The 57,671-nt window shown below is 60.7% G+C and carries 56 protein-coding genes (2 of these 56 only partly in view); 24 read left to right on the top strand and 32 right to left on the bottom strand.

Annotation, left to right across the window (positions count from 1 at the left end; all coding sequences use genetic code 11):
• Positions 1-339, bottom strand: partial view of a bifunctional DNA-formamidopyrimidine glycosylase/DNA-(apurinic or apyrimidinic site) lyase gene (gene mutM, locus K8B33_RS08280; protein ID WP_223425492.1) — the 5' end (the start) only. The gene continues 471 nt to the left of window position 1, outside the view; only the first 339 of its 810 coding nucleotides appear in the window; its start codon is at positions 337-339; its stop codon lies beyond the left edge, outside the window.
• Between the two features lie 93 nt (positions 340-432).
• On the opposite strand from mutM, the gene K8B33_RS08275 reads away from it, so the two are divergent.
• Together K8B33_RS08275 and K8B33_RS08270 are read left to right on the top strand one after the other, a co-directional pair.
• Positions 433-2,421 carry a hydantoinase/oxoprolinase family protein gene (locus K8B33_RS08275; RefSeq protein ID WP_223425491.1) on the top strand — a complete coding sequence of 663 codons (1,989 nt, stop codon included), beginning with the start codon at positions 433-435 and terminating at the stop codon, positions 2,419-2,421.
• Between the two features lie 132 nt (positions 2,422-2,553).
• A complete protein-coding gene (locus tag K8B33_RS08270) occupies positions 2,554-3,744 on the top strand; it encodes a DesA family fatty acid desaturase (protein WP_223425490.1) in 1,191 nt (396 codons plus the stop codon).
• 76 nt (positions 3,745-3,820) lie between these two features.
• Here the strand turns inward: K8B33_RS08270 and K8B33_RS08265 are convergent, their stop codons facing one another.
• From K8B33_RS08265 to radC, 14 genes are all read right to left on the bottom strand, one after another.
• Positions 3,821-5,587 (bottom strand): hypothetical protein, encoded by a 1,767-nt coding sequence (locus K8B33_RS08265; protein WP_223425489.1) that lies wholly within the window; start codon positions 5,585-5,587, stop codon positions 3,821-3,823.
• Positions 5,584-5,880 (bottom strand): hypothetical protein, encoded by a 297-nt coding sequence (locus tag K8B33_RS08260; protein ID WP_223425488.1) that lies wholly within the window; start codon positions 5,878-5,880, stop codon positions 5,584-5,586. The genes K8B33_RS08265 and K8B33_RS08260 overlap by 4 nt, the downstream gene beginning before the upstream one ends.
• An 11-nt stretch (positions 5,881-5,891) precedes the next feature.
• A complete protein-coding gene (locus tag K8B33_RS08255) occupies positions 5,892-6,569 on the bottom strand; it encodes a tetratricopeptide repeat protein (protein WP_223425487.1) in 678 nt (225 codons plus the stop codon).
• A 16-nt stretch (positions 6,570-6,585) separates the two neighbouring features.
• Positions 6,586-7,467 (bottom strand): type II secretion system F family protein, encoded by an 882-nt coding sequence (locus K8B33_RS16215; protein ID WP_223425485.1) that lies wholly within the window; start codon positions 7,465-7,467, stop codon positions 6,586-6,588.
• A complete protein-coding gene (locus tag K8B33_RS08245) occupies positions 7,460-8,392 on the bottom strand; it encodes a type II secretion system F family protein (RefSeq protein WP_223425483.1) in 933 nt (310 codons plus the stop codon). The genes K8B33_RS16215 and K8B33_RS08245 overlap by 8 nt, the downstream gene beginning before the upstream one ends.
• Positions 8,370-9,548: a CpaF family protein gene (locus K8B33_RS08240; RefSeq protein WP_223425481.1), complete on the bottom strand. Its 1,179-nt coding sequence runs from the start codon at positions 9,546-9,548 to the stop codon at positions 8,370-8,372. Before K8B33_RS08240 ends, K8B33_RS08245 begins: the two co-directional genes overlap by 23 nt.
• 34 nt (positions 9,549-9,582) lie before the next feature.
• On the bottom strand, positions 9,583-10,785 hold the full coding sequence (locus tag K8B33_RS08235; RefSeq protein WP_223425479.1) for an AAA family ATPase: 1,203 nt from the start codon (positions 10,783-10,785) through the stop codon (positions 9,583-9,585).
• A 21-nt stretch (positions 10,786-10,806) separates the two neighbouring features.
• Positions 10,807-11,994, bottom strand: a complete 1,188-nt coding sequence (locus K8B33_RS08230) for a type II and III secretion system protein family protein (protein WP_223425478.1) — start codon at positions 11,992-11,994, stop codon at positions 10,807-10,809.
• Positions 11,981-12,871 (bottom strand): Flp pilus assembly protein CpaB, encoded by an 891-nt coding sequence (gene cpaB / locus K8B33_RS08225; protein ID WP_223425475.1) that lies wholly within the window; start codon positions 12,869-12,871, stop codon positions 11,981-11,983. The genes K8B33_RS08230 and cpaB overlap by 14 nt, the downstream gene beginning before the upstream one ends.
• Positions 12,872-13,013: 142 nt before the next feature.
• Positions 13,014-13,493, bottom strand: a complete 480-nt coding sequence (locus K8B33_RS08220; RefSeq protein ID WP_223425473.1) for a TadE/TadG family type IV pilus assembly protein — start codon at positions 13,491-13,493, stop codon at positions 13,014-13,016.
• A gap of 33 nt (positions 13,494-13,526) precedes the next feature.
• Complete coding sequence (locus tag K8B33_RS08215; protein WP_223425472.1) at positions 13,527-13,751, bottom strand: hypothetical protein; 225 nt, start codon at positions 13,749-13,751, stop codon at positions 13,527-13,529.
• A 332-nt stretch (positions 13,752-14,083) separates the two neighbouring features.
• The gene (rpmG, locus tag K8B33_RS08210; RefSeq protein WP_223425471.1) at positions 14,084-14,254 is read right to left on the bottom strand and encodes a 50S ribosomal protein L33; all 171 of its coding nucleotides are present in this window, start codon (positions 14,252-14,254) and stop codon (positions 14,084-14,086) included.
• 14 nt (positions 14,255-14,268) lie between these two features.
• Positions 14,269-14,505: a 50S ribosomal protein L28 gene (gene rpmB, locus K8B33_RS08205; RefSeq protein ID WP_223425470.1), complete on the bottom strand. Its 237-nt coding sequence runs from the start codon at positions 14,503-14,505 to the stop codon at positions 14,269-14,271.
• Between the two features lie 149 nt (positions 14,506-14,654).
• Positions 14,655-15,335 carry a RadC family protein gene (radC, locus tag K8B33_RS08200; protein WP_223425469.1) on the bottom strand — a complete coding sequence of 227 codons (681 nt, stop codon included), beginning with the start codon at positions 15,333-15,335 and terminating at the stop codon, positions 14,655-14,657.
• Between the two features lie 111 nt (positions 15,336-15,446).
• Between radC and coaBC the strand changes: the two genes are divergently transcribed.
• The 5 genes from coaBC to slmA all read left to right on the top strand — a co-directional run bounded on the left by coaBC (position 15,447) and on the right by slmA (position 21,229).
• Positions 15,447-16,646 (top strand): bifunctional phosphopantothenoylcysteine decarboxylase/phosphopantothenate--cysteine ligase CoaBC, encoded by a 1,200-nt coding sequence (coaBC, locus tag K8B33_RS08195; protein ID WP_223425468.1) that lies wholly within the window; start codon positions 15,447-15,449, stop codon positions 16,644-16,646.
• Positions 16,647-16,651: 5 nt separating this feature from the next.
• The gene (dut, locus tag K8B33_RS08190; RefSeq protein WP_223425467.1) at positions 16,652-17,101 is read left to right on the top strand and encodes a dUTP diphosphatase; all 450 of its coding nucleotides are present in this window, start codon (positions 16,652-16,654) and stop codon (positions 17,099-17,101) included.
• A gap of 79 nt (positions 17,102-17,180) precedes the next feature.
• Positions 17,181-19,676, top strand: coding sequence for a phosphomannomutase/phosphoglucomutase (locus tag K8B33_RS08185; protein WP_223425465.1), 2,496 nt, complete (start codon positions 17,181-17,183; stop codon positions 19,674-19,676).
• Positions 19,677-19,688: 12 nt separating this feature from the next.
• Positions 19,689-20,585, top strand: coding sequence for an acetylglutamate kinase (argB, locus tag K8B33_RS08180; RefSeq protein ID WP_223425464.1), 897 nt, complete (start codon positions 19,689-19,691; stop codon positions 20,583-20,585).
• A 53-nt stretch (positions 20,586-20,638) separates the two neighbouring features.
• On the top strand, positions 20,639-21,229 hold the full coding sequence (slmA, locus tag K8B33_RS08175) for a nucleoid occlusion factor SlmA (RefSeq protein WP_223426076.1): 591 nt from the start codon (positions 20,639-20,641) through the stop codon (positions 21,227-21,229).
• 33 nt (positions 21,230-21,262) lie between these two features.
• On the opposite strand, the gene K8B33_RS08170 is transcribed toward slmA, so the two are convergent.
• The 3 genes from K8B33_RS08170 to rph are packed head-to-tail and all read right to left on the bottom strand — an operon-like array spanning position 21,263 to position 23,292.
• Positions 21,263-21,901 (bottom strand): hypothetical protein, encoded by a 639-nt coding sequence (locus K8B33_RS08170; protein ID WP_223425463.1) that lies wholly within the window; start codon positions 21,899-21,901, stop codon positions 21,263-21,265.
• Between the two features lie 22 nt (positions 21,902-21,923).
• Entirely contained in the window at positions 21,924-22,565 is a 642-nt protein-coding gene (gene pyrE / locus K8B33_RS08165) for an orotate phosphoribosyltransferase (protein WP_223425462.1), read from the bottom strand.
• 10 nt (positions 22,566-22,575) lie between these two features.
• A complete protein-coding gene (rph, locus tag K8B33_RS08160; protein WP_223425461.1) occupies positions 22,576-23,292 on the bottom strand; it encodes a ribonuclease PH in 717 nt (238 codons plus the stop codon).
• Between the two features lie 153 nt (positions 23,293-23,445).
• Between rph and K8B33_RS08155 the strand changes: the two genes are divergently transcribed.
• The 8 genes from K8B33_RS08155 to K8B33_RS08120 all read left to right on the top strand — a co-directional run bounded on the left by K8B33_RS08155 (position 23,446) and on the right by K8B33_RS08120 (position 29,900).
• Complete coding sequence (locus tag K8B33_RS08155) at positions 23,446-24,315, top strand: YicC/YloC family endoribonuclease (RefSeq protein ID WP_223425460.1); 870 nt, start codon at positions 23,446-23,448, stop codon at positions 24,313-24,315.
• Between the two features lie 61 nt (positions 24,316-24,376).
• Positions 24,377-24,688: a type II toxin-antitoxin system HigB family toxin gene (locus K8B33_RS08150; protein WP_223425459.1), complete on the top strand. Its 312-nt coding sequence runs from the start codon at positions 24,377-24,379 to the stop codon at positions 24,686-24,688.
• Between the two features lie 2 nt (positions 24,689-24,690).
• Positions 24,691-25,107: a helix-turn-helix domain-containing protein gene (locus tag K8B33_RS08145; protein ID WP_223425458.1), complete on the top strand. Its 417-nt coding sequence runs from the start codon at positions 24,691-24,693 to the stop codon at positions 25,105-25,107.
• A 163-nt stretch (positions 25,108-25,270) separates the two neighbouring features.
• Positions 25,271-26,035: an SDR family NAD(P)-dependent oxidoreductase gene (locus K8B33_RS08140; protein ID WP_223425457.1), complete on the top strand. Its 765-nt coding sequence runs from the start codon at positions 25,271-25,273 to the stop codon at positions 26,033-26,035.
• 128 nt (positions 26,036-26,163) lie between these two features.
• Positions 26,164-26,814, top strand: coding sequence for a guanylate kinase (gene gmk / locus K8B33_RS08135; RefSeq protein ID WP_223425456.1), 651 nt, complete (start codon positions 26,164-26,166; stop codon positions 26,812-26,814).
• Between the two features lie 57 nt (positions 26,815-26,871).
• A complete protein-coding gene (gene rpoZ, locus K8B33_RS08130) occupies positions 26,872-27,135 on the top strand; it encodes a DNA-directed RNA polymerase subunit omega (RefSeq protein WP_223425455.1) in 264 nt (87 codons plus the stop codon).
• Between the two features lie 197 nt (positions 27,136-27,332).
• Complete coding sequence (gene spoT / locus K8B33_RS08125; protein ID WP_223425454.1) at positions 27,333-29,453, top strand: bifunctional GTP diphosphokinase/guanosine-3',5'-bis pyrophosphate 3'-pyrophosphohydrolase; 2,121 nt, start codon at positions 27,333-27,335, stop codon at positions 29,451-29,453.
• Positions 29,454-29,513: 60 nt separating this feature from the next.
• A complete protein-coding gene (locus K8B33_RS08120; protein ID WP_223425453.1) occupies positions 29,514-29,900 on the top strand; it encodes a RidA family protein in 387 nt (128 codons plus the stop codon).
• A gap of 7 nt (positions 29,901-29,907) precedes the next feature.
• On the opposite strand, the gene K8B33_RS08115 is transcribed toward K8B33_RS08120, so the two are convergent.
• Positions 29,908-30,747, bottom strand: coding sequence for an NAD-dependent epimerase/dehydratase family protein (locus K8B33_RS08115; RefSeq protein ID WP_223425451.1), 840 nt, complete (start codon positions 30,745-30,747; stop codon positions 29,908-29,910).
• A 110-nt stretch (positions 30,748-30,857) separates the two neighbouring features.
• Here K8B33_RS08115 and K8B33_RS08110 point away from each other — a divergent pair, with 110 nt between their 5' ends.
• From K8B33_RS08110 to K8B33_RS08100, 3 genes are all read left to right on the top strand, one after another.
• Entirely contained in the window at positions 30,858-31,775 is a 918-nt protein-coding gene (locus tag K8B33_RS08110) for a LysR substrate-binding domain-containing protein (RefSeq protein ID WP_223425449.1), read from the top strand.
• Between the two features lie 12 nt (positions 31,776-31,787).
• On the top strand, positions 31,788-33,863 hold the full coding sequence (gene recG, locus K8B33_RS08105) for an ATP-dependent DNA helicase RecG (RefSeq protein ID WP_223425446.1): 2,076 nt from the start codon (positions 31,788-31,790) through the stop codon (positions 33,861-33,863).
• Between the two features lie 82 nt (positions 33,864-33,945).
• Complete coding sequence (locus tag K8B33_RS08100) at positions 33,946-35,073, top strand: aminotransferase class V-fold PLP-dependent enzyme (protein ID WP_223425444.1); 1,128 nt, start codon at positions 33,946-33,948, stop codon at positions 35,071-35,073.
• Positions 35,074-35,092: 19 nt separating this feature from the next.
• Here the strand turns inward: K8B33_RS08100 and K8B33_RS08095 are convergent, their stop codons facing one another.
• Positions 35,093-36,073, bottom strand: a complete 981-nt coding sequence (locus tag K8B33_RS08095; protein WP_223425441.1) for a sodium-dependent bicarbonate transport family permease — start codon at positions 36,071-36,073, stop codon at positions 35,093-35,095.
• 174 nt (positions 36,074-36,247) lie between these two features.
• On the opposite strand from K8B33_RS08095, the gene K8B33_RS08090 reads away from it, so the two are divergent.
• The gene (locus K8B33_RS08090; protein ID WP_223425438.1) at positions 36,248-37,276 is read left to right on the top strand and encodes a DUF5924 family protein; all 1,029 of its coding nucleotides are present in this window, start codon (positions 36,248-36,250) and stop codon (positions 37,274-37,276) included.
• Between the two features lie 149 nt (positions 37,277-37,425).
• On the opposite strand, the gene K8B33_RS08085 is transcribed toward K8B33_RS08090, so the two are convergent.
• On the bottom strand, positions 37,426-38,574 hold the full coding sequence (locus K8B33_RS08085; RefSeq protein WP_223425436.1) for an alkane 1-monooxygenase: 1,149 nt from the start codon (positions 38,572-38,574) through the stop codon (positions 37,426-37,428).
• 180 nt (positions 38,575-38,754) lie between these two features.
• Between K8B33_RS08085 and K8B33_RS08080 the strand changes: the two genes are divergently transcribed.
• A complete protein-coding gene (locus K8B33_RS08080; protein WP_223425434.1) occupies positions 38,755-39,087 on the top strand; it encodes a hypothetical protein in 333 nt (110 codons plus the stop codon).
• A 125-nt stretch (positions 39,088-39,212) separates the two neighbouring features.
• On the opposite strand, the gene K8B33_RS16210 is transcribed toward K8B33_RS08080, so the two are convergent.
• Complete coding sequence (locus tag K8B33_RS16210) at positions 39,213-39,962, bottom strand: DUF3142 domain-containing protein (protein WP_223425432.1); 750 nt, start codon at positions 39,960-39,962, stop codon at positions 39,213-39,215.
• Entirely contained in the window at positions 39,959-42,070 is a 2,112-nt protein-coding gene (locus tag K8B33_RS08070) for a hypothetical protein (RefSeq protein ID WP_223425430.1), read from the bottom strand. Before K8B33_RS08070 ends, K8B33_RS16210 begins: the two co-directional genes overlap by 4 nt.
• Before the next feature lie 411 nt (positions 42,071-42,481).
• Between K8B33_RS08070 and katG the strand changes: the two genes are divergently transcribed.
• Positions 42,482-44,656 (top strand): catalase/peroxidase HPI, encoded by a 2,175-nt coding sequence (katG, locus tag K8B33_RS08065; RefSeq protein ID WP_223425428.1) that lies wholly within the window; start codon positions 42,482-42,484, stop codon positions 44,654-44,656.
• An 81-nt stretch (positions 44,657-44,737) separates the two neighbouring features.
• On the opposite strand, the gene K8B33_RS08060 is transcribed toward katG, so the two are convergent.
• The 3 genes from K8B33_RS08060 to K8B33_RS08050 all read right to left on the bottom strand — a co-directional run bounded on the left by K8B33_RS08060 (position 44,738) and on the right by K8B33_RS08050 (position 48,123).
• A complete protein-coding gene (locus K8B33_RS08060) occupies positions 44,738-46,339 on the bottom strand; it encodes an alpha/beta hydrolase (protein ID WP_223425426.1) in 1,602 nt (533 codons plus the stop codon).
• 71 nt (positions 46,340-46,410) lie between these two features.
• On the bottom strand, positions 46,411-47,190 hold the full coding sequence (ygiD, locus tag K8B33_RS08055; RefSeq protein WP_223425423.1) for a 4,5-DOPA-extradiol-dioxygenase: 780 nt from the start codon (positions 47,188-47,190) through the stop codon (positions 46,411-46,413).
• Positions 47,191-47,265: 75 nt separating this feature from the next.
• Positions 47,266-48,123 carry a helix-turn-helix transcriptional regulator gene (locus K8B33_RS08050; protein ID WP_223425421.1) on the bottom strand — a complete coding sequence of 286 codons (858 nt, stop codon included), beginning with the start codon at positions 48,121-48,123 and terminating at the stop codon, positions 47,266-47,268.
• Positions 48,124-48,246: 123 nt separating this feature from the next.
• Here K8B33_RS08050 and K8B33_RS08045 point away from each other — a divergent pair, with 123 nt between their 5' ends.
• Positions 48,247-49,812 (top strand): MFS transporter, encoded by a 1,566-nt coding sequence (locus K8B33_RS08045; protein WP_223425419.1) that lies wholly within the window; start codon positions 48,247-48,249, stop codon positions 49,810-49,812.
• Positions 49,813-49,917: 105 nt separating this feature from the next.
• Positions 49,918-50,844, top strand: a complete 927-nt coding sequence (locus K8B33_RS08040) for a DUF72 domain-containing protein (protein ID WP_223425416.1) — start codon at positions 49,918-49,920, stop codon at positions 50,842-50,844.
• Between the two features lie 7 nt (positions 50,845-50,851).
• On the opposite strand, the gene K8B33_RS08035 is transcribed toward K8B33_RS08040, so the two are convergent.
• The gene (locus K8B33_RS08035) at positions 50,852-51,097 is read right to left on the bottom strand and encodes a hypothetical protein (protein WP_223425414.1); all 246 of its coding nucleotides are present in this window, start codon (positions 51,095-51,097) and stop codon (positions 50,852-50,854) included.
• 155 nt (positions 51,098-51,252) lie between these two features.
• On the opposite strand from K8B33_RS08035, the gene K8B33_RS08030 reads away from it, so the two are divergent.
• Entirely contained in the window at positions 51,253-51,534 is a 282-nt protein-coding gene (locus K8B33_RS08030; protein ID WP_223425412.1) for a DUF2218 domain-containing protein, read from the top strand.
• Here the strand turns inward: K8B33_RS08030 and K8B33_RS08025 are convergent, their stop codons facing one another.
• From K8B33_RS08025 to K8B33_RS08005, 5 genes are all read right to left on the bottom strand, one after another.
• The gene (locus tag K8B33_RS08025; protein WP_223425410.1) at positions 51,535-52,314 is read right to left on the bottom strand and encodes a nuclease-related domain-containing protein; all 780 of its coding nucleotides are present in this window, start codon (positions 52,312-52,314) and stop codon (positions 51,535-51,537) included.
• Between the two features lie 35 nt (positions 52,315-52,349).
• Entirely contained in the window at positions 52,350-53,207 is an 858-nt protein-coding gene (locus K8B33_RS08020) for a DUF3883 domain-containing protein (RefSeq protein WP_223425408.1), read from the bottom strand.
• A gap of 657 nt (positions 53,208-53,864) precedes the next feature.
• A complete protein-coding gene (locus K8B33_RS08015; protein ID WP_223425406.1) occupies positions 53,865-54,758 on the bottom strand; it encodes a hypothetical protein in 894 nt (297 codons plus the stop codon).
• Between the two features lie 90 nt (positions 54,759-54,848).
• Positions 54,849-57,182, bottom strand: a complete 2,334-nt coding sequence (locus tag K8B33_RS08010; RefSeq protein ID WP_223425404.1) for a hypothetical protein — start codon at positions 57,180-57,182, stop codon at positions 54,849-54,851.
• A gap of 147 nt (positions 57,183-57,329) precedes the next feature.
• A protein-coding gene (locus tag K8B33_RS08005; protein WP_223425402.1) for a hypothetical protein crosses the window boundary here: on the bottom strand, positions 57,330-57,671 show its 3' portion. 120 nt of this gene lie beyond the right edge of the window; 342 of the gene's 462 nt are visible here — the last part of the coding sequence; its start codon lies beyond the right edge, outside the window — the gene reads right to left on this strand; its stop codon occupies positions 57,330-57,332.

Here is a 57,671-nt window from a genome sequence, read left to right as displayed (position 1 = left end):
GGCGCCAAAGCGACGGGGGTCGTTGAAGCGCAGGATGCGGCCGCTGTCGAGCAGGAAATCCGCATGATCGTGTTTGCCGGGTGGCGTATTCGCTGGCAGCACGCGCAGGGTCCCGGACATGCCCAGGTGCATCAGCATCTGTCCGCCGGGCAAATCCACCAGCAGGAACTTGGCCCGCCGGGTCACGGCGGCGACCGCCGCATCGCGCAACCCGGCGACCTCATCCGGTACCGGCCAGCGCAGTTGGCGCTGGCGCAATACCACGCTGGCGATGTGACGATCGCGCAGGTGTGGCGTGATACCGCGCCGGGTGGTCTCGACTTCCGGAAGTTCGGGCATGGTGAACGTCTCTTTTCAGGTTCTCTCAGGTTCTTTCAAGTTCTCGCCAACATGGTAGCCTGCTCGCACCATAAATTTGCAGGGTTCTGCGTCATGACATGCTGGCTCGGTGTCGATACCGGTGGCACCTTCACCGATTTCGTCGTGCTTGGCGACAATAGCCAACGCATCCATAAAGTGCTGTCAACGCCCGGGGCACCGGAGCAGGCGATCTTCCGCGGTATCGAGGAGCTGGGTCTTTCGGCCGCGCTGGCTGCTGGCGAGTTGGTCATCGTGCATGGCACCACCGTTGCCACCAATGCCGCACTGGAAGGCAAGGGTGCCCGCACCCTGATGATCACCAACGAGGGGCTGGAAGACGTGCTGCTCATTGGCCGCCAGACACGTCAGGCGCTCTATGATCTCACCCCCACGGCCGTGCCGGAGCCCCTGCAGCGCCAGCACATTCTTGGCGTGCCCAGCCGTCTGGACGCCCGGGGCAAGGAAATCCGCCCGCTGGACCCGCAGGCTGTCGCCGAGCTGGTGGCGCGCGTACAGGCCCTGAAACCGGAGGCCGTGGCGATCAGCCTGCTGTTCAGCTATCTCAACCCCGCCCATGAAGAAGCGCTTGAAGACGCCCTGCGCGCCGCACTGGCAGACAGCGACGTGTTTATCTGCCGCTCCGCCGAGGTGCTGCCGCTGACCGGGGAATACGAACGCGGCCTCGCCACCTGGCTCAACGCCTGGCTGGGCCCCGGCGTCGCAGATTACCTCGACCGTCTGGGCAAGGGCGCGGCGCCGAGTCGGGTCAGCATCATGCAGTCCAGCGGCGGCACCCTGTCGCTGGATGCCGCCGCACGGCGCGCCGTAAACCTGCTGCTGTCCGGCCCTGCCGGTGGTCTCAACGCCGCCAGGGCCATTGGTGAGCAACTGAACATGCCCCGCCTGATGACCTTCGACATGGGCGGCACCTCCACGGATGTGGCCCTGCTGGATCACGGCTTCCGTCTGACCCTGGAAGGCCGCATCGGCCACTGGCCGGTCGCCGTGCCGATGGTGGACATGCATACCATCGGCGCCGGCGGTGGCTCCCTGGCCTACGTGGACGCCGCCGGTATGCTGCATGTGGGCCCGGAATCGGCCGGCGCCGACCCCGGCCCGGCCTGCTATGGGCGCGGCGGCACCCGGGTTACCGTGACTGATGCCAACCTGGTGCTTGGCCACCTGCCCGCCAGCCAGACCCTCGGCGGCCATATGGCGCTGGACCGGGCCGCCGCCTGTGCCGCCCTGGACACGCTGGCCCGCGCACTGGACTGCTCGGCAGAAGAGGCCGCTCGCGGCGTGCTGGCGCTCGCCAACGAGCACATGGCCCAGGCGCTGCGCGTCATCTCGATCCAGAAAGGCTATGACCCGGCGGATTTCGTGCTCATGAGCTTTGGCGGTGCTGGCGGGCTGCATGTCTGTGCCCTGGCAGACATGCTCGGCATGCGTCAGGCCCTGGTGCCTCGCAACAGCGGCGTCCTGTCCGCCCAGGGCCTGGTGCGCTCACCCCGTCAACGGGAACTGATCCGGGCCCTGCCCGCAGACGCAAACCCGGAGGTCGTAGACGCCCTGGCCAGAACATTGCAGGAGTACGGGCACGCTGCACTGACCGCCGAGGGCGTGCGTGAAGCAGATCTCGCCACGCACGTGAGCGTGGATCTCTGCTATCGCGGCCAGTCGTTTCCCCTCACCGTGCCCTGGGAAGGCGACCCCGAGGCCGCCGAGGCCACCTTTCATCAGTTGCACGAGGCCCGCTACGGCCATCGCCTGACGCTGCCAGTGGCCTGGATCAACGTGCGCGTCCAGGTAACCTCGCGAGAGCCCCTGCCGTCGCTGCCGCCACCGGACGCGACGCCGCCGGGCGAGCCCGGCACCACGGAAGTCGCCGGTCCGGGCGCAACACCGGTCTGGCCCAGGGACGCCTTGCCACCTCCCGGGCACCCCCTGTATCCCCTCAGCGGGCCCCTGATCATCACCGAGGCTGTCGCCACGACCTGGGTTGCACCCGGGTGGCAGCTGAACTGTCTGGACAGTGGCGATCTGCTGCTCCAACGTCTCTGACGCGGCAATGATACGGCCACGCTACGTCAGTGGCCCTCGCGCCAGCGGTATGGCGCGAACAACCCTGTGCCCGGAGGGCTACGGGGGAGTAGAATGGAAAGATCTACCGCTTTGAAGCCATGAGAACACTGTATGTGGAACGGCCTGTTCGACCCCGCTATCTGGCAGCTGATCCTGATCACGCTGGCACTGACGCACGTCACGATTGTCAGCGTGACCATTTACCTGCACCGCCACAGCGCCCACCGCGCGCTGGACCTGCATCCGGCAGTCGCGCATTTTTTCCGCTTCTGGTTGTGGCTGACCACGGCCACCGTGACCAAGGAATGGACCGCCATTCACCGCAAGCATCATGCACGCTGTGAAACGCCGGAAGATCCCCACAGCCCGGTCTACTTCGGCATTGGCAAAGTACTGCGCGAAGGCGCAGAGCTGTATCGTGCCGAGGCCGCCAATCAGGAAACGCTGGACCGTTACGGCGCCGGCACCCCGGACGACTGGCTCGAGCGCAATGTCTACACCCGCCACACCTATGTCGGCATCTACCTGATGCTGGCGATTAACATTGCCTGCTTCGGCGCCATCGGCATCACCGTGTGGGCCGTGCAGATGCTGTGGATTCCGGTTTTCGCCGCCGGTGTGATCAACGGCCTCGGCCATTTCTGGGGCTACCGCAATTTCGAAAGCAAAGACGCTTCACGCAACATTTCGCCCATTGGCATCCTGATCGGCGGCGAAGAATTGCACAACAACCACCACACTTATCCGAACTCGGCCAAGCTGTCGGTGCGTCGCTTCGAGTTCGATGCTGGCTGGTTCTGGATTCGTGTGCTGGAAACCTTGCGCCTGGCCAAGGTCAACAAGGTACCGCCACGCCCCGTCATTGCTGCTGACAAGACCGCGCTGGACCTGGATACGCTGCGCGCCCTGATGGCAAATCGCTTTCAGGTCATGGCCCGTTACCGCAAGGAAGTGATCACGCCGGTATTTCGGGAAGAGAAGGCGCGCGCCTGCGAAGCCACTGCGGTCATGTTCAGCCGCGCCAAGGCACTGCTGTATCGCGATGACACCCTGATCAACGAGCGCCTGCGCCAGCGGCTGGAACGGCTCACCGCGCACAACGAAGCGCTGGCAGCCATTTATCAGCACCGCCTGCGCTTGCAGGAAATCTGGTCACGCACCAGCCGCAGCTCGGCGGAAATGCTGGAAGCATTGAAGCAGTGGTGCCGGGAAGCCGAAGAAAGCGGCATCCAGGCATTGCAGGAGTTCGCACAGAAGTTGCGGGCTTATACGGTGCCGCAGAAAGACGCGATGCCGGCCTGACGTTTGCACATTGCTGACAGGCGATAAATGACACGGGCGCATCAGCGCCCGTTTGCTATCCGAAACGTGGAGCCCGTCAGTCGACGAACTCCACGTTTCGGATCAAGCGCACGGAATCCTGGCTCGCATCCGTAAGCGTCGCCGAAAATCCGCCCAGCTCCACACCAAGAGATTGCAATAACGGCGTCACCACCAACTGGACAACCTCGCTCAGTATCGGATTAAGGGCCCCGGTAATCGTGTTGCCAATCGGCCCAAGATCAAGCGTCAGACCTAACGGCAAGCCCCCCAACAATGTCAGGCTTGGTGGCGGCTGCAAGGAAATATCCAAACCATCTGCCCCACCGGGAATAAGCTGCTCTGTAAAATACCCGTTGGCAGACGTCTTATCCACCGGATCTGCTACCAAAACTGCAGAGAACTCGAAGTCTTCCGAAGCCCCGGGAATCGATAAATCAAGCCCCGTTGATAAGCCAAGTGCCGGATCAATCGTGATACTTCCAAGTAGCGGCAACGGAAACAGCACAAGCCGACCGATGTCGGCATTAATTGTACTAATTGATACATTTCCTGATACGTCGACGGAACCAGCACCAATCCGCGCAACGGAAACGCTGGATTCCAGCAGAAATCTCACATCGTTACTCAAACCGGCCGAGCAATCAGCAGCGACCAGCTCCCCGACACCTGCGCCCGTATCTACCAGAAGCGGCAGATCAACTGTGCCAAGCTGAAGAGTTCCTATCAGCAAAGGAATAGTGCCCAAGTCAATACTATTATTCACTACCAATCGAATATCCGGCGCTTCCAGACGGGTCAACCACTGCCCATCCTGACCCTGCCGTGCAGGCCCAATAACAATGGCCGGAGCGCCTTGAATAAAAATGTCGATGCTAGAGGTCACAACACCGCCAATAGAAACACGCGTCTGCGGCAGATTGAACAATTGCCCTTCCGCGAGATTCAGCACCAGACCGATCAACACATCATAGACCGGAAACTCGCTGTTCGGCGGTACCGCGGCATCGCCCACCACATTAATCACGTCCGTCAACGCGATGGTATCGACACCCGCATTGGCGATCACGGCATCCAGTATCGCGGTCGCGTTGGCTCCCAGCGTCGCCACTTCACCCAATGCGGCGGCCAGATCGCCGCCTGTGAGCGGCAGGAGTTCCGCCAGAGAATTAACCCCCAGCTCTGTCAGCAGATCTCCCAGGGCCACCGTCGTATTCGCCAGGCTGCTGAGATCCGTGGGATTGAGCGCAAAACTGTTTCCGGGACCCAGAAGAATGACGCCGAGCAAATCGCCCAACAGCGATGCCTCATTGGTGCTTGACCCCAACACCGCTGTGCTGCCGCCACCAGAGAATGTGGCGACCACCTCTTTCTGCGCTACCGCATCTGCGGCCAGGCTGAGATCTCCCACCAGACGACCCGGCAGCAGCAATGAGCGCGGCACTGAGCGCTGCAGGCGCGCCCTCACGGCATTGCTCTGCGCCAGCCCGGCCACCCGGAACCGGGAAATGCCATCCACCCCGGTTTCCAGCACCCCGGTGGTAATGCCGGCACAGTCCAGCTCGCCTTCAAACCCGGCCGCGTCAGCCGACATCTGCGCCCGGGTGCAGATGTCGGCTAACGTTACACCCTCGCCCCCACAAGCTTGCGTGCCTTGTGCAGCGCCTAACGCGGCAGCATCAGCATGCTGCTGCAGAATACGTTGCTGTGCGTACAGACGCGCACCATCTGCCGCAAGCGCAAACACCAGCAGCCCCCCGGCAATCAGAATCACCAGGAACAGGAAGCTGTAAGCGCCTCGCTGGCTGGAGCGCGACGTGTTCACCGTCGTGTCGTCTCTTCCCGCAGCGTCTCCGGCACGGGGCGACGGAAAGTTTCCGTCAGACGTCGCTGCGAATCCACATAGACAGAGGCCGGCACTTCACTTTCTTGCGGCGCTTCCGCGGCGCGCTGCCGGTCAAGCAGACGCGACGTTTCAGTGCGCGGCTCACTGCGAATGATCTGATCAGAAAAACCCGCCGGGGTGGTGGTTTCTGCCAATGCCGGTGCCGCGAACATGACGAGAGCCGCACACAGCGCTTTTTTTACAACGTGCGTCTTCATAACGATGCTTTTCATAACGAGCCTCTTCATAACGAGCCTGTGCGTATGTCAGTGGCCAGAGCTTGTGCTTGCTGCACGTCTTTTTCAGGGATGTTCTGGCTACGGATAAACGAGTTGAGACTGTCGCGCTCCCCCATGAGAAAATAGTTGGTAAGCAGATTCTGTCGGGCGGGGCCATTGCCATCGTTGAGCTCCAGCGCCGTCCAGAGTTCGCGCTCAGCACCCTGGTAATCGCCGTCCAGCATCAGGGCATAACCCAGATCATTGCGAATGTTTGCTGACGCCGGCAGCAATTGGCGAGCCGTCTGCAAATTACCCAGGCCCTCTCCGCGCCGCTCCATTTTCAGCATCACCAGCCCCAGGCCGTGATAGGCCTCGCCGGCCCCGCAGCGCCGGACAAGCTCGCGAAATACATGCTCTGCCTGATCCATTTCACCGACGCCGGCCTTCAGCTGCCCGTAACGCAGCCAGTGGGGCAGGGCAGCCAAAGGGCGACTTTCCAGTTGCGCCAGTGCGGCGTAGCGACGCCCTTCCGCAGACTGGCTGTCCACCAACTCCAGATGCACCCGGTCAGCAGGCTGCACCCGTTCGCTGCAACTGATTCGCCCCGGCAGCCCGTCATCCGTACGACTGACCAGATTGTTCATGCTGGCGCAGCCTGTGAGCGCCAATCCCAACAACGGTATCCATACGCGTTTCATCATTGTCTTATCTGCCTTTTCATCGGAGCAGCTCGGAAAGGGAAACCAGTCCGGGCCCTGCTATGAGAATCATCAGTGCCGGCAACATACACAGCACCATCACTGCTGACATTTTTGCACTCACCTTGCTGGCTGCTTCCTGCAACCGTGAACGCTCCATATCATTGGCCTGACGAATCAGTGCGTTGATGGCATCGCCCGCGCCTGTTCCCAGAATCCCCGTTTGCCGCAATATCACTGTCAGGTCATGCAGTACCGGTACGTTGCGATTACTGCCCAGCTCCACCAGCGCTACGCTGCGATCAACACCGGCATCTACACGCCGGTTGAATGTGTCGATGTGCCGAATCAGTACCGGCATCAACGCACCCGCCTGCTGTGCCACAATGCGCAGGCTGCGCTCCAGCGTCATGCCCGTCTCCAGAAACATGCGCATCAGCTGGCACAGCGCCACCGCTTCACGGTTCATCTGCGCTTCTGCCTGGCGACCATGCGTGCGAATAAAACGTCGCACCAGGACAAACAGCAACGCCAGTACGGCCGCCCCCTGCAAGGCGCCATAAAGCCCCAGCATCAGCGCACCGACGACCAGGGGCAACGCCCAACACGCCAGCGCATAGATACTCACAATGCGTTCCCGCGGCATCGCCGTCAGCGACAGCGCCTCATCAATTTCCCTGAAATCACTGGCAAAGAAACCGGAGCCCAGCGCACGCTCCAGCACCCGTAGCAACCAGCCATCTCCCTCTGCTGACTCTTCTTCTCCGGTGAGCCCGTGGTGGCGCATCATGCGCCGGCTGATGCGATCGCGCCGTGCCCAGGCGGGCGCCAGGAAAAACACGGCCCAGATGGACAGCGTCGCCAGCGCAGCAGAAAGCACGAACCAGGCAAGCTCAGACACGGCCCACCCCCTGCACCATGCGATATAGCCAGACCACACCGACCACCTCGAATACGATGGCGGCAATGAGCATCTTGTTACCCTGCGGCGTATACAACAGCACTTGCAGATATTCTTCATTGGCCAGCATCAGGTAGGCACCAAGCACTATCGGCACCACTGCAAACAATACAGCGCTGACCCGGGTTTCCCCCGTCATGGCCATAAAATCCCGGCGCAGCTGTTGCTGACCGCGCAGCCCGTCGGCGAGTTGTTCCAGCACCGGCCTTACCGATGCACCTTGCCGCTGTCCGGTGGCGAGCGCGATGGATATCTGCAGCAGAGCAGGGGTCTGGTACAGGTCCGCGAAGTCTTCAAACAGATCCACGTAATCCCGGCCGGACTCCACCGCAGAGCGCACCCGGAAAGCCAGCGGTGCATAAATTGGCGGCGCTTCGTCCAGCGCCCGCACCACCGCTGTATCCAGAGTACGGCCGGCATTCATCGCCCGTACCATGGCATCAGCGATGCCCGGCAACGTTTCATTGATTTCGAGGCGTCGGGCGCTGTAGCGACGGAACCAGTAAACCCAGAGCGCCACACCGGCGGTGCTGGCCAACAACACCGCCGCGATCACACCCCAAGCCAGCAGCACCAGCACGAGGGATGACAGGCCGCCAAACAACAACGTCCGGAACAGGGATTCCGTCACCGTAATGTTGCCCCGCAGCATGATACGTTGCAGGCGTGAATCGGTGACCAGCTTGCGAGTGGCCTTGTCGTCGCCCAGGTCATCCATCATGGGTACCGCGCCCACCCGCGTACTGACATGGGTGCGCCGGGCACGGCTGTCTCGCACCAGGGTCCAGACCAGCTGCACCAGTATCAGCCCCCCCGCCAGCACCGCGAGGGTGAACGCCGAATCAAGGAACCATTCGCGTGTCATCCTCACTCCGATAGATGGGCTTGAGTACACAGCGGAACTGATCATCCTGTTCCACCGCCACGACCTCTCTGACCATGCGCCGGCCATCTGCAGTGCGCACCAGCTGCACAATCAGATCCACTGCCGATGCGATAAGCCGCGAAATCGATTGTTCGCTGGCTTCATAGCCACTGATTGCCAGCAGCGTCTCGATGCGCACCAACGCATCTCTGGAACTGTTGGCGTGAAGCGTGCTCATGGAACCGTCATGGCCGGTGTTCATGGCCTGTAGCAGTTCGATGATTTCGCTGGATCGCACTTCGCCGACAATGATGCGGTCCGGACGCATACGCAGGGCATTCACCACCAGATCCCGGGAGGTGACGCGACCTTTGCCTTCCGTATTCGGCGGGCGGGTCTCCAGCCTCACCACATGCGGATGACGCAGGCTCAGCTCGGCGGAATCCTCGATGGTGAGAATGCGCTCATTGCGGGGAATATAATGGCTGATCATGTTCAGCATCGTTGTCTTGCCGGTCCCGGTGCCGCCGCTGATGATGATATTGCGACGTTCCTCGACCGCCTGCTTGAGCACCTGCAGGCACTCCTGGGTCATGGAACCATTGGCCAGCAACTGGTCCGCCGTCAGCATGTCCTGTGAAAACTTCCGAATTGAAATGGACGGGCCATCAAGTGCCAGCGGGGGAATGATGGCGTTGACCCGAGAGCCGTCCGGCAGGCGGGCATCTACCATGGGGCTTGATTCGTCCAGGCGCCGACCCAGCGGCGCGAGAATCCGGCGAATGATGCGCATCACATGCGCATCATCAATAAAGCGGACGGCGGCTTTCTGCAGCACCCCGGAAACTTCCGTGTACACGGAATCCGGGCCATTGACGAGAATGTCGTTGACGCGCACATCTGCCAGCAGCGGTTCCAGGGGGCCATAACCTGTCACTTCATCGACGAGATCACTGCTGAGCTGACTGACGTCGCGGTTGCTCAGGGGAATACGGCTCTGGGCAATGTACTTGCTGGCAGCCGCACGAATGAACTCCACCAGGCGCTCGCGTGAGACCCGACCGACCTCAATGCCTTCTTCATCCAGCCGCTCGACAACCGTCTGATGAGCACGGGCCTTGAGCGCCTGGTATTCGTCGTCGATCCGTCCCGCCATGCTATTACTCGCTTGACTACTTTTACTCGCTTGACTACTTCCCGCTACCGGCCTGACGCTTGCCGACAGACCCCTTGATGCGATCCAGCAGACTGCCACTGAGTCGTGTACCGGTAATCCGGTCTACCAATGTTTCCAGCTGACGGCAGTACGCAGAGCGCGACGCCGTCTCGCACATCGGCATACCCAGGTTCATGGCCTCCAGGCGATGGCGCCAGTCCATCGGCAACCTGGCCGCAATACCAACCCCGGTCAGCTCGGTTATCTCATCATTTGTTGGCGTGATGGTCGGCTCATAGCCGTCCAGCACCAGGCTCATTTCGGTGCTGGCAGAAAGATGCGGCTTCCAGTCATTGGCAATGCCGCGCAACCGTTGAATCTGATGCACTTCCGGCGTTGCCAGCAAAATCAATTGCCGGGTATGAATACCCAGATGATGAATCCAGCCGCACTGCCCGGGGCCGCCGGCATTGATAATCACCACATCAAACACATTCATGAGACGATTGAGCGCAATGAAAAGATCCGCGGCCCTGTCGCCAGAGACCTGGGCCCGTTCCACGCCGCCGTTCAACAAGCGCAACCCCGGCCTGAACTCGTCCAGAGCGGTATCAATCATTTTTTCATCAAGGGATTCCGGATTCGCCAACAGGTTTTCAAGGCCGAAATCCGTGCGCGCATCCACATAGAACAGACCGTTACCGCGCGGAACAGCGTCAATGGCCAATGTGCGCTGTCCGCGCACGCGCGCCGCCAGCGCCACGCCCAGATTCTGGGTAAAGAAAGCGGTGTCCACCAACGGATCCGCACCGGACACCACAATCAGATTGCTGACACTGGCATGGGCGGTCAGTGATGGCGGTCGTACCAGTTGATGCCGGCGCAAGCGCTCACGCACCTCGGCGGCGTCGGTGCCCGCCGCGAGGCAGTCACGAGCCCCGGCACGCATGCATTGCAACAGGAGTTCCTGATGCGGCGAGCGGCAGACAGCAACCACGGTCACCCAGGGGCGCGCGGTACTGATTGCCATGATGATGGCCAGCGCCTGGTTGAGGCCCGCCTCATCCACTTCAACCATGGCAATATGCGCGTTGGTCGCTTCCAGCATGCGCAGAATGCGCGAGATATCCGAACGCGAGACTTCCTCAAGGCGCAGACTTTCGTCAAACAGACCCTTCAGCCAACCGCGCAGGCCCTCGTCATCCAGCACGCCGAGTACAACATCATAGTCCTGCATAAGGATCGTCCTGCATGGCGATTACCAACTTAGTCCGTGTCGAACCGGCGCCGACCCGCGCTGTGTTTCCAGCATCATGTCGAGCCAGCCCATGCTACTGGCGTCCTCAGCGGCCCCCGGCAACGAAGGCGGCGGCGCGCCGACCTCCGCCGGCGATACGATGTAAGGCGTCACCAGCATGATCAGTTCCTTGTCTTCCCGTTCGATACGGCTGGACCGGAAAAACGCGCCCAGAATCGGCAAGTTGCCGAGCCCCGGGAGGCGATCACTGGCGTTGATGGTGTTGCGGCTTACCAGCCCGCTGATGATGAACGTTTCGCCCGGCGCGAGCGACACGGTGGTTTCGGAACGGCGCACGCGCAGCGCTGGCACCTGCACGCCACCGGAGGCAATACCGGCACTGAAATCCAGCTCACTGACTTCCGGCGCCACCCGCAAGATGATCTGCTCCGCACTGATGACCGTCGGCGTCAGCGCCAGACCGACACCAAACTCCTTGAACTCGATCTGCGTGCCGGAGACGTCGCTGCGTGTCGGCACCGGGAACTCCCCGCCGGACAGGAACGTCGCATTCTGCCCGCTCAGACTGGTCAGGCTCGGTTCCGCCAGCGTGTAGGCAAAGCCGCCGGCTTCCAGTGCCGAGATGGCCGTCAGGCTGCTGTTCCCGATACGGAAGATATTGAACGTGTCACCGCCCAGAGGCGTCACGTCCGTCGGCGCGCGAAGAAAGTTACTGCCGGGCGCAGAAACGCCGAACTGGCTGCTACCGCGCGTCTTGCCATAGGAAATGCCGGCAGCATTGAGCTGCGTACGGCTGACTTCCACGATACGGATGTCGGTCTGCACCTGCGTGCCGAAGGGCATCCTGGCACCGCTGGTGGGCGACACCACGACGGTGGTGCGCTCGGGACGATCCGCGCCACGAGGCCACACCGACAGAATCGCAGAGCCCGCCTCCTTGCCTGTCAGCACCAGTTCACGGGACTGACTGACGGTCACGGCAAGCACCTCCGGCGCAGAGGTCGCAACCTTGCTGATGCCGTCGGGATAAAACAGTATCTGTTGCTCGCCGCTGGCAAGGCGCAGCGTATCCACACTGGCATCGCTGGCCGACAGCAACGCCGGGTAACACAGCGCCAGCAGCACTGTCAGGGGGGCCAGCCAGGCGGCATGACGATGGCTATGGGCAATGCGGTCACGGGCGTACATTGACACTCCTTGTTTCCGAACCCTCGATGATCTCCACCTGATGGCCGCGAGGGCGTGGCGCAGCCCGCGGCGGCGGAGGGGGCGCAGGGAAGAGCTCGCGATAGCGAACCAACCCTTCGCCAGGCTGCACGGCGACACGCTCGATGCGCTCATCCATATCCGCCATGTCGGCCATGTCCTGCGCGGATACCGCGCTGAGACGCAGCGACCCGTTGGCCGCCGCCAGCAGCAAGCGCGACACCGTTTTCTCCGGCACCGCCAGCACCGCCGTATTGCCACGTCCACGGCGATCGCGATTGGCCGGGTCGGCGTCGGCGGCATCCATGAGGCCGCCAATCGCCAGCAGTTCCACATCGCGCATCAGCAGCATGGCGGTGGGATCACCACGCTGGTCTTCTGCGGCGCGAAACGTCGCCAGGACATCCACCATATCGCCTGGCTCAAGCAAGCCGCCGACAGCCGATACATCATCAACCGGTATGGCGATGGCGCGAAAGCCAGGGAGCAGGGCGTTGGCCAATGGTCCACCGGCTTCCAGATGACGACCAGACAGAATTTCGCCGGCACGCACATTGCGGCGCACCGTCAGACCGACAGCCTCATCGTCCGCACTCACCGCACCCGGAATCGCCTGCGAAGAGCGCATCACCAGAAGCTGCTCCTCGGTGAGCGCCGTACCGGCCTCCACGGATCGCGACAGCGCCCAATACCGATGTCGTTCCTGCAGAAGCTCGGCCTGCGGCGTTGCATCGCCCACCTGCAGCACCTCAGGCTCCGCTGGCGTCGGCTCCCGACTCAACCCGATAATGGCAAGCACGATAGCCAGTACACTGAGGACCAGCGCCGGCAACATATAGATAGCTCTTGAAGATGACATCATTCCCTCGCTGGCGTCATGGTTTCAACAACGCCGATTATTATCATCCCTGTTCATGTGAAACGCTGCCGGAATCTGCGCCGACAGACAAGCCTCTATCATCCGCTGACCCGGCCCCGCGATTCACCAGACCCCGAACGCCTCAGAAAGGCACGGAGGCCGTGGCTGAAATGCTCGGTACAAATTGCCCCAGCAACGGCGGCCGCCAGTCCGGCTCATAGCCGATAACAATCAGGATAGCGGGCTGCCCGGTATCCAGGGAAATGCTGACGAAATCGGTACCGGCCGCCTCTTCCGGACAGGCCGAATCACCCAGCTTCTCCGCCACATCCCGCGATTGCCGGCGCAGCGCCGCCGTGATCACGGGGCAGGCTTCCGCCCGCACCCGGTCCATATACGCGATGGCTTCACCCGGGAGCGTGAACTGGCTGCGGTCCACCCGCAGCGCCGCATCGCCACCGCTCTGGGCGGCAAACAACAGGCCACGCTGCGTGTTGAACGCAGAAGCGAAGTAAAGCGCGCCGAGCACTACCAGGATAAAGAACGGGAACAGCAGCACGAATTCCAATGCTACGGCCCCCCGCTGTTGCTGCGCCCGATCTGGCGCAGCGACGCGCTTCACAGATGCACTCTGCACGAGGCACCCGGTGTGCACTTAATCCCCGGTATCAAGCTGTTCACCCATTTCGGTGAACACAGACGTTACCGCAGGCCCCAGTCCGGTCTGTGTGAAGGCCAGGGCAATGGCGATCACGATCACCGCGATGATCATGACGTACTCGATAGCGCTCGCGCCTTTTTGGGACTTACGTCCCGCAGTGCTGGCCACTGCTGAGACAGTGTCCGTCTGTCTTGACTCGTGTGCGGATTGCTTATCCATGGCTAACCCCTTTTTCGTAGTTGGCATCTAGTCAGTTTTTATCAGAAGCACCCAGCAGTGTAAAGAATCACGACGCAGTTCACAGTTTCGTTATGTTTTCAAAACGTGACTGTATCGTGGCGCTCGATGCCATCAGGCAACCCAGCGTTCACTCTTGTCTACGTTAACCCCATAGTGGCGCCTGTCAACAATCTGTTCCGTCAAGCCTGTCCTTGCTGCTACCTCCGACCCAACACCCCTCTCTATGCCCTCCCGCCGGCGCTCGCTGGATCACCAGGCACAAAAAACCCGGCCGAAGCCGGGTTTTCAGGGGTTGCCAGACAGATCAGAACTTACTTGATCTTGGCTTCCTTGTAGGCGACGTGCTGACGCACCACCGGATCGTACTTGCGGGTCTCGATTTTCTCGGGATGATTCCGCTTGTTCTTGGTGGTGGTGTAGTAGTGCCCTGTGCCCGCACTGGACACGAGCTTGATCTTCTCGCGAACTGCTTTACCCGCCATGACTCAGGCCTCCGTCAGACTTTCTGGCCGCTGGCGCGAACGTCCGCCAACACTTTGTCGATACCGACTTTATCAATGATCCGCATGCCCTTGGCTGACACCCGCAGCCGCACGAAGCGCTTCTCTGCTTCCACCCAGAAACGGTGGTAGTGCAGATTCGGCTCGAAACGACGCTTCGTCTTGTTGTTGGCGTGCGATACGTTGTTACCCGTAATGGGGCGCTTACCGGTAACCTGGCAAACCTTGGACATGATCGTGCTCCAGAGAATCGTGTGCTCGCAGCGGCAGGCATAACTCGGCCCCACTGCGGAATAAGGCGGCGATTTATACCAGAGGCCGCCGCCTCAGGCAAGGTTATCCGCCCAAATAAGGCCAAACCGGCCCAAAAAACCGGTCCTTCTCAGCAAACCGGCCAGTCACGCTCCCGCAACGACGTCCAGATGCCATCTCCGATGATCAGATGATCCAGCACCCGGACATCCACCATATCCAGCGTCCGGATCAGCTTCTCCGTAATACTGCGATCGGCTTCGCTGGGCTCCGCCACACCCGAAGGGTGGTTGTGGGCCAATATCACCGCTGCAGCATTGTGCACCATCGCGCGGCGCAGCACCTCCCTGGGATAGACGGCGGCGCTGTCGATGGTCCCATGAAAGATCTCCTCATACGCCAGCATCCGGTGCTTGTTGTCCAGGAACAGACAGGCAAACACCTCGTGCCGATGGCCCCGCAGGCAGGCATTCAGATACTGGGCGGCATCTGCGGGCTGTGTCAGGGCCTTGCCACGGGTCAGGGGCTCGCCCAGATAGCGGCGCCCCAGCTCCAGTGACGCACTCAGCAGCGCCTGCCGGGCAGGGCCGATACCCGGTAGTTGACGCTGGCGGGGCGGCGGCATTTCCAGCAAGGCGCGCAGTCCACCAGCGTCATGCAGGACGCGACGCGCCGTCTCCACCGCATTGCATCCCGCCAGACCGGAGCCCAGGAACAGGGCAAGCAGTTCAGCATCGCTGAGTTTGTCGGCGCCACGGGCCAGCAGTTTTTCGCGAGGGCGCTGGCTCTCGGGCCAGGCATGAATCGACATGGCACATTCCTTGTGTCAGTTAATCGCCCGCAGGAGTGGGCAGTTACTCCACCGCCTAACGGTGCTACTCTTGGCGCCTTCCGTGGCGCAGTATCGGAGACAATAAGCACTATGGAACGACTGGTCAATAAACGCATCCTGCTGGGTGTGACGGGCGGGATTGCCGCCTACAAGAGTGCCGATCTGGTCCGCCGCCTGCAGGATGCCGGGGCTGAAGTGCGCGTGGTCATGACCGCTGGCGCCTGCGAGTTCATCACGCCGCTGACCATGCAGGCCCTGTCCGGGCACCCGGTACATACCGATCTGCTGGACCCCCGTGCCGAAGCGGCGATGGGGCATATCGAGCTGGCGCGCTGGGCCGATCTGGTCCTGATTGCGCCAGCATCCGCCAATTTCATGGCGCGCATGGCCCACGGCCACGGCAACGATCTGCTCACCACCCTGTGCCTGGCCACCGGCGCGCCGATTGCCCTGGCGCCCGCCATGAACCAGCAGATGTGGGCCGACACGGCCACCCAGAAGAACCTGCTGATCCTGCAGGAAAAGGGCGTGCGTCTGTTCGGCCCCGGTTCCGGCAGCCAGGCCTGCGGCGAAGTCGGCCCCGGCCGCATGCTCGAGCCCGCCGAGATTGCACAGATGGCGGCCGAAGTCTTCGACCACGACCTGCTCACCGGCCTGCATGTGGTGATCAACGCCGGGCCCACCCGGGAAGCCATTGATCCGGTGCGCTACATCACCAACCAGAGCTCCGGCAAAATGGGCTTTGCCATCGCCGAGGCCGCAGCGGAAGCGGGCGCCCGCGTGACCCTGATCAGCGGGCCGGTCAACCTGCCGACGCCGACCCGGGTCAAGCGCACAGACGTGATCCGCGCCGAAGAGATGTTTGATGCCTGTCTCAGCGCGGTGGATCAGGGCTGCGACATCTTCATCGCCACCGCAGCGGTGGCCGATTACCGGCCCACCGTCACGGCAGATCACAAGATCAAGAAATCCACCGAGGAAATTCACCTCACGCTGGTCAAGAACCGGGACATCGTCGCCTCCGTCTCTGCCCACGATCGACGGCCCTTTACTGTCGGTTTCGCCGCAGAAACCCGCGACGTGATGACCTATGCGCAGGCCAAGCTGGAGAACAAGAAGCTGGACATGATCGCCACCAACGACGTCTCGGGGGAGAACGTCGGCTTCAACAGTGATAACAATGCGCTGACCGTAATCTGGCCGGGCGGACACAAGGTACTGCCGCTGGCCGCCAAACGGCAGATTGCCAAACAGCTGATCGAACTGATCGCCATTCGCTACAAGCGGTGACCTGAATGAAACTGCAATACAAAGTACTCAATCCGCTTCTGGGCGAGACCTTTCCGTTACCCGCCTACGCCACTGATGGCTCCGCCGGGCTTGATCTGCGCGCCATGGTTGAGGCATCACTGGTCATCGAGCCAGGGCAGACGGTACTGATTCCCACCGGGCTGGCGATCCACATTGCCGATCCGGGTTACGCGGGTCTTATTCTGCCGCGCTCCGGGCTGGGCCATAAACACGGCATCGTGCTGGGCAATCTCGTCGGTCTGATTGATTCGGACTACCAGGGCGAACTGATGGTGTCTTGCTGGAACCGGGGCCACGCCGCCTTCACGCTGGAACCCGGCGACCGCCTCGCGCAGCTGGTCATTGTGCCGGTGATGCAGGTTGCCCTGGAGCAAGTGGAGACATTTGACACCAGCGAGCGCGGCAGCGGCGGCTTTGGTCACACCGGGCGCTGACGCCCGGCCGACCTGCCGCAAATAGCATGGCACCAAGCATAGCAAGGCATTACTGGGGCATTACTGGGGGAACACAGTCATGAGCAAAAAAGACAAGGCGGCCCGCAAGAAGCCGGAAAAACCGGACCGGGCCCCCGACGACAAGAAGAAAAGCAAGGGCAGCAAAAAAGCCGCCCCTCGCAACTCGGCCCCACCGGTAACCGGCGGCCTCACACAACATCTTGTCGCCGCCACGGTGAGCGTACTCGTCATCCTGGGCGCCATGACGGCAGCCAGCGCCTGGTTGCTGTACGGCCCGGAGCAGACACAGCGCAGCGTGTCACTGGCGGAAACGCTGCTGCAACAACCCGCCGCGCTGATCAATCAGCAGATGGCCCTCAGCGAAGCACAGCTGGCGGCGCTGGTCGACAGCCATACGGTGCGGCAGGCTTTCGCAAACGGTGACCCGGACACCACGGCGCTGCGCTTGAGCCAGCAGCTGCCCCATACGCGCATCACACTGGTTGCCCATCAGGACTCACAGAGCACCCATGCGCTTTCATTCAGCGCGCGGGACATGGTCAAGCAGGCCCGGGACAACCCGATACCCCCCATGGTGCTGCTCCCGGGCTCGCCACTGCGTCTGCTGGCGGCTCGCACCGCGGACGACGGCAGCGGCAATGCGCTGGGCGTTGTACTGATGGAACAGACCTTCGACACCCTGGCCTCGCAACTGCGACGCATCACCCTGAACGGTGGCGGCATCGAAATTCGCCAGGATGACAACAGCACCGTTCTGATATCCATCGGCCAGCCCTCCGGTGACGCCCTGGCGACGCGGCGCGCCAGTGGCGACCTGACCCTGACCTATCGCGGCCTGCCCGCACCGATCAACACATCGCGCACCCTGTTCCTGATTCTGGCCGGGACCGCACTGGTGCTGTTGCTGGCTGCCGTCGTGATGATCATTCGTGACATCGGGCATCGCATCACCCGCGACGCCAGCCTGCTCAACACCCAGGGTTCACCCCGGTTTGCCTTCAGCGCCCTCGCCGAGGCCAGGGCCGCCCTCGACAAGCGCGCAGCCAGTCAGGCCAATCCCCGCAGCGGCGGCGGCCGCCCCCGACCGGCGGCGCCCATGGATGCGTTCATGGACATCCTGGTGGAGGAAGATACCAGTCTGTTGATCGAGGACGGCACGCCTGAGGCCACGCCACAGATCCAGGTGCCGGAAGAAATCTTCCGCGAGTACGACATTCGCGGCATCGTCGGCAAGACGCTCAACACCGAGATCATGACGCTGATTGGCCGCGCCATTGGCTCAGAGGCGGGCGACGCCGGCCAGCAGACACTGCTGGTGGCGCGGGATGGCCGCACCTCTTCCGACGAACTGACGGAGGCGCTGACAAAAGGCCTGCTCGCCAGCGGCCGCGACGTGATCGACATCGGCGCCGTGCCGACACCGGTGCTGTACTACGGCACGGCGGTGATGGACGTACAATCCGGCGTCGTCGTCACAGGCAGCCACAACCCATCAACCTACAATGGCGTCAAGGTGGTTATCGGCGGCGAAACCCTCAGCGGCGAACGCATCCGCAATCTGTACCAGCGGATTACCGAAGCGCGCTTCAGTGAGGGCCAGGGGCGCGCCGACCAGCGCGATATCCGCGAGCGCTACCAGCATGCCCTGGCCGAAGACATCGCCCTGGCACGGCCATTAAAGGTCGTGATCGATTGCGGCAATGGCATCACTGGCGCCATGGCGCCCCAGTTGTTTCGCAGCCTGGGCTGCGAGGTCATGCCCTTGTTCGCCGAGGTCGACGGCCACTTCCCCAATCATCACCCGGACCCGAGCCGCCCGGAAAACCTGCATGCATTGATTCAGGCGGTGACGCAGCATAACGCGGACATCGGCATCGCCTTCGACGGTGACGGCGACCGCCTCGGCATCGTGACACCCAAGGGCGAGATCATCTGGCCCGACAGATTGTTGATGCTGTTTGCGCGGGACCTGTTGTCCCGCTCACCCGGCGCCGACATCCTGTTTGATGTGAAGTGCAGTCGCGAACTCGCCAAACTGATCAGCCGCATGGGCGGTCGGCCCCTGATGGGCAAATCCGGGCACGCCCTGATGAAAGCCCGCATGCGTGAGACCGGCGCACCACTGGCAGGCGAGATGAGCGGTCACATGTTCTTTGCCGATCGCTGGTACGGCTTTGACGATGCGCTTTACGCCGCTGCCCGGTTGCTGGAAATTCTGGCCCTGGAGAGCCACAGCGCCGATGTGCTGTTCGACCGCCTGACCACCGGCGTCACCACACCCGAGCTGCTGATCCCCGCCAGCGAGCAGAGCAAATTTGCGCTGGTGGAGCGCCTGATTGCACGACAGGCCGCCTTTGCCGACGGCAATATCTCCACACTGGACGGTCTGCGCGTAGACTTTGAGGACGGCTGGGGCCTGGTGCGTGCCTCCAACACCACACCGGCGCTGACCGCGCGCTTCGAAGGCCGCGACAAGGCAGCACTGCAACGCATCGTTGCCCTGTTCCGCACAGAACTGCAAAGTATCGAACCGAAACTGAAACTGCCTTTTTAGGACGGAGACAACATGGACCAGAACCGTGCCAGCGAAACAGCGCGGATCCTGATTGAAGCGCTGCCCTACATCCAGCGCTTCGCCGGTACCACCGTGGTGATCAAGTACGGCGGCAACGCGATGGAAAACGAGGCGCTGAAGAACTCGTTTGCCCGCGATATCGTGTTGATGAAAGCCGTCGGCATGCATCCGGTCATTGTTCACGGCGGCGGCCCGCAGATCGGCGATCTGCTCAAGCGCCTGGGCAAGGAGTCCACCTTCGTCCAGGGCATGCGCGTGACCGACAGCGAAACCATGGACGTGGTGCAGATGGTGCTCGGCGGTCTGGTGAACAAGGAAATCGTCAGCCTGATCCACCGCAACGGCGGCCGCGCCATCGGCCTCACCGGCAAGGACGGCGAACTGATCCGGGCTCGCAAGATGCTGCTTCAGGCCGACGCGGATGACCCGGCATTGAAAGCCCCGGAGATCATCGATATCGGCCATGTGGGCGAAGTGCAGGGTATTGACGTGCGCGTGCTGGAAATGGTCTCCGGCAGCGATTTCATTCCGGTCATCGCACCCATTGGCGTGGACGATGCCGGCGTGTCCTATAACATCAACGCCGATCTCGTCGCCGGCAAAGTGGCCGAAGTGCTGCGCGCCGAAAAGCTGATTCTGCTGACCAATGTGGCGGGGCTGAAAGACAAGCAGGACAATATCCTGACTGGCCTGAGCGCCGAGCGCGTCCAGGCGCTGATCGATGACGGGACGATTTATGGCGGCATGCTGCCCAAGATCGGCTGCGCACTGGATGCGGTCAACAACGGCGTACATACCGCGCATATCATTGATGGTCGGGTGCCGCATGCTGTGCTGCTGGAAGTGCTGACCAATCAGGGGATCGGGACCCTGATCACACGCCGATAGCGGGCATATAAAACGCAACAGAACCGTGGGAAGGGGTTATGCGCGAAGAAAAAGTGAGTGAAGAAAAAGTGTCACGCAAGGATCAGATCCTGCAAGCACTGGCACATATGCTGGAAGCAGAACCCGGCGGCCGCATCACGACCGCCGGGCTGGCACGGGAGGTGGGGGTCTCCGAAGCTGCGCTGTATCGGCATTTTCCCAGCAAGGCGAAGATGTTCGAAGGCTTGATCAATTTTGTTGAGGATGCGGTGTTCACCAACGTGAATCGCATCGTACAGGAAACACCGGACGCCCTGGACCAGACCAAGCGCATCATGGACCTGTTACTGGGCTTTACCGAACGCAACCCGGGCATCACCCGGCTGCTCACCGGTGATGCACTGACCGGCGAAAACGAACGCTTGCGCCTGCGCATCCAGCAATTCTTTGAACGCGTGGAAAGCCAATTGCGCCAGTTGCTGCGAGACGCCGAGTTCAAGCAGGGACTGCGCACGGAAACCACGCCCACCGCCACAGCAAACCTGCTACTGGCTGTGGTCGAAGGGCGTATCGCGCAATTTGTACGTTCCGGTTTCAAACAGGCGCCCACCCAGGGCTGGGCAGAACAGTGGCCCTTGCTCGCGGCGGTGATTTTCCGCAGCTGAGCAGGTCGTGATTTGCACTGAGGCGCGCGGCTGCTACTTCGTGATCTGGCGCAACCGCTCGATGATTGGCGTAAAGTTCTCCCGCACCTGCTCCATGTCCGCCTCGTGCTGGAGAATTTCCTGCTCCAGGTCACTGATCTGCCGGCCATAACGTTCAATCACGACGGCGGTGGCCTCCGGCACATCGCGACCGCTGCGTTCGATGCGTGCCGCATTGCTGATTTCGGTATCGAGGCGACTGCGCAGCTGGGCAATATTGCCCCGGGCGTAATCGATATTCAGCTGCAACGCTGCCAACTGCCTGTCGCGCGCACGCTCGGCATCGTCCGGCACCGCATACATGCGCAGCAGTTCCCGATCACGCCGGCTCTGCAGCTCTGCCTCACGAGCCTGGTCCCGCTGCGCTCGCAACGTTTCCTGCTCCGCCGGCGAGGGCGCTGCTTCAACCTGCTGGATGACCCGCCCCTGGGCATCAATGATGTCGTACCCGGCATAGATGCCTTCTTCCGGCAGCGCATGGGTCATCACCATGCTGCCCTCCGCATTGATGTAGCGGTACACCGCACCCGGCGGCAACGCCTCCGGCTCCGGCGTCTTGCCACCACGCGCCAGCAAGGCCGTCGGCGCCGAGAGCAGCGCCACAGCCAGGCAGATTGTTTGCAGAGACTTCATCACACGCTCGCCATACACCGTTTTATGCCACCCCATACTGACTGCGGTACGCCCGCATCGCGCCAAGGTGCGCCTCATCCTGCGTCCCCGCCAGATAATCGATGATATCCGACATACCGACGATACTGTGTACCCGCACACCCAGACTGTGCTCAACATCCTGAATCGCAGACAAGTCGCCCTGGCCACGCTCCTGACGATCCAGCGCCACCACGACGCCCGCCATCTGCGCCGGGCTGTCATCAAACAGCGCCGCCACTTCACGTATTGCCGTCCCGGCCGTGATCACATCATCAATAACCAGCGCCCGGCCCGCCAGCGGCGCACCCACAATCAACCCGCCTTCACCGTGATCCTTGGCTTCCTTGCGGTTGAACGCCCAGGGCTTGTCGATGCCGTGATTCTCTGCCAGTGCTACCGCGACGGCCGCCACCAGCGGGATGCCCTTGTAGGCCGGGCCAAACAGCATATCGAACTCAACACCGGCATCGACAATCGCCGCCGCGTAGAAGCGCCCCAGCCGTGACAGCGCCTCGCCGGTGTGAAACGTGCCGGCATTGAAGAAATACGGGCTCACCCGGCCCGACTTCAGCGTGAACTCGCCAAACTTCAGCGCCTCACGCCCCAGCGCAAATTCAATGAACGCTTTCTGATAGGGTTGCATCATTGCCCCCTTACCAGCCCAGCGCCGCTTGCTGCTGGCGCAGGATATTCTGAATGCCCTGATCCGCCAGCGTCAGCATGTCCTGCTGCTGGGCCATGGTGAAGGGCGCCGCTTCCGCCGTGCCCTGAATCTCGACAAAGCCGCCTTGCTGGGTCATCACCACATTCATGTCCGTGTCGGCCGTGGAGTCTTCCGCGTAATCCAGATCCAGCACCGGCGTGCCCTGGTAGAGCCCGACGGAGACCGACGCGATCAGGCATTCCAGCGGGTCATCCTTGATGCGTTTTTTCTCCAGCAGGAAGCTCAAGGCATCCACCAGCGCCACGCAGGCACCGGAAATCGACGCCGTGCGCGTGCCGCCATCGGCCTGCAACACGTCGCAATCGATCAGAATGGTGTTCTCACCCAGCTTCTTCATGTCCACCGCCGCCCGCAGGGAGCGGCCGATCAGGCGCTGAATCTCCAGCGTGCGGCCACCTTGCTTGCCACGGGTCGATTCACGCTGGTTACGGGTGTGGGTCGCGCGCGGCAGCATGCCGTACTCAGCCGTGATCCAGCCTTGCCCCTTGCCCTTCAGGAAGCGCGGTACACCTTCTTCCACCGACGCCGTGCACAGCACCCGGGTTTCACCGAATTCCACCAGCACACTGCCCTCGGCATGTTTGGTAAATTCGCGCGTAAAACGGATATCGCGCAACTGATCCGGGGCTCGACCTGAGGGACGCATGAAAACTCCTTTGAGGGCTTGATGAGACTGTCACTGGGCGACGGTCATTGAGTGAGCCGGGATTCTAGCATAGCCGGCCCGCCCGGGCTGCGCCGCTGGCCACCTCTCTACAGCCGGGCTAGACTCGACAACCACGCAATGTAAGGACCTTCCATGATTCAGAGCATGACCGCCTTTGCCCGCAGCGACCGGCATATCGACGCCCAGCACACCACCCTGGTGTGGGAACTGAAATCGGTGAACCATCGCTATCTGGAAGTCAGCCCGCGCCTGCCGGACGCCTTCCGCGAGCTGGACGGCCCGGTGCGCGAGCTGTGCCGTAAGCACCTGAATCGCGGCAAGATCGAAATCGGTCTCCGTTATCAGGCCGATGCAGGAGAGGCCAGCGTCAGCCTGGACGAAGCACTGGTGCAGCAACTCGGCCAGGCCCTGCACCGGGTCGGCGAACTGATCCACCACCCGGCCCCGGTCAGCCCCACTGAAATCCTGCGCATGCCCGGCGTGCTCCAGATGAAGGAGGTGGATTTCAGCGCCCTGGCCAAACCGGCCATGGCCCTGCTTGAGGAGGCCCTGACCAGCCTGGTGGACACCCGCGCCCGTGAAGGCGCGGCCCTGACAAAGATGGTGGAAGAACGCCTCGACGGCATCCTGGTACAGGTCGCCCGCACCCGCAAAGCCCTGCCCCTGATTCTCGACGGCCTGCGTGAACGCCTGAAGAAGCGCGTCGAAGACATCCTCGCCAGCCCTGACCCCGAACGCCTGGAACAGGAACTGGTGCTGCTGGCCCAGAAAATGGACGTGGCCGAAGAGCTGGACCGCCTGGAGGCTCACGTCACCGAGGTGCGCCGCGCCCTGACCGAAGGTGGCCACGTTGGCCGCCGGCTCGACTTTCTGATGCAGGAGCTTAATCGGGAAGCCAACACCCTGGCGTCCAAGTCTGTGGACACCGAGACCACCCAGGCAGCGGTGGAGTTAAAGGTGCTGATCGAACAGATGCGGGAACAGATCCAGAATATAGAGTGACGCGAGTTGACATTTTGGCAACTCGTGCTAGCATTCAGACCATACTGACAAGGATTGTTGTATGCATGTCTTATCCAGGAAGCCGTTCAATGATGCTGCACGGCTGCACCCCAATGATGCCGAGGCACTTCAACGCACCTATAGAGTGCTCCGCGCGGGCGAATCTCCCGCACCGGAATCTTTGCCGGCCGTGTTTCCATCGCTGGACAACTTCCGACACAGGGACAAATGGTGGGTCATCGATATCGGCGGCAATAATCTGCGCCTGATTGCCTTTATCGAATTTCGTGACAACCGGCTGTACGTGAAACACATCGTACCGCACGCGGAATACGACGCACTGTGCAAACGTTACGCGAAACAGGGTGAATGACCATGACTTCACACGCAGCAATCAAGCAGATGGCAGCAGCGCTGTTTCGCGAGGCCCGGTACATAAGCCATATCGACAGCGATAGCGATTACGCCGCCGCCCTGGCGCTGATGGATGAACTGATTGAGGATTACGATACGCAGAAGCCGTTGATTGAGGTGTTGGGCGCAGCGATCGAGCGCTGGGAAAGCAGCGCCCCTGAGTTCAAGCAGTTCAACGCCGCCGTCGCAGGCCAGGACCCCGCCATCAGCACACTGCGCTTGCTGATGGAACAACACGGCCTCGGCGTCGCCGATTTGCCTGAAATAGGCTCCAAATCACTGGTATCGCGCATCCTGCGCGGCGAACGCGGCCTGACCCGCAGTCATATCACCGTGCTGTGCCAGCGCTTCGACGTCCAGCCGGCGCTGTTTTTCTGAGCGCCCGCCACACGACCTGATCCCGCAAGCCCGAACATCCCTGTGACGTGCACCGCTGACATACGCGCCGTGGATGCAGCAACAGGTCATGACGCGGATCAAGGTTCCACAGGCTGCTGCCCCGCTAGTATGGACACTGACGAAAAAATGCGGGAGTCCGGGCATGGGCAGCTTGAACGGGAAAGTGATCGCGATTACCGGTGGTGCGGGCGGCATTGGCGAGGCCACAGCGCGCATGGCGTATGCACAGGGCGCGAGCGTGGTGATCACCGACCGCGAAGCGGGCCCGGTGGAGGCAATAGCCACATCGCTGGGCGAGCGGGCGACGGGGCTGGCGGTAGATGTGAGCCGGCGCGAGGACAACACGCGCATGGTGACGGCGGCACTGGAGCACTTTGGTCGGCTGGACGCGGTGTTCCTGAACGCGGGGATCGAAGGCGAGGTGGGTCCGTTCGACAGGCGTTCCGATGCAGCCTGGGAGAAGGTGTTTGCCGTGAATGTGCATGGCGTGCGCCTTGGCGTGGAGGCCGCACTGCCCGCCTTGCGCCAGGCGGGCGGCGGCAGCATCGTGATCACCTCCAGCGTGGCCGGTCTGCGCGGCGCCTCCGGGCTGTCACCCTATGTCAGCAGCAAACATGCGGTAGTGGGGATGATGCGCTGCCTGGCGGCAGAACTCGGCCCGGAGGGCATCCGGGTCAACACACTGAACCCCGGCCCGGTGGACAACCGCATGATGCGCTCGATCGAAGATCAGGCCAATCCGGGCCACGGTGAGGCGGTACACAAGGCGTTCGTGGCACGCATCCCCCTCGGGCGCTACGTCTCCAACGACGAGTGCGCGGGCATGGCGGTATTCCTGTTCTCTGATGCGGCCTCCGGCTGCAACGGCAACACCTATCTGGTAGACGGTGGCTACTGCGCGCAATAGGCCAACCGCGCCAGAACGGACGCCACGATCGTCCATCCGAGGCAATTTCGCGCCCGTGCTCTGTGACGCATCGGCGACAGACCCCTATAATGCCGGGTCTGATCGCCCTGCAGCCATACGGACCCGATATGCCCAACACACCTGCTACAGCCCACGGCACCCTGTTTATCGTGTCCGCACCCTCCGGGGCCGGCAAGACCAGCCTGGTGGCCGCACTGGTAGACACACTGGACGGCGTGCGTATTTCGGTGTCTCACACCACCCGGGCCATCCGCCCCGGTGAAGAGGACGGCATCAACTATCACTTCACCGACCGGGATACGTTCCTGCAAAAAGTCGGCGAAGGCCGCTTCCTGGAACATGCCGAGGTGTTCGGCAACCTCTACGGCACCTCCGCCGACTGGGTCAGCGACACCCTGAAAGCCGGTGAGGACGTGATTCTCGAAATCGACTGGCAGGGCGCCGAGCAGATACGCCGCCTGGTGCCAGACGCCGCCAGCATCTTCATCCTGCCGCCCTCACTGCCCGAGCTGGAAAGCCGCCTGCGCGGTCGCGGCCAGGACGACGACGCGGTGATCGCCCGGCGGCTGGCCGGGGCCCAGGACGAGATGTCCCACTACGGCGAGTTCGATTACCTGGTTATCAACGACGATTTCGAGCATGCGCTGGGGGATCTCAAGGCGATTCTGCGCAGTCATCGCCTGCGCATCCTGGCCCAGCAGAAGGCCCAGGCCACTCGAATTGGTGAATTGTTGTCCAAAAGCAGCGCAAACGGTTAGAATGCCCGGCTCACCGGCCCACGCCGGTAGCTCCCAGCGAACACGAGGTGGATACACATGGCACGCGTCACGGTAGAAGACTGTCTGGAAAAACTCGATAACCGCTTTGAGCTGGTGCTGGTCGCCGGCAAACGCGCGCGCCAACTGCAGACCGGTGGCAAAGAGCCCCGCGTCGCCTGGGAAAATGACAAGCCTACGGTTGTTGCCCTGCGTGAAATCGCAGAAGGCTTCGTCACCCGTGATTCCGTCGACAACGAGCTCAGCGATCGCAGCGGCGAAATCGACGAGCTGGCGCTGCTGACAGAGTCCTTCGGCGAGTAATACCTGCGGCGAGGGAGCCCTCCCTCGCCACGTCTTTCCGGCCTGTTTGCCCCGCCTGTTTTTCCCTGTATTTCAATCACTCACGGTGCTTTTGTAAGACAGTGCCGTAGACAAGCCCGCGCCACAGCCTTTACGCTTGAGTAACACGCTCGCAACTTCACGCAGGCAACAACTCAGGCAACGACTAAGGCGCCCAATTGCCCACCATCAACACATTGGTCAAACGGCTCAAGAGCTATCTGGACGATGACCAGATCGGCCAGGTCGTACGCGCCTACGAATTTGCCGAGCACGCCCACGAGGGCCAGTATCGCCGCACCGGCGATCCCTACATCACGCATCCCCTGGCGGTAGCCAACATCCTGACTGACATGCACATGGACCATGAGAGCCTGATGGCCGCCATGCTGCATGATGTGATCGAGGACACGGGCGTCAGCAAGGAGCAGCTGGCAGAAATGTTCAGCCCCGGCGTGGCAGAGCTGGTGGACGGCGTTTCCAAGATTGCCCAGATCAAGTTCGAATCCAAGGCCGAACAGCAGGCCGAGAACCTGCGCAAGATGATGCTGGCCATGACCCGCGATATCCGCGTCATCCTGGTCAAGCTGGCAGACCGGCTGCACAACATGCGCACCCTGCACTCCATGCCGGCGGACAAGCGCAAACGCATCGCCACCGAAACCCTGGAAATCTACGCCCCCATTGCCAACCGCCTGGGCATGTACAACATCCGCGTCGAATACGAAGATCTGGGCTTCAACGCCATCTACCCGATGCGCGCCGACCTGATCTCCAAAGCCGTGAAGGCCGCCCGGGGCCACCGCAAGGAAATTCTGTCGACCCTCAAATCCAGTATCGAGCATTGTCTGGAAGAGGAGGGCATCCAGGCCCGCATTCTCGGCCGCGAGAAGCACCTCTACAGCATCTACATGAAGATGAAAGAGCAGCACAAGCCGCTCAATGAAATCATGGATGTGTACGGCTTCCGCATCATCGTCGACAAGGTGGACACCTGCTACCGCGTGCTTGGCGCGGTACACAATTACTTCACGCCGATCCCCGGGCGCTTCAAGGATTACGTGGCCATTCCCAAGGCCAACGGCTACCAGAGCTTGCACACCACGCTCAAGGCGCGCAGCGGTGTGCCGCTGGAAATCCAGATTCGTACCGAAGAAATGGAAGCCATGGCCAACAACGGCATCGCCGCCCACTGGCTGTATAAAGCCGATGCCGATGGCGCCAACACGCCAACCTCCACCCGCGCCCAGGCCTGGATGGGGCGGCTGCTGGAGATGCAGCAAAAAGCGGGCAACTCCATGGAATTCATCGAGAACGTCAAGGTCGATCTGTTCCCGGATGAAGTCTACGTCTTCACCCCCAAGGGCGAGATCAAGGAGCTGCCGGTGGGCGCCACCGCCGTGGATTTTGCCTACGCGGTGCATACCAAAGTGGGCAACACCTGCGTGGCGGTGCGCATCGACGGCAAGCTGGCGGCATTGTCCACGCCGCTGGAGTCCGGCCAGACCATTCGCATCATTACCACACCAACCGCCACCCCCAATCCGTCCTGGCTGAACTTCGTCATAACCGGCAAGGCGCGCTCCAACATTCGCCATTTTCTCAAGCACCAGCGGCGGGAAGACTCCGTGCAGCTGGGCGAACGCCTGCTGGAGAAAGCGCTGGCGGGCTACGGCCTGACCATGAACGACCTGGCCATCGAGCGTGTTATCGCGGAGCTGGCGGCCAACAACTATCCGGCCCTGGATGACCTGCTGGAAGACATCGGCCTGGGCAACCGCCTGGCCCCGCTGGTCGCACGCAAACTGGCGGGCAATCGCGAGGAAACCGAGCGCGACCCGGCCGATGACCGCAAACCGCTGGCGATTCGCGGCACCGAGGGCCTGCTGGTGAGCTACGCCAAGTGCTGCCACCCGCTGCCCGGCGACGCCGTGCTCGGCCATCTCAGCGCCGGCCGGGGCATCGTGGTACACCGCGACACCTGCAAGAACCTGCTCAATGAGATGCGCAGCAACCCGGAAAAGTGCATCGCACTTTACTGGGATCGGGAAGTGGCACAGGACTTTTCGGCCGGCATCCGTATCGAGCTGGTCAACAAGAAGGGCGTGCTGGCCACCCTGGCCACGGCCTTCTCGGAACTGGGCTCGAATATCGAAACCATCACCATGGCCGAAAAAGATGCTACGGTAACGGTCATCAATGCCAATGTGACCGTGCGCGACCGGATTCATTTCGCCCGGCTGATCAAACGCCTGCGCAAACTGGAAAACGTGATTCGTATCAGCCGGCTGACCGGCTGACCGTTAGCAGCACTATTTACAGCACCATTCACAGCACTACACCATTAACCGGACAAGACCATGCCAAACCGCTCGACCATCAGCACCGACAAGGCGCCTGCCGCCATCGGCACCTATTCCCAGGCCATCAAGGTGGGCAGCACCGTCTACCTGAGCGGGCAGATCCCGCTGGACCCGGCCACGATGACGCTGGTCGAGGGGGATATCGCCGTGCAGATCCGCCGCGTGTTCGACAACCTCAGCGCTGTGTGCGACGCCGCCGGCGGCAACCTGCAGGCCATCGTCAAACTCAACATCTTCCTCACCGACCTGAGCCACTTCGCCACCGTCAACGAGATCATGGCCCAGTACTTCCATGAGCCTTACCCGGCGCGCGCCGCGATCGGCGTTGCCGCGCTGCCCAAAGGCGCGGAAGTGGAAATGGATGGCGTGCTGATTCTGGAATAAGCGCGGCTCAGGCGAGCCCGCTTTCCTGACCATCGCCTGCACCGTAACCTGAACGATAGTCGGGGTGAGTCAGCGCATAATGCCCTTGCGCCAGATACTGGCTGCGCAAACGCTTGCCCGGCACGTTCTCCGGCACCGCCAGATCCAGCGGCTGCCCCATCTGCTCCCCCAGCCAGTTCAGCACCTCATAATTGACCACCGGCGCCTGATCGGTACCGATCACCACCGCCGGCGGGGCGTCATTGGCCAGCCAACGCTGGCCCAGGTGATGCAGCAAACCAATGCAATCCGCGCTGTGAATCCGGTTGCCATACACCGGCGCCGGCGGCGCCTCGCCCTCGGCAATCCGCTCGACCATACGCAACAACCGCGCTCGACCCGGGCCGTAAATGCCGGAGAAACGCACGCTGGTGGACAGGCCACGCACGGAGATTTCTTCCTCCGCCGCCAGCATGATGCGGCCATTGAAGCGTGACGGTGTCGGCGGCGTGTCTTCATCCACCCAACCTTCCTGATCCCCGTATACCGCTGTGCTCGACACAAAGATCACCGGCGGCAAAGGCTGCTGCGCCGCCAGCGCTGCCAGCAGGCGCAGCGGCGCCGTGATATAGGCGCTGTGGTATCCGGCCTCATCGCGGCCGGACGGTGTCATGATGATATACAGCAGATCCACCGGGTCCGGCGGCAACAGTACCGGGTCTGCCGCCAGATCCTGGGCATACAGATCGACCCCGGCAGGGCTTTCCTGACGTCGCCGGATACCGCTGACCTGCGCACCCTGATCCAGCCAGCGCCGGGCCAGCCCGGTACCCAGATCGCCCAGCCCTGCCACCAGCACATGCGCCATATCTGCTCCTGAGATTACGAAAACAACTATTGATTTACACTGACCAATAGCTACTATTGATCATCAGAACGTGATCAAACTATCTGTTCAGCCAGGCAAACGGGATTGTCATGACATTAACAGAACTGCGCTACCTGGTGGCGCTCGCACGGGAAAAACATTTCGGTCGCGCAGCGGACGCCTGCCACGTCAGTCAGCCGACACTGAGCGCGGCGATTCGCAAGCTCGAGGAACACCTCGGGCTGAGTCTGTTCGAACGCCGCCCCCGGGAAGTCCGCGTCACCGTCGACGCCGAGCCGATCATTGCCCAGGCCCAGCGCGTGCTGGAGCAAGTGGAGCTGCTGGAGCAACTGGCCGATACCCAGCGCGACCAGTTGGGCGCGCCACTGCGCGTCGGCGCCATCTTCACCGTGGCCCCGTACCTGTTCCCGGAAATGGTCCCCAAGGTGCGCAAGGGCGCGCCGGACATGCCGCTGTTTATCGAAGAAAACTACACCCATGTGCTGCGCGGCAAACTCGACCGCGGCGAGCTGGACGCCATCATTGTGGCGCTGCCTTTTTCCGGCGGCGGGCTGGTACGGGCAAAGATGTACGAGGAATCCTTTTCCGTGTTGCTGCCCGCAGGCCATCCGTGGGAAAAGCAAAAGGCCATCCGCCCGGAACAGCTGCTGGAAGAAACCCTGCTGCTGCTCGGCGAAGGCCACTGCTTCCGCGATCAGGTACTCGAGCTGTGCCCGGCCATTGATTCTGAAAAACAGAAACACCTGGTACAGATCGAAGGCGGCTCCCTGGAAACCCTGCGCCACATGGTGGCCGGCGGCCTGGGCATCACCATCCTGCCGGATTCGGCCCTGCGTCACAGCGGCTACCGGGAAAACGCCTTCTCCGTGCGGCCGTTCATCAAGCCGGCGCCGACCCGCACCATCGCGCTGGTGTGGCGCGACAGCTTCCCGCGCCCCAAAGCCATCGAAGTCCTGCGCCAGGCCGTGCCGCGCCTTGGCCTGACCAGTCGCTCCGACGCCGCCTGAGGCCGCCGCCCCGTGAGTGAGCTTGCCGCACGCAGCCTCAGCGGCCTCAAGGGCGTCGGCCCGCGCGGCGCCGAGCGGCTGGCCAAACTCGGCCTGCATAACGTCGAAGACCTGCTGTTTCATCTGCCGTTTCGCTACGAAGACCGCACACAGATTCAGCCCATCGGCCGCCTGCGTCCCGAAACCCATGTGGTGATCGAGGGCGAGGTACTGGCCGCCGATATCGTCTTCGGCCGCCGCCGCAGCCTGTTGTGCAAGGTGGGCGACGGCACCGGCATGGTGGCGCTGCGCTTCTTTCATTTTACTGCCGCACAGAAAAACAATCTGGAGCGCGGCACACAGGTGCGCATCTACGGCGAAGTGCGCGCCGGCGGCACCGGGCTCGAGTTCTATCACCCCGAATATGAGATCGCCAACGGCGGCGTACTGCCACCCCTGGACAAGCGCCTGACCCCGGTTTACCCGACCACCGAAGGCGTGCACCAGAAAACCCTGCGCAATCTGATGCAGCAGGCCCTGGCCCTGCTGGAACGTTACCCGCCCCGGGACCTGCTGCCGAAAGCACTGCTGGATGACGCCAGCCTGCCGACTCTGCGCGAGGCCCTGCTGAAACTCCACGCCCCGAACCCGGACGACCCGGTGGACATGCTGCTCACCGGCAGCCACCCGGCTGTGCAGCGGCTGGTGATGGAAGAAATGGTTGCCCACCAGCTGGGCATGCTCAGCCGCCGCGCCGGGCAAAAAACCCACAGCGCGCCGGTCTTTACCGACGACGCGCTAGTGGCAAAGCTGCGCGCTGGCTTGCCGTTTCAGCTGACCGGCGCCCAGCAGCGGGTCATCCAGGAAATTGCCGCTGACCTGGCGATTCCCTCACCCATGTTGCGACTCGTGCAAGGCGATGTGGGCAGCGGCAAGACCCTGGTGGCGGCCGCCGCCGCGCTGATGGCCATTCGGGCGGGCTATCAGGTGGCACTGATGGCCCCCACCGAACTGCTGGCCGAACAGCATCTGGCCAATTTCCGCCACTGGCTCTCACCCCTGGGCATCGACGTGCATTGGTTGACCGGCAGCCTGACCCCGAAAGCCCGGCGCGATACGCAAGCGCTGTTGGCAGGCGGTGAGGCGGCCATGGTGGTGGGCACCCATGCGCTGTTCCAGGACGCCGTAGCCTTCCATCGGCTGGGCCTGACGATCATCGACGAACAGCACCGCTTTGGCGTGCACCAACGCCTGGCGTTGCGGGAAAAAGGCCGCCAGGACACGCAGATTCCGCATCAGCTGGTGCTCACCGCCACACCCATTCCCCGCACCCTGGCGATGAGCCTGTACGGCGATCTCGACACCTCGGTGATTGATGAGCTGCCGCCGGGACGCCAGACCATCGACACGCTGGCCCTGCCCGCCAGTCGCAGACCGGCGGTGATCGAGCGCGTCCATGCCGCCGCCAAGCAGGGCACTCAGGCCTATTGGGTCTGCACGCTGATTGAAGAGTCCGACGCCCTGCAAGCACAAGCGGCCGAGGCAACCTGGGCCAGCCTCAAGGAGGCCTTGCCGGATGTGGACGTGGAGCTGGTACACGGTCGCATGAAAGCCAAGGACAAGGCCGCCCGCATGGCGCGCTTCGCCAGCGGCGAGGCCCAGTTGCTGGTGGCCACCACCGTCATCGAAGTCGGCGTGGACGTGCCCAACGCCACCCTGATGGTGATGGAAAATGCCGAACGCCTGGGCTTGTCGCAGCTGCACCAGCTGCGCGGCCGGGTCGGGCGCGGTGGCAACAAGAGCTACTGCGTGCTGCTGTACCAGACCCCGCTATCGCACACCGCCAAACGCCGCCTGGCCGTCATGCGCGAGACCGGCGACGGCTTCCGCATTGCCGAAGAAGACCTGCGCCTGCGCGGCCCCGGCGAATGGCTGGGCACCCGCCAGACCGGCGACCTGGCCTTCCGCATTGCCGATCTGATGCGCGACGAAGCCCTGATGGCGCCCGCCCGCGACATGGCCGAGCAAGTGCTGGCCGATCACCCCGCCAGCGCCGATGCACTGATCCACCGCTGGCTCAAGGGCGCCGAAGGCTACGCCGACATTTAGGGCTGACGTCTGATTGGCCCTGCCCCGTGAAAACCGGCATCATTGCGGTCGCTTTCACACGTCTGTTGCCAGGAGAAAAACCATGTCCCGCCAGTTTCCCGGCGTTGATCCCGACGGTCTGCTCGAGTATTCCGTGGTCTTCAACGACCGCTCCCTGAACCACATGTCCCAGACTTTCCAGCAGGTGATGCGGGATATTTCCAGCAACCTGAAGGACGTGTACAAGGCCGCAGGCGTGGTGGTGGTGCCCGGTGGCGGCACCTACGGTATGGAAGCGGTAGCGCGGCAGTTCGCCAATGACGCCAACTGCCTGGTGGTGCGCAACGGCTGGTTCAGCTACCGCTGGAGCCAGATCTTCGACATGGGCAACATCCCCGCCGAGGAAACCGTGCTCAAGGCGCGCCAGACCTCCGCCGATGCCAGGGCACCGTTCGCCCCGGCGCCCATCGACGAGGTGGTGGCCAGCATCCACGCCACCAAGCCGGATCTGGTCTTTGCGCCCCACGTGGAAACCTCCGCCGGCCTGCTGCTGCCGGACGACTATATCCGCGCCATGGCAGATGCCGTGCACGCAGTGGGTGGCCTGTTGGTGCTCGACTGCATCGCCTCCGGCACCCTGTGGGTGGATATGCAGGCCACCGGCGTGGACGTGTTGATCAGCGCCCCGCAAAAAGGCTGGAGCGCCTCGCCCTGCAGCGCCCTGGTGATGCTCAGCGAGACCGCGCTGGCGCGCATCGACGGCACCACCAGCAGCAGCTTCGCCTGCGACCTGAAAAAATGGCTGCAGATCATGCAGGCCTATGAAAACGGCGGCCACGCCTATCACGCCACCATGCCCACCGACGCCCTGACCCGGTTCCGCGACAGCATGCTGGAAACCCGCGCACTGGGCCTGGACAAGATAGCCGAAGCCCAGCGCACTCTTGGTCGCCAGGTGCGCGCCATGCTGGCAGAGCAGGGCTTTTCCAGCGTGGCCGCGCCCGGCTTTGAAGCCCCCGGCGTGGTGGTCTGCTACACCGACGACGACGCCATCCACACCGGCAAGGCCTTCCTGAGCCGGGGCCTGCAAACCGCCGCCGGTGTCCCGCTGATGTGCGACGAGCCGGCTGGCTTCAAGACCTTCCGCGTCGGCCTGTTCGGTCTCGACAAGCTCAACGATATCGACGGCACTGTGCGACGTCTGAGCGAGGCGCTGAAGCAGCTGTCATGACACAGCTGCCCCGCCGGGCTCAGAGCAACTGAATGATCTGGTGGTACAGGGGAATACCGACCATCACATTGAACGGGAAGGTCACCCCCAGGGCCGCCAGCATGGCCAGGCCGATGTCCGCCTCCGGAATCGCGCCGCGCACGGCGGTCGGCGCTGCGATGTAGGACGCACTGGCCGTCAGGCTCGCAAGAATCAGCACCGATCCCGGCGACAGGCCCAGCCAGTGGCCAACCAGAATGCCCGGTATCGCCAACAGCATTGGCGCCAGCAACGCAAACACCACCAGCCGCACATCGCCCCGGGATAAACGGCTCAGCGTCTCCGACGCCACCAGCCCCATCTCCAGCAGAAACAGCGCCAACACCGCCTTGAACCCCCCGGTAAACAGGTCTGTGACCAGCGCGCCCTGTTGCGGGCCATACATCCAGCCGATCACCACCCCACCCACCAGCAGGATCACGCTCTGGTTGGTAAACGCCTCGCGCCAGAGGGACGCCCCCGAGTGCTGACCCGCCGGCATGGCTTCGCCAGCGCCGGTTGCCACACCCACACCACCGCGACGGTCGCGGAAGTGGCGATACAGCATCATCGCCATCAGGATCGCCGGCAGCTCCAGCAGCACCAGATACAGGGTCACTTCACCGGCCACTTCCAGCTGCTGGGTTTCCGCAAACGCCAGCGCCACCGCAAAGGTTCCGGCGCTGACCGAACCATAATGCGCGGTCAGGCTGGCACTGTTGGCCAGACTCAGACCCACCACCCGCGTCAGAATCGGGAACAGCAGCAGTGGCAACGTCAGCCCCAACAACAGCACGCCCAGCAGTTGCGGCACCAGAATCCAGGTGAGATTGCCATGCAGCGCCATACCACCCTTGAGACCAATGGTCAGCATCAGCAACAGACTGAGAATATCGTAGGCGGCTTTTGGAATACTCAGATCAGACCGTGCCAGCCCGGCCACCAGACCCAGCACGAAAAACATCACGACAATATCCGGCATGCCCCTTTCCCACGCTCCACCGACAGGGCGCCCATGATGCCGTCAGTCAACGATTCGCGCCACCCCGGCAGTGGCACTGGCACTGGCGCACCATTGGCCTACGGCGCAAAAAACTTTCGTAAAAGGGTGCAGTGATGCGCGCCGGCCGGGCGCGGACTCCCCTATGATGACGCCATGTCGACACGCATCGCCGGTATTGTGAAGCCGCTTGTCCTGCGTCTGGTCGCGCTCGCCGAGCGCTACCCGGGCACGCTCGCCCTGTTCGGCTTCCTGTCCGGGGTGGCCAGCTTCATTCTGGTGGATCGCCAGGCGGAGCTGGCCAAGGTGATTGCGGCGCTGATGCTGGCCAGCTGGATCTGGCTGACGCTGGAGAACCTGCTGCGCGACGGCATCGCCCGCCGCTTCGGTTTTGACCTGCCGCCCGTCGTACTGAAATTCGCCACCCAACTGGTGCACCAGGAAAGCCTGTTCTTTGTGCTGCCGTTTTTCTTTCTCAGTACCACCTGGGCCAGCGGGCAGATCGTGTTCACCGGGTTACTGGCCATCGGTGCGCTGGTGTCCATTGTCGACCCGCTCTACTACAAGTGGCTCAGCAACCGACGCTGGCTGTATCTGGGCTTTCACAGCCTGACGCTGTTTGCCGTGCTGCTTACCGCGCTGCCCATCATCATTCACCTGACCACCTCCCAGAGCTACGCGCTGGCCATCGGCATTACGCTGGTGCTGTCCTTCCCCAGCCTGTCCCAGACTGTGCCCCTGAGACGTTGGTGGCGCGCGCCCCTGCTGGCGCTGATGCTGACCAGCCTGGGCGTCACGCTGTGGGCCGCGCAACTGTGGGTACCGCCCGCAACATTGCGCCTGACCGAGGTGGCCATCACGACGGAAATGGATGGCCCGCAGCGCACCCCGGGAGATCGCATCCGACACATCGACGCCAACGCGTTACAACACGACGGGTTGTTCGCCTACACCGCCGTCAACGCACCACGCGGCCTTAACGAACGCATTTACCATGTCTGGCGGCATGAAGGGCAACAGGTGGACCGGATCGCCCTGGATATTCGCGGCGGCCGCGAAGCCGGCTACCGCGCCTGGACCCGCAAACGCCACTTCCCCGCCGACCCCGTCGGCCGCTGGCAGGTGCAAGTCGTCACCGAAGGCGGCCAACTCCTGGGCATCCTCCGCTTCCAGGTCACCCGGTAGGATGTCCGTAGGGTGTGCTGAGCCGAAGGGCGAAGCGCACCGAAAGGTTCAGAGCACTGCACAAACCAGGGAAGACACGGAAAGTGCCGGTGCGCTTCGCTATGCTCAGCACACCCTACAAGGCACCCTCCGCACACCATGTTGTGAGATCAGGCGATGTTGTTGACGCGTTTGCTGTTGCGGAACAGCTGGTCCATTTCGCCTTCGTAGTAGGCGGCCACGCGGGGGTTCATGACTTTTTTCCACAGCGGCGGGAACAGCGCCAACACGTACATGCTGGCATAGCCACCGGGCAGCTGCGGGCTCTCTTCGTAATGCCGCAGCACCTGATAGCGACGCTTGGCGTAAGCATGGTGATCGCTGTGCCGCTGCAACTGGAACAGCGCCAGATTGGTCAGGAAGTAGTTGGAGTTCCAGCTGTGCGCCGGGGTCACCCGTTCATAGCGGCCATTCTCCAGCACCCGGCGATGCAGCCCGTAGTGCTCGATATAGTTGATCACTTCCAGTGTAAACGCCGCCACAAAACTCTGGCCCAGGAAGAACACGACACCCATCCAGCCGAACAACAGCCCGAACAACACGGCCATGCCCGCAGAAATCCCGTACCACCAGATCAGTTCGTTATGCCGGCTGATCACCTGCTTGCCCTTGCGCTTCAGATACGCGGCTTCCAGCTTCCAGGCGTTGACGAAGTTGTGCGGGAACGCACGCAGCAGAAACGCATAAACGCCCTGATCATAGCGGGACGAGGAGGCATCTTCCGGCGTCGACACCGTCACGTGGTGCCCACGCACATGCTCCACCTTGAAGCCGGCATAAGTCACACTCGCCAGCAACAGGCCACCGGCCCAGTTCTCGATCTTCGGGTCCTTGTGGATCAGCTCGTGCGCCAGATTGATGGCAATCACACCACCCACGGTGCCGATGGACACGATCCAGCCGAGCTGGCCGAGCCAGCTGTAGTCATTGTTGATGAAGACCCAGCCACTGTAGAGCAGCACACCGAACCAGATCGGCACCATCAACAACGTCAGCACACGATAAATGCGCTCCTCCGTCATGGCCGGCACCTGCACTTCTTCGTTCGGGTTCGACGGGTCCTTGCCGACGATGTAATCCAGAATCGGCACGATGCCGAAGATGACGACATAGATGAACCAGGCCCAGTAATCCTGAGTACCGGATTCGCGGCCAATCATGGCACTCATGGGCAGGATCGGCAGCACCGTCAGCCAGAACGCCAGATAACCCCATTTCTTCAATCTGAGTACCCGATCCGGGTCCAAACGCCCTAACATAGGCGACTCCTGCAAGGCTGTTATGATTATTACATCGGCCAATGTAACAATTGATGGTGCCATAGCCATGTGGCCGCTCTGACGCAGCATTCAGGCCCCACAGCCAAGCCGGGGCATCCGGGCCCGTGCAGGCGGGCAACCGTGTCCCTCTTACAGTGAAGGCAACCCCGGAAGGTCACCATGCGCCTCAACATTCTCAGCCTTATCCTGCCCGTCAGCATCCTCGCCAGCGGCTGCGTGCCAGTTGTGGGCGGGCCGTGTGAATACAGTGAGCCGGTCGGTGCCCAGGTCCACGTCGAATCCCTGGACGAGGGTTATACCGTGCTCCGGATTCTGACCATCGAGGGACCGGCCAACGTCGCAGAGGGTGATCTGCTGGCACTACCGCAACCCCGCGACGCCGTCAGCGTCGGCGAACAGCACGCGATCGGTATCCGTTCACGCCTGACCGGCAGCTGCAATCCCATTACCGCGCATTGGGATACCAGGCAGATCAACGGTGAGACAAACTGACGTCCAACCTGAGAGCATCTGACGCGGGCCCTATCGACGCGGGCCCTATCAGAGCAGTCGGTCCGGGGAGAAGCAGCCGTAGCGCATACCCAGGCTGATGGCGTGCAGGTCGTCACCCTGTTTCATCAACGCCCCCTGTCGTTGACCAGAAAAACAACACAGCCCCGGAATGCCGGGTTACGGGCCAGCCGGGCCTCCCATGCGGGGGCCCACTGACCATGCTGAATCAGGCCGACGCGAAAGGGCAATGTCAGCCTCGCCAGAGCCGGGAGATAGGCCGCATAGTCCGGCACCGTGTGCCAGCCCTGATAGGTTTGCACGACCACCTCATCCAGCACACCCTCCAGAGCATTCAGCGTCTCGACGCCACCCGTGCTGGCCCAATCCATCAGGCCGGTAATACTCAACTTGTAGCGCGCGGGCAGCGCGGCACGCACGCGGCGCAGGAAATCTGCATACTCCTCCAGCGCATAGGTCCGCGCATCGAAGTCGATCTGTATGCCTTCGATATCTGTACCGAGACGCTCCCAACGCTGCGCCGCACCCAGCATGGCGCTGACAAAAAACTGCACCTGCTCATCTGTCTGATCAATGGTCTCAGAGCGAAACACCAACCATACCGAGTCGTTGGCCATAGCCGTCGGTAGCGGCCCCAATGGCTGCATCACCGCCTCACCGCGGTGGCGCACACGTTCCCCCTGGAACAGGTAGAGACGTTCGGCCGTCTCCACAACGGCCTGGGGCGCCACGCCCGCCCAAAGCCAGAAGGCCGCGTAACGCTCCGCCTCGACATGCCCGGGAGGCGCATCAGGCGGCGCGCACCCTGCCAACAGGGGGAGGGCACACAGCAACAGGCTCGCCCGACGCCGCTTCACCAGTAGTACTTCTGTCGCTCAGCCCAGACGGTGTCGGCATGCCGGTTCTTCAAACGCGAGAACCAGCGTGCGCGCGTGGCCTGTTCAACTTGCTCACTACCGCACCGGTTGCTGCCACGGAGATAACAATTGATCGCACGATATAATGCGTAAGCCTTGTCGTCTGGCGCGGCATCCTCACGCTCTATGACCGCCATGTACACACTCATGGCGCTACGCGGTGATCCTTCAAACTGATTCGGGAAAGCCCCCGGACTGTGGCCACGAGGACGATGGGTAAAGGGCGAGTCAACCCGGCGAGGATCAATGACATTGGCCAGGCAATTGAGCAGGCGCGGCGCTTGCGGCGTGGCACTCAATTGTTCAGCCAGTGCCAGGGTATCAGGGCAGGGATAATCGTCGTCGGTCATCTCACGGGAATAGCGCCAGTGCGCCCCATCTTCCGGGTTTTCCGGAATGGCACGCGCCGCCAGATACGCCTGATACTGCCCCCGCGACAGATGCTCACGCAGCAAACGGGCCCGCGCAACGCGGCGCTCGACAACGTTATCGCTGTGCGCAATAACCTGTTCAAGGACCTCTGCTGACGCCGTGAAATAGATCGCGGGCAAACGGTAAGACAGCTCCTGCACCGGCGAGTCCGGCGCGAACATCACATTCAGGCGCCCGCCGCCCTCCAACGCTATTGCCAGGCCCAGTTCCGCCGTTGTCGCCCACAGCGGCTCTTCCCGGACAGCTTGCGCCAGCGCCCGCCAATGTTGTTCGGCCTGCGCCCACCGGCTTTCACGATGTAGCGCGATGCCCCGATACATGGCTCTGCTGAAGCCGACCAGATCAAGCGCCTCGAAATCGTCATCGTCCGTTTGCGCAATCACTGTGTCATAGGCCTCCTCTGAAAAAAGATGCCAGGCAAGCACCACCAGGTCGCTCAATGCTTGCGCGTCAGAAAAACCGGCGTAACTTGCCTGCAGGTTTTCCGCAGAGAAGGGCTCCTCCGGCGTGGGCCATGAACGCAGCCCCTGCATCTGCCGCACCATCATGAACACCGGCAGCGGCATCGGCGCCAGCGCGTCCTGATCGGTGAGGTAGCGCAGATCGACTTCACTGACCAGCTCCAGCAGATCCTCAGGCGCCGCGCTGAATAGCGCCTCGGCATAGGCCTCCCCGGCAGCAACCTGATCATCCTGCAGCCAGTAAATGCGACGAAACAGCCCGTTGGCCGACGCGGCGTATTGCCCGTCAGGAAACGCCGCCAGGTATGCGTCGAACAACGCGCGCGTCCGGTCAAGCTCTTCCCTGTCTGCATTCTCACGCTGGAAATACCACTGCTCCATGGCACTTTGCTGAGCAAGATTCAGGCTCGCACGCGCCTGCATGTAGGTTGCCGCTTCTGCCACCCAGGGTGCCGATACCTCTTTCACTCCGGCAAAGGTATCCGCCGCGTCGGCATGCTGTTCGCGATAAAAATACACAGCACCACGCAGGTACTTACTGAACGCCATCGCATTGGCGTTTTCTGAAACGTCAGGCGGCGATATCCCGTCAAGCCGGTTAGTGCAAAGACCGGCCATGTTCAGTCGCGCATGGGCCAGGGCGGTTCGGTCTTCCTCCGGCATATCCGCAGCCTGCAGCGCCTCAAGATAGTCCGCCGACGCGCGATAGCCGTTACTGGCACAAAGCCCCCACAGATAACCATCAAGACGCTCGCGCACTGCGGCCAACTGTTGCGGCGCAACACCGATTGATGCAGCGACCGCCGACAACCTGTCGGATTCCTGCTGCTGCACCTCACGCCACCGAGCATAGGGATGCATACGGAAATCGTGATACACGTACGGCGGCTCTGAGGAGGGCGCATACTCGCTGTCGTCGGTTCCCGCCCCGGAGGCCGGCACACCGTGGTGCGCCCACATCATCATCAACAGGTTGGAACGGCTGTCATTGCCGGGCGACAGGAACGGCAAGATGTAGCCGCCACAAAAAGGGTCTTGCCGATCAATCACCGGATCCGGCGAGCCACAATCACCGCCACCCGCCAGCGCCACGTTGCTCATCAGCAGTATGCCGGGCACCCCCACTGCAACGGCGAGCCGACGCACCTGACGCATTATTCTGTTTTTGTGCACTTTGCTATTCATCACTGGGCCCTCACCCGGCCTTCCCTTGCATTCCCCCGACAGCGTTGCGCCTTGCCGGGCCCGTACCCATACCCAAGCCATACCCAGGCCATCTTAGTTCATCGTGTCATGGGTGATAACTCCAGGTTTGAGGGCAGCCAATCGTCAATCGGTCGCGAATGGCAGGAGGGTCTGCGCTCGCCCACCCTTGCGCATCTACGGAGATGGAAAGAAGAAAATAGCGCGCCAACCCACTGAAAAATATAGGTAAATAACCGATAACTTCAGACTATTGCCGTCTTCAAAAAATATAGCCACCCATATGCAGAAACCGCCGATCTATTTCCCTATAGTCGATAGGTGTTGGTAACGCATTATCGAGCCCCGGAAAGGAGAACGGAGATGAGTGAACAGAATAACGCAGGCAAATGCCCTGTCATGCACGGCGCCATTACGGACACCAGTCGCTCGGTCACGGACTGGTGGCCCAACAGCCTGAACCTGGACATCCTGCATCAGCATGATCGCAAGACCAATCCGATGGACGACGACTTCGACTATCGCAAGGCGGTCGGCAAGCTGGATGTGAAGGCACTGAAAAAAGACCTGACCGACCTGATGACCAGCAGCCAGGACTGGTGGCCGGCAGACTGGGGCCACTACGGCGGCCTGATGATTCGTATGGCCTGGCACGCTGCCGGCTCCTACCGCGTGGCCGATGGCCGTGGGGGCGGCGGCACCGGCAACCAGCGCTTCGCGCCCCTGAACAGCTGGCCCGACAACGGCAACCTGGACAAGGCGCGCCGCCTGCTCTGGCCGATCAAGCAGAAATACGGCAACGCCATCAGCTGGGCCGACCTGATCCTGCTGGCGGGCAACGTCGCCTATGAATCCATGGGCTTCAAGACCTTCGGCTTCTCGTTCGGGCGCGAAGACATCTGGCACCCCGAGAAAGACATTTACTGGGGCTCCGAGAAAGAATGGCTGGCCCCCAGCACCGCCGGCGAAAACAGCCGCTATGACGGCGACCGCGAGTCCCTCGAGAACCCGCTGGCCGCCGTGATGATGGGCCTGATTTACGTCAACCCGGAAGGCGTGGACGGCAAGTCCGACCCGCTCAAGACCGCCAAGGACATGCGCGTGACCTTTGAGCGCATGGCCATGAACGACGAAGAAACCGTCGCCCTCACCGCAGGCGGCCACACCGTCGGCAAGGCCCACGGCAACGGCAGCGCCGACAACCTGGGCCCGGAGCCGGAAGGCGCTGACGTCGAGGAACAGGGCCTGGGCTGGAACAACAAGGTCGGCCGCGGCGTAGGCCGCGATGCCGTCACCAGCGGCATCGAAGGCGCCTGGACCACACACCCCACAAAGTGGGACTACGGCTACTTCGACATGCTGTTCGACCATGAATGGGAGCTGACCAAAAGCCCCGCCGGTGCCTCCCAGTGGAAACCGGTCAATATCAAGGAAGAAGACATGCCGGTGGATGTGGAAGACCCGTCCATCCGCTGCATGCCGATGATGACCGATGCCGACATGGCGCTGAAGATGGACCCGGAATACCGCAAGATCGCCGAGCGTTTCCGCAAGGATCCGAAAGCCTTCGATGACGCCTTCGCCCGCGCCTGGTTCAAACTGACGCACCGTGACATGGGCCCGAAAGCCCGCTACATCGGCCCGGAAGTGCCCCAGGAAGACCTGATCTGGCAAGACCCGGTCCCCGCTGGCAAGCAAGACTATGACGTCAACGCGGTGAAGAAACGCATCGCCGACGCTGGCCTGAGCCTGGCGGAAATGGTCTCCACTGCCTGGGACAGCGCCCGCACCTATCGCGGCTCCGACATGCGCGGTGGCGCCAACGGCGCACGCATCCGCCTGGCACCGCAGAAGGACTGGGAAGGCAACGAGCCGAAACGTTTGGCCAAGGTACTGAAAGCCCTCGAACCCATCGCCGCCGACACCGGCGCCAGTATCGCCGACCTGATTGTGCTGGCTGGCAACCTGGGGATCGAGCAAGCCGCCAAAGCGGCCGGCCATGACATCACCGTGCCCTTCTCACCGGGCCGCGGCGATGCCACCGACGCGCAAACCGACGCCGCTTCCTTTGAATATCTGGAACCGCTGTCCGACGGCTACCGTAACTGGCTCAAGAAAGACTACGTGGTGCAGCCCGAGGAAATGCTGCTCGACCGCACCCAACTGCTGGGGCTGAGCGCCAGGGAAATGACCGTGCTCCTGGGCGGCATGCGCGTGCTCGGCACCAACCACGGCGGCACCGCGCACGGGGTTTTCACTGACCGCGTCGGCCAGCTGACCAACGACTTTTTCGTCAACCTGACGGACATGGCGTACAGCTGGGTGCCCACCGGCAAGAACGTCTACGAAATCCGTGACCGGAAAAGCGGCAAGGCGCGCTGGACCGCCACACGGGTCGACCTGGTGTTCGGCTCCAACTCGGTACTGCGCAGCTACGCCGAGGTGTATGCCCAGAACGACAGCCAGGCGAAATTCGTGAAGGACTTCGTGGCCGTCTGGACCAAGGTGATGAACGCAGATCGCTTTGATCTGGCCTGAACCCGCACACGTGACACACTGAACGTGTGCTAACCGGCCGCGGCGGGTGATTATCCGCCGCGGCTTTTTTATGCTCGCCGTTTACCGCGTTGCTTCCAGTGTCTCCCGCAAATGCGCCAGGCTTTCCTCATCCCAGCCGTCCGGCGCCATCAGGGCATGCCACGCGGTAATATAATCCGCCATGGAATACTCATGCCCGTAGCCACGCGGTGCATCGCCGGCCCAGATATCCGCCAGCACTTGCAGCCCCGTGACGACCGGGAACCAGCGCAACGCGGGAGACACATCCGGCCCGCGCGGGTCGTTGAGCCATTCCGGGCTGCGCCAGAAAATATCCGGGCTGAAGAAGGTCACCGGATCACTGGCATATTGCAGATAGGCAATGCGATACGCTCCCCATTCCGCATCGCCACGCTCCAGCCCGCCATCCTGATTCATGAAGCGGATCACCGAGCCATCACGAAAACGCGGCAGCCATGCCGGCGAACTGGACCGGCGCTGCGCGGTGAGATCACGCCACACTTCGCTGCGGAACGGCGGGCCACTCCACAGGGCGCCGTGGAACGGATCACCGATGATGTCGTGGGCGTCAAATGCCCGGCTGCTGTTCAGCGCGCCCAGGCTCAGGCCATACAGATACAGGTCCGGCCGCTCGTCGCGGGGCAGGGTGCGCCAGTGGCCGTACACCGCCTGAAACAGCGCTTGCGCTGACTGTTTGCCGTATTCGCTCTCCACCAGCAGCGCAAGAAAACTCGGCAAGTACGAATACTGCGCCGTCACCGAGGCCACATCACCGCGCAACAGGTACTCCGCCGAAAGCTGCGCCACAGGATCCACCCAGCCAGTGCCCGTGGGCGTCACCAGCAACAGGGTAGAGCGCTCGAACGCACCGACACGCTGCATCTCCTGCACCGCCAGCGCCGCGCGCTCCTCCGGCGTCTCTGCCGCACCCAGGCCCACATAAACGCGAATCGGGTCCTGTTCCAGCCCGTCACCAGACGGCGTACCGGCGATATAGTCCCGACCACGCTGGCCCAGATCTTCCCAACTGATCAACGACGCGTCACTGCCGGTGCGCTGCGGATCAGCCGGCGGCGACTGCTCCGGCTGCACCGTGATATGCCAGTTGTGATAACTGGTATCCGCCCCACGCAACGCCATGGAAAACAGCACCCCGTTGCCCACCGACCAGAACAACATGAACGCCAGGACCAAACCCACGCCATGGGCAATACGCGGCGGAATCACCCGCCGCAACTGTCTCGCGATCACCCCGAATACCAGTCGGAACAACCGCGCCACACACAGCAGCCCCACAAACAGCACCACCGTAATCAGCCCGATACCAAAGGGCCGCACACCAGCATCCTCGGGCATGCCCATGAACCCGCGCAAATCGTTCTGCCACCCCGCTGCGCGCCATAAAAACACCATCGCCACCAGCACACACAACGCTGCCGTGCCCACCCGAAACCAGAGCGCCACACGCCCACGCAACTGCGGAATACCCAACCAGCCCCAAAGCCACAACGCCCCCACACCCAGCGCATAGCCTGCTGTAAACGACAGTCCGGAGATCAACCCCTGCGCCATAAAGGGCCGGGGCACCAGGCTGGGGGTAAGGGAAAATGCGAAAAACAGGGTGGCCACGGTAAGGCCAGTGGTGCATAGCGGGCGAAGCATAGGCACATCCGTTTGCGATGAAAGTTTGCCAATCAATGTGAAATCCAGATCATTTGTGCCGCGCCTGCGACTCACCCCTTCTGCACTGACAACATCGACAGGGCGCCACCTTCGCTCCCCGTCACCGGGAACCGGACCGGCTCGCCGGGCAGGCTGGCGCCGAGCACATACAGCAACGGCAGATAATGCTCAGGGGTGGGCACCGCCAGCAATGCGTCATCACCAAAGCGCGCATAGTCTGCCAGCGCTCCATGGTCCTCCCGCAGCAACGCCGCCCGCACCTGCTCCTCGAAACGCTGGCCCCAATCAAACATCGGCGTGTCCGGCTGCTGCCAGGCATAGCGGCCCAGGTTATGCACGATATTGCCACTGCCCACGATCAGTACGCCCTCGTCCCGCAGCGGCCGCAACTGCTCTGCCAGCGCCAGGTGAAACGCCGCCGGCTGACGATCATCCATACTCAGCTGAACCACGGGAATATCCGCCTCTGGAAACAGATGAATCAGCACCGACCAAGTGCCGTGGTCCAACCCCCATTGCTGATCCAGCACCACCGGCTGCGGCGCCAGCAGCCCCTGCACCTGCCCGGCCAGCGCCGCGTCCCCCGGCGCCGGATAACGGATGTCGAAGAGTGCCTGCGGGAAGCCCCCGAAGTCATGAATGGTGCGCGGCTGCGGCATCGCCGTGACGGCAATGCCGGGCACATACCAGTGCGCCGACACCACCAGGATCGCCCGCGGACGAGGCAAGGCCTTACCCAGTGCCGTCCAGCCACGGGTGAAGGCGTTGTCCGCCAACGCATTGAGCGGATTGCCGTGACCGAGGAAGAGTGTGGGCATGCGTTGCGTCATAAAAAGCACCTCCGCCTGCACTATAGCGTATCCCCACGACTTGTTGCGGAGGGGAGACCTTGATGCCGTGCGTTGCTAAATCGTTTCGTTTTGAGCCGTTTTGTTTTGAGCAGATTCCGGCTGAGCAAAATACACCAGCATCCACAAATGCCGATGCTCATCCACAGTCAGCACCTGATGCTCAAAGTGCGACGTCTGGCCGTCGTGGTCCAGCAACGTGCCGATCCCTTGCATGTAAGTGCCCACTGCCGGCGCCTCCCACCAGCGCCGGAAATCCGGCGACACCGCTTTCAGTTCATCGACCAGGCCGAGCAGGGCAGGGTCGTCCGGTGCCATGGCCAGATCGCAGCGGAACTGCGTCAGTATCCTCGGCGCCTCACTGTGCCAGGCCGGCAACCGGCGACGCAGGTCCGGATCGGCAAACAGCATGCGCAGCAGATTGCGCCCCTCCCTGTCCCGCGCCGCAAAATCGAATAACGCATCCGCCGCCGCGTTCCAGGCGATCACATCCCAACGCATGTTGATCACGTAGGCCGGGCGCGCCACCAGATCATCCATCAGCCACTGCACCCGGGGCGGAATCGCCTGCCACTGATAGCCCTCCGACGGCGGCGGCCGCTGGTGCGCCAGCAAGAACAGGTGGCAACACTCGGCATCGTCCAGCTTCAGCGCCCGGGACACATTGAGCAGGAACGCCTCGGACACACTGATATCCCGCCCCTGTTCAAACCAGGTGTACCAGGTCAGCCCGACACCCGCGAGCGTCGCCACTTCTTCCCGGCGCAGGCCCGGTGTGCGACGGCGGCCCGTCACCGGCAAGCCCACGTCTGCAGGCGTCAGCTTGTTGCGGTGGAACAGCAGGAAGTCGGTCAGCTCACTGCGCGTGCGCGCCAGCGTGCGTTCAGCCCTGGGTTGAGTCCTGGGTTGCGCCATAAGCGTTCAGCCTGTTGCCGTTAGTAATAGGATAAATGCCTATATTGTAACCCTATAAATTCAACCACAGAATGCGGCCATTGTCTGCCCGGCGCTCAACCGCGCACCACCCATGGAGATGACATGGCAACGCAATCGTCCTGCACCACCTATACCACGTCGGGCACCCAACCCCGTCTTGCCGACGCCCGCACCTGGGCTGGGCTGGCTGTGCTGGCGCTGCCCACGTTCCTGCTTGGCCTGGATGTGACACTGCTGTATCTGGCCTTGCCCGCCATCGCCGCCGACCTGCAACCCAGCAGCACCCAGGCACTGTGGATCATGGATATTTACGGCTTCATGATTGCCGGCTTCCTGATCACCATGGGCACCCTCGGCGACCGCATCGGACGACGGCGGCTGCTGATGATCGGCGCCACCGCCTTCGGTGCCGCCTCGATTCTGGCCGCCTTCGCCCCCAGCGCCGGCACGCTGATTGCTGCCCGCGCCGCCCTCGGCCTGGCGGGCGCCACGCTGATGCCCTCGACTCTGGCCCTGATCAGCAACCTGTTCCCCGACGCCCGCCAGCGTGGCCTCGCCATCGGTGTCTGGGCCACCATGTTCGCCCTGGGCATGGCCGCCGGCCCGGTGGTTGGGGGCGTCTTGCTGTCCTACTTCTGGTGGGGCGCCGCCTTCCTGGCCGCCGTGCCGGTCATTGCGCTGCTGCTGATCCTGGCCCCGCGCCTGCTGCCGGAATACCGCGCCGCAGACAGCGGCCCCCTCGACCTGTTCAGCGTGCTGCTGTCACTGGCCGCCATCCTGCCCGCCATCTACGGCATCAAGGAACTCGCCAAAGCCGGCCTCGCCGCCGGCCCCCTGCTGGCACTGGTCATCGGCGCACTGTGTACCCTGTGGTTTGTGCGCCGCCAACAACAGCTGACCAGCCCGCTGCTGGACATGCGCCTGTTCGTCAGCCGCACCTTTACCGCCGCCTTGCTCGTGCTGCTGGTGGGATTGATTGGCGTCTCCGGCGTCATGCTGCTGGTAACGCAATACCTGCAGCTGGTGGCCGAACTGTCCCCGCTGGCCGCCGGCCTGTGGATGGGCCCACCCGCCCTGATGATGGTCGCCGCCGGCATCACCGCCCCTTTGATCGCCCGGCGCATTCGCCCCGGTTATGTCGTGGCTGGCGCACTGCTGCTGTCCACCGGCGGCTACCTGCTGCTGGCCCGCCTGGGCGTCGGCGCCAGCGTGTTTCCCTCCGACATCAGCCAGGCCATCGCCGGATTTTCTCTGGTGTATCTGGGGCTGGGCACCATCGCCGCACTGGGCACCGACCTGGTGGTCGGCGCCGCCCCACCCGAACGCGCCGGCTCTGCCTCCGCCATGTCAGAGATGGTGCAGGAGTTGGGCGTGGCACTGGGCGTTGCCTTGCTCGGCAGCCTGGCCAGCGTGTTGTATCGCACCCGCATGACCGACGCGCTCATGGCAGACAGCAGCGCCATGCAAAACGCAGCCAGCAACGCCATGCAAGACAGCCTCTGGGCCGCCAACGGCGTGGCCAGCGACTTGCCCACCGGCGCACTGGACACCGCGCGTGAGGCCTTTGTCCAAGGGCTGAATACCACAGCCGCCATCAGCGGCGCCTGCATTCTTGCCCTGGCGGTGCTGGCGGCGGTGTCGTTGGGGCATGTGCGCAGCCCGCAGTAACGATACAATCGCGCCCATGCAATCTTCCCTGTTCCCTGACAGCGCCGACATACCCGGCACGCCCGGCGGCGCGGTGCGCCCGGCCCGGCCCGGCATGCTGCCGCATTGCAGGACCTTGCGGCGAGCCTGCCCGCCGGGCTCCATCTGGGCACTTCGTCGTGGCATTACCCCGGCTGGGCCACGCTGGTGTGGGACAAGGTGTACAGCGAAGCGCAGCTCTCCCGTGACGGCTTGCCGGCCTATGCCACGCACCCGTTGTTCAGGACCGTGGGGGTAGATCGCGGCTTTTACACGCCCCTGACCCGCGAGCAGTACGCCGACCATGCCGCCCAGGTGCCGGACGATTTTCGTTTCGTGGTCAAAGCGCCCGCGCAGGTTACGGACGCGCTGTTACGCGGCGCCGGCGGCAAAGGGCAGGAGACCAACCCCCTGTTTCTGGACCCGGCCACGGCCGTGGAGACATTTGTGGCGCCGGCCCTGGCGGGGCTGGGGCCTAAGTCAGGCGCTCTGGTCTTTCAGATCAGCCCGCTGCCGCCCGCCTGGCGCGGCGAAATCGCCGGGCTGATCCAGGCCCTGCATCGCCTGCTGCGCAGCCTGCCGGATCTGACCGCCAGCGCCCCCGATGCCGTGGTGGCTGTCGAAGTACGCGACCCGGAATGGCTGACTCCCGACTTCACCGCCGCCCTGAAAGACACCGGCGCCACCTACTGCCTGGGCCTGCACCCGAAGATGCCGCCCATCGACGAGCAACTGCCGATCCTGCGCGCCCTGTGGCCGGGGCCACTGGTGTGTCGCTGGAACGTCAACCCGATCCACGGCGCCTATGGTTACGAACAGGCGCGGGAAAAATATGCACCCTTCGACAAAATGCAGGACCCGGACCTGGCCACGCGTAACGCCCTGGCGAAAGTGATTGCCGGCACGGTGAGGGGAGGGCAGAAGGCGTTTGTGACGTTGAGTAATAAGGCGGAGGGGAGTGCGCCGTTGTCGGTGCTGGCATTGGCGGAGGCAATTGCTGGGACGGCTCGATAGGCTGGCGTCAGCCCATCGGGTGCTTCTTCTGATGCTCCCGCGCCTCACAATCTGAGGCGGCAAGCTCTGCCGCGCTCCGCTTACTGCCCAGGGATGTGATTTTGCTCAGGAGTACCTGGCGGTGCTCTTGTAGCGCCGGATTGGGGGTAGGGGATTTCAGGTGTCTGTCGAGGTCGGCAAGCTGCTGTTTGAAGGCGACGATCTCGCCGTCCAGGGTATGTACCTTGTCCCAATACTTCCCGCATTTACTCATCGCTTTTCCCTCAGCTGATTTTTGTTGTGGCGAATACTCACGCCCCTGATCTTCTTCCCATCCGCAGAATTGATCAAACCCATATATTTAATGAGATTCATTATCATTTAAGGCAAGAGTAAGGTGCCTCTATTGAACCCACAGAGGACACCATTATGGCAATCGTTCACGCACGACTGGAGACTCCCCAAGCCCAGCGGCTGCTGACCCGCCTGGGGCGGCATTGGGGCCACAAGTTCGAGGTAGAGATGGAAGCGGGGCGCTTGCTGGTGCCCTTTAGCGACGAAGTGCGGACATGGCTGCAAGCCTCTGACGCCGTACTGGATGTGCGTATCGAACACCCAACACAGGCGGGTGCCGACGAACTGAAGGGCGTAGTGGCGGATCATTTGCAGCGGTTCAGCAAGGATGAGGAGTTGGTGTTCGGGTGGTCTTAGCTAGTCGATATTGGTAATGCCTCGGCACGCGGGATATCTTGAGCACCCCCAAAATGGGAGGCCTGCTCGCAGTCCATTCTTGGCCACACGGCGGACCATAGCGTTACCGCAAAGGGGGCATGCCACATCCGCTGTTTGTTGCGGCGCAGCTCTCATCTTCAGATTTCTGACGTGCTCGGCTCTAGTTTTAAACGTGGCCGGGCGGCGGCCCTCGTGGATGGCACGTATCGCGCCATTCACATCCTCAACCGTAAGCAGCGTGGCCTTGAAAGATTTTATATATGAGATGTAGCCAAAGCCTTTCTCTACATTGGGCGGAAGCTTAGACCTCAACTCGCATGGGCCCATAAAGGCGACTACAGAATGGATGGCATTTTTTGGCAGGCCGGTAATTTCCTCTACGGCCTTTGTGTGCTTATAGTTTTGCCGAAGTGGATTTTGGAACGTATATGATTTCTTATAGAGCACTTGCTTCCATTCTGGCGACCTAGCGCCCCCGAATATCCATCCCTTCATGTTTTTGGTTTCAATCACAAATATGCCATAGCGAGACACGATAATATGATCTATCTGCGTGCTTCCACCGCTTGCGTGTAGCGTCACATCATGAAGCGAAAAGTAAGCGCTAGATGGCAAAGCAACTCCGGCCCCTGCTTTGACTAGGCTTTCACCAACAGCCCCCTTAAACCAAGCAGACCGAAGAATGAGCCCTATGATCGTCGCAATAACGAATAAGAAAGCAAGAAACAGCGCCTCCCCCGCCTGATCGCCACTCCCCAAAAATCACCCCCAATTGTCAAGCCGCTTCAGAGTAATTAACGGGCTCGGGCCGAATACTCTGACGGAACAAGTATACATTTATCTTCTAAATGCCCCTGTAGTGTGAAGAGACGAGGAGTATCGCGGAATCCAAAAAGGCGATACAGGTAGTAAGATGCTTCATTCACCTTCGAAAAGCGAAGCTCATTCGGCGTAACAAAGAAAGGCGTACTTTTACCATACTTCGTCGTTTTCGCCTCGATAAACCGATCTTTGCCATTCTCCTCATAAGACCGAATATCAAAGCCAGCCGAGGGACCGATGGTGAGGGAAACTTGCTCGATCTGATCAGCCAATGCCTGCCTACCCGCATAGATTAACCGCGCTCGCTCAAAATTCATCACGAACTGCTCACCTGCTTCACCCAGGGCCTGGTTCTGAGCCTCTCTTTCAAGGTAATTCACGCCAGCGGGGTTATACAGGCTAGGCACCTCGCGAACCTCTCCGCTATTACTGGCGCCACGCGGCTCTGATGATGGCGGGCTCTCCATAACCGCCAGAAAGTCCTCAACTGACGGAGTATTAGGCACTCTCTGCACATCTTTGTGGAAGAGTGCTTGCAGATCAGGATGCGCTTTCAGATATTCTGCCACCATTGCAGGCAGCAACGAACGTTGATAGTTCGATCTCGGCTTGTATCCCTCAATCCATGGAATACCCATTTCAATAAGTACAGCGCTTATATTTTGGTGTTTCAGCTCAACGGAGCCATTAGATCGCCCACTCAGCTTCTTCATAAGCGCCCTGCGATGCATGGCTTTATTGTACTTTTCGCCGAGGAGCTCCTGACGAAGCATCGCAAAATAGTCAGCGACAGTCTCTGCCACCTCTTGTTCGGACCAATTGTTCGCCATGGTTGTGCTATCCCCGTTACGCTAAGAGTCTGCCTATATCAGCATCGTACCTGTGCATCTCGCGGGCCGGACATCCAAGGCGGAGATCCTCCCGGAAAAAAGTGGCAGGAATTGGAGCCACAATAACCGCCGAACATCCATCCGACATCCCCGTGCTCACGAATCACCTGTGATACTTCCCCATCCCTGATATACACTCTGGTTTCATAGCGACCGGTAGGCACAAGGAGCGGAACGGGGAAAAGCACAGTGAAAGCCCCTGCACCCGCCCAGGAAAAACCGCCCGGATACACAAGCACTTCGCAGTTTCCGTACTCGTATGCTTTATCTGGCTCTCCGTGTTGTCTCAGCACTTCTTGCCGAGCACTTCCGGGCCCCCTTTTGTTTGTTATAACAATGCTGCCCCAGGGATACTCTAAGTCCTTCTCATGCTTGCCATATGTTCCGATCACTAGACCAACGCACCCCTGCATCATCAGGAGGTGTGCGGCCATGAGCACTGCTATTAATACCCTATTTTTCATACAATCTCATAGCATGGTATATACAACCATCTCAACATTCTCCGCGCGAAGATAAGTTAGATCCTAGCGTAGAAGCGCCTAAGGCATTGGGAGAACTACATTCTACGTTTGGAACGCATTGTTATTAGCAACGCTAAACATCAAGCCTCGCCTGTGGAGACCAACAATCAAGAACATGAAAGCCCACAGGTTCACCTTTGAACTGCCTGTGATCAACTATGGGACGAACCTTAAAAACGATTCCTTCCAAATCGAAGAATTTTCTAATTTTCGGGCGGAGCGATTCATCCCACGTAACTGGGTATCTGCTGTTTCCTGTAACAATATGCGCTTTGTGGGATGTGATTGCGGCCATATCTAATCGTCCCATCACCTCAATTTGAGTACCAAGCTCCTCTTTTTGGGCGCCCGTTATATCGCGATCCGGGAGAGTCAGGCTCGTTACGATATCTTTGTGTGCGAGGTTCACCCCACTAATTTTCGTTCCGTCAATGCCATTTATTAACCTGTCTATTGCAGGCTTCGTCAAATCTGCGCCGATGACTAGAATTGGATTTGTCAGGTTTATATCGCCAGTCGTGATGTTACAAGTAACGCTATTGTCTTCCTGCACGCTATTGTCTTGATGAAAAGACTGGTCAATGTGAATAGCCGGCTTCTTGCCATTCTCGAGAACTGCATTTAAGGCGCGTCGTAGCTCCACAACTCCCTTGATCATCTTAGCTATGAAAGATGCGATTTGATGACCTCCGTCTGTTGCTGCAGCAGCCACAAGCAACTCTGGATTCTCGAGAATGAAATTCAGTACTACTTCCAGAGAGCCATTTTTGACTCCAACTTCATACTTAACATCATTCTTCAGTCGGTCCGTAAGCGTCTTCTGACCAACTGCTAGGGGTAACAGGTGGTCAACGATAAGCCTATAGTTCGTGAGAACGAGCTCAAGGGAGCGAAGATCGAAGACGCGTTCGTCAAACGCCTCTCCTTGGGCATAAAGAAGAATTCCGGTTTCCGACGTTCTATCCATGGCTAAATTCCCACTGGGCTACCAACGCCGCCATAATTTGCCGCCTGAAGCGCAGCGTAAGGCGGTCAAATTGATGGATTTGTTATGTGATTATTCGGCATCTCGATTTTCTGCTAGTGCTATATAGTGATATGGCAAGTCATCTTTATCGATATTGATTGCTATAATCAAACAATATCTGACATGTTCAGGCTCTAGACCCAGTGCAGAAGCATGATCAATAAACTCGTAGCGCCTATCTCGATTTTTTTCCTTAAATAATACGACAGCCAAAGCATACTCTGATGATTCTGGCGGTCTATATACAGCAATATTTTTATGGCCATCGACTTGCCAATTTCTATTTACCAATCTGGACAAGTCCTTTATATATCTAGTTAGATTGCTCTGGTCATCTGGAGGGAAACGATTTAATATGCATCCGATCTCCGTCCAGCGAGGATTAGATCGCTCCTCAAGCTTTCTAAATATTTTCTTGAATAACGGAGATACTTTGGGTTGCGGTTTATCAATTAATATACCTTGGTCTTTTGACATATAGTATTTATCTAACGGCTCAGACATTCCCGATATTATGATTTCAGCTTTATCATCGCTTACCATATTTCCAACATTCAGCAAGGTAGTAATGTATAGCCCCATATAATCGAGTTCATCCCCCATAAACTTGTACTTGCCTTCAAGTTCAGTTCTTCTCAGAAGGTAGTGAATAATTTGGACAGGGTGCTCAAGAAAATCAAATAATGTTTCAAAATCGGCGAGATTCATTGAAGGGCAAGGTGCGAAATCATTTGGAATCCAACCTGCATCATTAAATAACCTCAAATTCGTTTGAAGAGTAGCAAAATCTTCTAGAGACACTGAAACGCGAAGTACTTTATTTATAGAATGTATATCTACAGGGATTTTTGTTAGAAGAGGGTCATCAGGCGCATCCTGAACCCTAAGCTCGTTAAGCCTTTGCTCTAATCGACTCGACTGAATTCCTGGCTCTATTAAGATTTGCTCAAGGTGCCTCTTTATTCGATCCGGCGCACCTCTTAAGGCGGGTCTCGATATTTTCTGTGATTTCGCTTCAATAATAATTGCATGAGAGTCAATGAATGCAATCAGGTCAGTTTCATACTGAGCTTCACCTAGACGCCATTTAAGGCCTGAAACTACTTGTGACTCAGGAAATCTTTTTTTAACAATTTCTTCAATCTTCGACTCAAGGTAATCAGCTCGCCGGTTGTGGAGAGAGTTCTTATCTATTCCCTCAACAATTTCATCTAGTGTGTTTAGAACAAAGCTGAAAAACAGCTGAGGCAATACGCAATAATACCCACTACTTGATGAAATTATTGGCCTCTTCCACACAGGGTTTTCCAAAAAGAAAAATTCTTTCTTTTCACCACCAAGATCGCCGAATCGATATGAAAAGTGATTTAGAACATTATCGACAATATCTTTATCAAGATCCAATTGCGTCGACAATTCATCACTATCGACGAAGTAATAGTCAGACATCCCAAGATCGAAATGCGATAGAAGCATAAAAAAAAGATTCTTTTGCGAAATATTATTTATATCAATATTTTTGGAAAACCTATCAGCCTCCTCTTTTCCTTGTCCAATTAATTCATGATATTTAACCAGCATGTCGTACGGTTTTTTCGTGGACTTCAGATCGGATAGAATATTAAACCTTTCAGAAAGATTTCCCTCTATATGGTCAGTCAGCACTTTAAAAAAATCAATGGCATTTGTGGCTGAAAAACCAAACTTATTTTGAATTAGCCCATCAAAGTGACTATATATTTCCTTTGAAATGCCAACCACCTGAGAATGAAAACCCCAATTTCTAACCATTTGAGTATGACTTCGTATCAACTCTTGGATCTGATTGATGGCCATTTCAATATTGGAAGACTCCAATAGCTCTACATTCATTCTACTGCATTTAAAGGCATAACTTATTTCGGTTAATTTCTCCCATACATTCTGAACTATGTCAGGAGTGACAGGGAGCGCGCCGAGCTCATTCTCTGGTATCTGTAGAGCAAGCGCCTGAAATAGCTCTACATGCGCTTGGTTTAACCCCCCGGATAATTCTTTTGATTGCACTCCACCTTCACCGGCTCCAACAGTCAAACCATAGCCTGAGAGAATACTTATTAGGGTTATAGGGTCATACTGCCTCAATACATCGTTCAACGATTCAAATATCTCAACAACCTTGTCTTTACCATTTTTTCCTAATTCTGAAATCAACTCTTTCCTCTGTTCATCAGTAATGCCAGACAGAGGGTTTTCCATCATTGTCATCACCGGGCCAGAGGAAATTGGTTTCTTAGCAATGTTATTGTTCGATTTAAGACGGTTCCGGCTTTTCTTTGCTTTCTTTTTTTTAGCATCTCGTCTGGACTTACTATGTCGACTCACAATATATCCCTATTGGCAGTACGGGGGAGGGGGCACATAACGCCGCGCTCAGGCGCGGACAACTTTGGGCGCTTTATGCGCGATCATGGCAGCGCAGCGACTGCTGCACAAAGTGCATAAAGTTGACCGTCGCTCTGCAGCGCTTTGTTATGTTTTATTTGTAGAATCCACAATACTCTTCAGCTCCTCGAGGGCCGCTATGACATTGCCAGAAAAAATTCTCTCAAAAGCTAAAAGAAATGCAACGAATACTAAATAGAAAGCTACATAGGCGTCAGGAAGCAACAACTTTAGAACGACAGCCACTAGCGCCCCATATACAACCAAGAAGACTGTTCTTTCTCTATGTTTTTTTGCATGAGTATCCAAGACTAAGTAGAATCGTGATTTGGCGCTTGCATCCAATTTTTTGCTTTCTAGTTTTGATCTCGTCTTATCTGCCCATCTATTGTTGAATGCTAGCTCCGCCTCCAAAAGACTGAGAACCTC

The sequence above is a fragment of the Alcanivorax limicola genome (genome assembly GCF_019931215.1).
Lineage (GTDB): Bacteria > Pseudomonadota > Gammaproteobacteria > Pseudomonadales > Alcanivoracaceae > Isoalcanivorax > Isoalcanivorax limicola.
Note: the sequence above shows the minus strand (reverse complement) of the source record. Positions and strands in the feature narration are given on the sequence as shown.

Bases quoted from the DNA above. Each gene is read 5' to 3' on its own strand.
- K8B33_RS08070 (WP_223425430.1), bottom strand. From the start codon at position 42,070: ATGCGTCAGGTGCGTCGGCTCGCCGTTGCAGTGGGGGTGCCCGGCATA.
- rph (WP_223425461.1), bottom strand. From the start codon at position 23,292: ATGCGTCCCTCAGGTCGAGCCCCGGATCAGTTGCGCGATATCCGTTTT.
- K8B33_RS08045 (WP_223425419.1), top strand. From the start codon at position 48,247: ATGGCAACGCAATCGTCCTGCACCACCTATACCACGTCGGGCACCCAA.
- K8B33_RS08185 (WP_223425465.1), top strand. From the start codon at position 17,181: ATGAGCAAAAAAGACAAGGCGGCCCGCAAGAAGCCGGAAAAACCGGAC.
- ygiD (WP_223425423.1), bottom strand. From the start codon at position 47,190: ATGACGCAACGCATGCCCACACTCTTCCTCGGTCACGGCAATCCGCTC.
- K8B33_RS08270 (WP_223425490.1), top strand. From the start codon at position 2,554: ATGTGGAACGGCCTGTTCGACCCCGCTATCTGGCAGCTGATCCTGATC.
- K8B33_RS08245 (WP_223425483.1), bottom strand. From the start codon at position 8,392: ATGACACGCGAATGGTTCCTTGATTCGGCGTTCACCCTCGCGGTGCTG.
- K8B33_RS08155 (WP_223425460.1), top strand. From the start codon at position 23,446: ATGATTCAGAGCATGACCGCCTTTGCCCGCAGCGACCGGCATATCGAC.
- K8B33_RS08050 (WP_223425421.1), bottom strand. From the start codon at position 48,123: ATGGCGCAACCCAGGACTCAACCCAGGGCTGAACGCACGCTGGCGCGC.
- katG (WP_223425428.1), top strand. From the start codon at position 42,482: ATGAGTGAACAGAATAACGCAGGCAAATGCCCTGTCATGCACGGCGCC.
- K8B33_RS08275 (WP_223425491.1), top strand. From the start codon at position 433: ATGACATGCTGGCTCGGTGTCGATACCGGTGGCACCTTCACCGATTTC.
- K8B33_RS08030 (WP_223425412.1), top strand. From the start codon at position 51,253: ATGGCAATCGTTCACGCACGACTGGAGACTCCCCAAGCCCAGCGGCTG.
- gmk (WP_223425456.1), top strand. From the start codon at position 26,164: ATGCCCAACACACCTGCTACAGCCCACGGCACCCTGTTTATCGTGTCC.
- rpmG (WP_223425471.1), bottom strand. From the start codon at position 14,254: ATGGCGGGTAAAGCAGTTCGCGAGAAGATCAAGCTCGTGTCCAGTGCG.
- K8B33_RS08085 (WP_223425436.1), bottom strand. From the start codon at position 38,574: ATGTTAGGGCGTTTGGACCCGGATCGGGTACTCAGATTGAAGAAATGG.
- K8B33_RS08230 (WP_223425478.1), bottom strand. From the start codon at position 11,994: ATGTACGCCCGTGACCGCATTGCCCATAGCCATCGTCATGCCGCCTGG.
- K8B33_RS08035 (WP_223425414.1), bottom strand. From the start codon at position 51,097: ATGAGTAAATGCGGGAAGTATTGGGACAAGGTACATACCCTGGACGGC.
- K8B33_RS08150 (WP_223425459.1), top strand. From the start codon at position 24,377: ATGCATGTCTTATCCAGGAAGCCGTTCAATGATGCTGCACGGCTGCAC.
- K8B33_RS08090 (WP_223425438.1), top strand. From the start codon at position 36,248: ATGTCGACACGCATCGCCGGTATTGTGAAGCCGCTTGTCCTGCGTCTG.
- K8B33_RS08120 (WP_223425453.1), top strand. From the start codon at position 29,514: ATGCCAAACCGCTCGACCATCAGCACCGACAAGGCGCCTGCCGCCATC.
- K8B33_RS08240 (WP_223425481.1), bottom strand. From the start codon at position 9,548: ATGGCGGGACGGATCGACGACGAATACCAGGCGCTCAAGGCCCGTGCT.
- K8B33_RS08015 (WP_223425406.1), bottom strand. From the start codon at position 54,758: ATGGATAGAACGTCGGAAACCGGAATTCTTCTTTATGCCCAAGGAGAG.
- K8B33_RS08260 (WP_223425488.1), bottom strand. From the start codon at position 5,880: ATGAAAAGCATCGTTATGAAGACGCACGTTGTAAAAAAAGCGCTGTGT.
- K8B33_RS08080 (WP_223425434.1), top strand. From the start codon at position 38,755: ATGCGCCTCAACATTCTCAGCCTTATCCTGCCCGTCAGCATCCTCGCC.
- K8B33_RS08100 (WP_223425444.1), top strand. From the start codon at position 33,946: ATGTCCCGCCAGTTTCCCGGCGTTGATCCCGACGGTCTGCTCGAGTAT.
- K8B33_RS08140 (WP_223425457.1), top strand. From the start codon at position 25,271: ATGGGCAGCTTGAACGGGAAAGTGATCGCGATTACCGGTGGTGCGGGC.
- K8B33_RS08110 (WP_223425449.1), top strand. From the start codon at position 30,858: ATGACATTAACAGAACTGCGCTACCTGGTGGCGCTCGCACGGGAAAAA.
- K8B33_RS08060 (WP_223425426.1), bottom strand. From the start codon at position 46,339: ATGCTTCGCCCGCTATGCACCACTGGCCTTACCGTGGCCACCCTGTTT.
- dut (WP_223425467.1), top strand. From the start codon at position 16,652: ATGAAACTGCAATACAAAGTACTCAATCCGCTTCTGGGCGAGACCTTT.
- K8B33_RS08095 (WP_223425441.1), bottom strand. From the start codon at position 36,073: ATGCCGGATATTGTCGTGATGTTTTTCGTGCTGGGTCTGGTGGCCGGG.
- coaBC (WP_223425468.1), top strand. From the start codon at position 15,447: ATGGAACGACTGGTCAATAAACGCATCCTGCTGGGTGTGACGGGCGGG.
- pyrE (WP_223425462.1), bottom strand. From the start codon at position 22,565: ATGCAACCCTATCAGAAAGCGTTCATTGAATTTGCGCTGGGGCGTGAG.
- K8B33_RS08020 (WP_223425408.1), bottom strand. From the start codon at position 53,207: ATGGCGAACAATTGGTCCGAACAAGAGGTGGCAGAGACTGTCGCTGAC.
- K8B33_RS08215 (WP_223425472.1), bottom strand. From the start codon at position 13,751: ATGGATAAGCAATCCGCACACGAGTCAAGACAGACGGACACTGTCTCA.
- K8B33_RS08255 (WP_223425487.1), bottom strand. From the start codon at position 6,569: ATGATGAAACGCGTATGGATACCGTTGTTGGGATTGGCGCTCACAGGC.
- rpmB (WP_223425470.1), bottom strand. From the start codon at position 14,505: ATGTCCAAGGTTTGCCAGGTTACCGGTAAGCGCCCCATTACGGGTAAC.
- K8B33_RS08170 (WP_223425463.1), bottom strand. From the start codon at position 21,901: ATGAAGTCTCTGCAAACAATCTGCCTGGCTGTGGCGCTGCTCTCGGCG.
- K8B33_RS08235 (WP_223425479.1), bottom strand. From the start codon at position 10,785: ATGCAGGACTATGATGTTGTACTCGGCGTGCTGGATGACGAGGGCCTG.
- K8B33_RS08145 (WP_223425458.1), top strand. From the start codon at position 24,691: ATGACTTCACACGCAGCAATCAAGCAGATGGCAGCAGCGCTGTTTCGC.
- rpoZ (WP_223425455.1), top strand. From the start codon at position 26,872: ATGGCACGCGTCACGGTAGAAGACTGTCTGGAAAAACTCGATAACCGC.
- argB (WP_223425464.1), top strand. From the start codon at position 19,689: ATGGACCAGAACCGTGCCAGCGAAACAGCGCGGATCCTGATTGAAGCG.
- radC (WP_223425469.1), bottom strand. From the start codon at position 15,335: ATGTCGATTCATGCCTGGCCCGAGAGCCAGCGCCCTCGCGAAAAACTG.
- K8B33_RS08115 (WP_223425451.1), bottom strand. From the start codon at position 30,747: ATGGCGCATGTGCTGGTGGCAGGGCTGGGCGATCTGGGTACCGGGCTG.
- cpaB (WP_223425475.1), bottom strand. From the start codon at position 12,871: ATGTCATCTTCAAGAGCTATCTATATGTTGCCGGCGCTGGTCCTCAGT.